The 57,671-nt window shown below is 73.8% G+C and carries 44 protein-coding genes (1 of these 44 running past the window's edge); 15 read left to right on the forward strand and 29 right to left on the reverse strand.

The genetic code is table 11. From position 1 onward, the window contains the following. Positions 1–375 precede the first annotated feature (375 nt). The 6 genes from IF73_RS0116665 (at position 376) to IF73_RS0116690 (ending at position 9,391) form a co-directional block, all read left to right on the forward strand. The gene (locus IF73_RS0116665) at positions 376–3,444 is read left to right on the forward strand and encodes an SCO5717 family growth-regulating ATPase (RefSeq protein WP_031008482.1); all 3,069 of its coding nucleotides are present in this window, start codon (positions 376–378) and stop codon (positions 3,442–3,444) included. A 200-nt stretch (positions 3,445–3,644) separates the two neighbouring features. Next, positions 3,645–5,504, forward strand: coding sequence for a peptide ABC transporter substrate-binding protein (locus IF73_RS0116670; protein ID WP_031008484.1), 1,860 nt, complete (start codon positions 3,645–3,647; stop codon positions 5,502–5,504). Between the two features lie 2 nt (positions 5,505–5,506). Beyond that, entirely contained in the window at positions 5,507–6,568 is a 1,062-nt protein-coding gene (locus IF73_RS0116675) for an ABC transporter permease (RefSeq protein ID WP_031008486.1), read from the forward strand. After that, on the forward strand, positions 6,565–7,449 hold the full coding sequence (locus tag IF73_RS0116680; RefSeq protein ID WP_031008488.1) for an ABC transporter permease: 885 nt from the start codon (positions 6,565–6,567) through the stop codon (positions 7,447–7,449). The genes IF73_RS0116675 and IF73_RS0116680 overlap by 4 nt, the downstream gene beginning before the upstream one ends. Then, the gene (locus tag IF73_RS0116685; RefSeq protein WP_031008489.1) at positions 7,446–8,414 is read left to right on the forward strand and encodes an ABC transporter ATP-binding protein; all 969 of its coding nucleotides are present in this window, start codon (positions 7,446–7,448) and stop codon (positions 8,412–8,414) included. The genes IF73_RS0116680 and IF73_RS0116685 overlap by 4 nt, the downstream gene beginning before the upstream one ends. Further along, positions 8,411–9,391 (forward strand): ABC transporter ATP-binding protein, encoded by a 981-nt coding sequence (locus IF73_RS0116690; protein ID WP_031008492.1) that lies wholly within the window; start codon positions 8,411–8,413, stop codon positions 9,389–9,391. The genes IF73_RS0116685 and IF73_RS0116690 overlap by 4 nt, the downstream gene beginning before the upstream one ends. Before the next feature lie 71 nt (positions 9,392–9,462). On the opposite strand, the gene IF73_RS0116695 is transcribed toward IF73_RS0116690, so the two are convergent. Next, positions 9,463–10,410, reverse strand: coding sequence for a hypothetical protein (locus tag IF73_RS0116695; RefSeq protein WP_031008494.1), 948 nt, complete (start codon positions 10,408–10,410; stop codon positions 9,463–9,465). 98 nt (positions 10,411–10,508) lie between these two features. Beyond that, positions 10,509–11,639, reverse strand: coding sequence for a type III polyketide synthase (locus IF73_RS0116700; protein WP_031008497.1), 1,131 nt, complete (start codon positions 11,637–11,639; stop codon positions 10,509–10,511). 178 nt (positions 11,640–11,817) lie between these two features. Here IF73_RS0116700 and IF73_RS0116705 point away from each other — a divergent pair, with 178 nt between their 5' ends. Further along, a complete protein-coding gene (locus IF73_RS0116705) occupies positions 11,818–13,110 on the forward strand; it encodes a cytochrome P450 (protein ID WP_078868095.1) in 1,293 nt (430 codons plus the stop codon). A 15-nt stretch (positions 13,111–13,125) separates the two neighbouring features. Here the strand turns inward: IF73_RS0116705 and IF73_RS0116710 are convergent, their stop codons facing one another. The 9 genes from IF73_RS0116710 to rimP form a co-directional block, all read right to left on the reverse strand. Beyond that, on the reverse strand, positions 13,126–14,085 hold the full coding sequence (locus IF73_RS0116710) for a bifunctional riboflavin kinase/FAD synthetase (protein ID WP_078868096.1): 960 nt from the start codon (positions 14,083–14,085) through the stop codon (positions 13,126–13,128). A 50-nt stretch (positions 14,086–14,135) separates the two neighbouring features. Next, positions 14,136–17,603 (reverse strand): S1 family peptidase, encoded by a 3,468-nt coding sequence (locus IF73_RS37685; protein ID WP_234338255.1) that lies wholly within the window; start codon positions 17,601–17,603, stop codon positions 14,136–14,138. A 170-nt stretch (positions 17,604–17,773) separates the two neighbouring features. After that, complete coding sequence (gene truB, locus IF73_RS0116720) at positions 17,774–18,673, reverse strand: tRNA pseudouridine(55) synthase TruB (protein ID WP_031008502.1); 900 nt, start codon at positions 18,671–18,673, stop codon at positions 17,774–17,776. Next, entirely contained in the window at positions 18,670–19,110 is a 441-nt protein-coding gene (rbfA, locus tag IF73_RS0116725; RefSeq protein WP_030496574.1) for a 30S ribosome-binding factor RbfA, read from the reverse strand. Before rbfA ends, truB begins: the two co-directional genes overlap by 4 nt. A gap of 29 nt (positions 19,111–19,139) precedes the next feature. Continuing rightward, the gene (locus tag IF73_RS0116730; RefSeq protein WP_031008504.1) at positions 19,140–19,433 is read right to left on the reverse strand and encodes a DUF503 domain-containing protein; all 294 of its coding nucleotides are present in this window, start codon (positions 19,431–19,433) and stop codon (positions 19,140–19,142) included. A gap of 138 nt (positions 19,434–19,571) precedes the next feature. Continuing rightward, positions 19,572–22,637: a translation initiation factor IF-2 gene (gene infB / locus IF73_RS39530; RefSeq protein ID WP_078868097.1), complete on the reverse strand. Its 3,066-nt coding sequence runs from the start codon at positions 22,635–22,637 to the stop codon at positions 19,572–19,574. Positions 22,638–22,786: 149 nt separating this feature from the next. Further along, positions 22,787–23,077 (reverse strand): YlxR family protein, encoded by a 291-nt coding sequence (locus tag IF73_RS0116740; RefSeq protein ID WP_078868098.1) that lies wholly within the window; start codon positions 23,075–23,077, stop codon positions 22,787–22,789. Between the two features lie 95 nt (positions 23,078–23,172). Beyond that, a complete protein-coding gene (gene nusA / locus IF73_RS0116745) occupies positions 23,173–24,168 on the reverse strand; it encodes a transcription termination factor NusA (RefSeq protein WP_031008510.1) in 996 nt (331 codons plus the stop codon). A gap of 2 nt (positions 24,169–24,170) precedes the next feature. Further along, positions 24,171–24,668: a ribosome maturation factor RimP gene (gene rimP / locus IF73_RS0116750; RefSeq protein ID WP_031008512.1), complete on the reverse strand. Its 498-nt coding sequence runs from the start codon at positions 24,666–24,668 to the stop codon at positions 24,171–24,173. 181 nt (positions 24,669–24,849) lie between these two features. Between rimP and IF73_RS0116755 the strand changes: the two genes are divergently transcribed. The 4 genes from IF73_RS0116755 to IF73_RS0116770 are packed head-to-tail and all read left to right on the forward strand — an operon-like array spanning position 24,850 to position 27,739. Then, positions 24,850–25,425: a hypothetical protein gene (locus IF73_RS0116755; RefSeq protein WP_031008515.1), complete on the forward strand. Its 576-nt coding sequence runs from the start codon at positions 24,850–24,852 to the stop codon at positions 25,423–25,425. Beyond that, positions 25,422–25,838 carry a ferritin-like domain-containing protein gene (locus IF73_RS0116760; protein WP_031008517.1) on the forward strand — a complete coding sequence of 139 codons (417 nt, stop codon included), beginning with the start codon at positions 25,422–25,424 and terminating at the stop codon, positions 25,836–25,838. Before IF73_RS0116755 ends, IF73_RS0116760 begins: the two co-directional genes overlap by 4 nt. Before the next feature lie 55 nt (positions 25,839–25,893). After that, positions 25,894–26,790 (forward strand): aminoglycoside phosphotransferase family protein, encoded by an 897-nt coding sequence (locus tag IF73_RS0116765; protein WP_031008519.1) that lies wholly within the window; start codon positions 25,894–25,896, stop codon positions 26,788–26,790. 58 nt (positions 26,791–26,848) lie between these two features. Next, positions 26,849–27,739, forward strand: a complete 891-nt coding sequence (locus IF73_RS0116770; protein WP_037879459.1) for a slipin family protein — start codon at positions 26,849–26,851, stop codon at positions 27,737–27,739. 260 nt (positions 27,740–27,999) lie between these two features. On the opposite strand, the gene IF73_RS0116775 is transcribed toward IF73_RS0116770, so the two are convergent. The 12 genes from IF73_RS0116775 to IF73_RS0116830 all read right to left on the reverse strand — a co-directional run bounded on the left by IF73_RS0116775 (position 28,000) and on the right by IF73_RS0116830 (position 44,945). Further along, on the reverse strand, positions 28,000–29,700 hold the full coding sequence (locus IF73_RS0116775; RefSeq protein WP_031008523.1) for a proline--tRNA ligase: 1,701 nt from the start codon (positions 29,698–29,700) through the stop codon (positions 28,000–28,002). 71 nt (positions 29,701–29,771) lie between these two features. Further along, positions 29,772–30,317 (reverse strand): GNAT family N-acetyltransferase, encoded by a 546-nt coding sequence (locus IF73_RS0116780; protein ID WP_031008525.1) that lies wholly within the window; start codon positions 30,315–30,317, stop codon positions 29,772–29,774. Between the two features lie 28 nt (positions 30,318–30,345). Further along, a complete protein-coding gene (locus IF73_RS0116785; RefSeq protein ID WP_031008528.1) occupies positions 30,346–31,191 on the reverse strand; it encodes a GNAT family N-acetyltransferase in 846 nt (281 codons plus the stop codon). Between the two features lie 282 nt (positions 31,192–31,473). Then, on the reverse strand, positions 31,474–32,631 hold the full coding sequence (ispG, locus tag IF73_RS0116790) for a flavodoxin-dependent (E)-4-hydroxy-3-methylbut-2-enyl-diphosphate synthase (protein WP_031008530.1): 1,158 nt from the start codon (positions 32,629–32,631) through the stop codon (positions 31,474–31,476). A gap of 104 nt (positions 32,632–32,735) precedes the next feature. Further along, positions 32,736–34,043: a M50 family metallopeptidase gene (locus tag IF73_RS0116795; protein WP_031008532.1), complete on the reverse strand. Its 1,308-nt coding sequence runs from the start codon at positions 34,041–34,043 to the stop codon at positions 32,736–32,738. Further along, a complete protein-coding gene (gene dxr / locus IF73_RS0116800; protein WP_031008534.1) occupies positions 34,040–35,290 on the reverse strand; it encodes a 1-deoxy-D-xylulose-5-phosphate reductoisomerase in 1,251 nt (416 codons plus the stop codon). Before dxr ends, IF73_RS0116795 begins: the two co-directional genes overlap by 4 nt. Positions 35,291–35,324: 34 nt before the next feature. Then, a complete protein-coding gene (gene aroA / locus IF73_RS0116805; RefSeq protein WP_031008537.1) occupies positions 35,325–36,560 on the reverse strand; it encodes a 3-phosphoshikimate 1-carboxyvinyltransferase in 1,236 nt (411 codons plus the stop codon). Positions 36,561–36,687: 127 nt separating this feature from the next. Continuing rightward, entirely contained in the window at positions 36,688–38,133 is a 1,446-nt protein-coding gene (locus IF73_RS0116810; RefSeq protein WP_031008539.1) for an aldehyde dehydrogenase family protein, read from the reverse strand. Positions 38,134–38,285: 152 nt separating this feature from the next. Next, entirely contained in the window at positions 38,286–39,737 is a 1,452-nt protein-coding gene (locus tag IF73_RS0116815; protein WP_031008544.1) for a PQQ-binding-like beta-propeller repeat protein, read from the reverse strand. Between the two features lie 78 nt (positions 39,738–39,815). Continuing rightward, on the reverse strand, positions 39,816–40,805 hold the full coding sequence (locus tag IF73_RS0116820) for an EamA family transporter (protein WP_031008547.1): 990 nt from the start codon (positions 40,803–40,805) through the stop codon (positions 39,816–39,818). Positions 40,806–40,893: 88 nt separating this feature from the next. Further along, positions 40,894–42,450, reverse strand: coding sequence for a PucR family transcriptional regulator (locus IF73_RS0116825; RefSeq protein WP_031008550.1), 1,557 nt, complete (start codon positions 42,448–42,450; stop codon positions 40,894–40,896). A 116-nt stretch (positions 42,451–42,566) separates the two neighbouring features. Beyond that, complete coding sequence (locus tag IF73_RS0116830; protein ID WP_031008552.1) at positions 42,567–44,945, reverse strand: ATP/GTP-binding protein; 2,379 nt, start codon at positions 44,943–44,945, stop codon at positions 42,567–42,569. 246 nt (positions 44,946–45,191) lie between these two features. Between IF73_RS0116830 and gabT the strand changes: the two genes are divergently transcribed. The 4 genes from gabT to IF73_RS0116850 all read left to right on the forward strand — a co-directional run bounded on the left by gabT (position 45,192) and on the right by IF73_RS0116850 (position 51,133). Continuing rightward, on the forward strand, positions 45,192–46,526 hold the full coding sequence (gene gabT / locus IF73_RS0116835; protein ID WP_031008555.1) for a 4-aminobutyrate--2-oxoglutarate transaminase: 1,335 nt from the start codon (positions 45,192–45,194) through the stop codon (positions 46,524–46,526). Between the two features lie 104 nt (positions 46,527–46,630). Next, positions 46,631–47,440 carry a phosphatase PAP2 family protein gene (locus IF73_RS0116840; protein WP_199806664.1) on the forward strand — a complete coding sequence of 270 codons (810 nt, stop codon included), beginning with the start codon at positions 46,631–46,633 and terminating at the stop codon, positions 47,438–47,440. After that, a complete protein-coding gene (locus IF73_RS0116845; RefSeq protein WP_031008562.1) occupies positions 47,383–49,845 on the forward strand; it encodes an McrB family protein in 2,463 nt (820 codons plus the stop codon). The genes IF73_RS0116840 and IF73_RS0116845 overlap by 58 nt, the downstream gene beginning before the upstream one ends. Then, positions 49,835–51,133, forward strand: coding sequence for an McrC family protein (locus tag IF73_RS0116850; RefSeq protein ID WP_051716874.1), 1,299 nt, complete (start codon positions 49,835–49,837; stop codon positions 51,131–51,133). Before IF73_RS0116845 ends, IF73_RS0116850 begins: the two co-directional genes overlap by 11 nt. A gap of 24 nt (positions 51,134–51,157) precedes the next feature. On the opposite strand, the gene IF73_RS0116855 is transcribed toward IF73_RS0116850, so the two are convergent. From IF73_RS0116855 to IF73_RS0116880, 6 genes are all read right to left on the reverse strand, one after another. Beyond that, positions 51,158–52,963, reverse strand: coding sequence for a chitinase (locus IF73_RS0116855; protein WP_031008565.1), 1,806 nt, complete (start codon positions 52,961–52,963; stop codon positions 51,158–51,160). A 106-nt stretch (positions 52,964–53,069) separates the two neighbouring features. Then, positions 53,070–53,552, reverse strand: coding sequence for a hypothetical protein (locus tag IF73_RS0116860; RefSeq protein WP_031008569.1), 483 nt, complete (start codon positions 53,550–53,552; stop codon positions 53,070–53,072). Positions 53,553–53,685: 133 nt separating this feature from the next. Continuing rightward, complete coding sequence (locus IF73_RS0116865) at positions 53,686–55,104, reverse strand: NAD(P)/FAD-dependent oxidoreductase (protein WP_031008572.1); 1,419 nt, start codon at positions 55,102–55,104, stop codon at positions 53,686–53,688. A 36-nt stretch (positions 55,105–55,140) separates the two neighbouring features. Further along, positions 55,141–55,935, reverse strand: coding sequence for an ABC transporter permease (locus IF73_RS0116870; RefSeq protein ID WP_030497462.1), 795 nt, complete (start codon positions 55,933–55,935; stop codon positions 55,141–55,143). After that, positions 55,935–56,864 (reverse strand): ABC transporter permease, encoded by a 930-nt coding sequence (locus IF73_RS0116875; RefSeq protein WP_031008574.1) that lies wholly within the window; start codon positions 56,862–56,864, stop codon positions 55,935–55,937. Before IF73_RS0116875 ends, IF73_RS0116870 begins: the two co-directional genes overlap by 1 nt. Beyond that, positions 56,861–57,671, reverse strand: the 3' portion of a protein-coding gene (locus tag IF73_RS0116880) for an ABC transporter ATP-binding protein (RefSeq protein WP_031008576.1). It continues 338 nt past the right edge of the window; the window shows 811 of its 1,149 coding nt (coding positions 339–1,149); the start codon falls outside the window, past its right edge; it ends in the stop codon at positions 56,861–56,863. Before IF73_RS0116880 ends, IF73_RS0116875 begins: the two co-directional genes overlap by 4 nt.

The following is a 57,671-nucleotide window of genomic DNA, read 5'->3' on the forward strand; positions in this document are numbered from 1 at the left end:
GGCGGGGCGGGTGGGGCGGAGGGGGAACGGGGTGGGTCGGGGGGTGTGCGGCAGGTGTCCGGGCCGGACGGCGGCGGCGGGCAAGACGGTACGCATTCCTCCGCGTTGCCCCGCCTTGTGCGGTTTCGCCCGGCCCGCTTCCTCACGCTCCGCCGCGCCGGCGTCACCCGGGCCCCGCTCCCGGCCGGAGGGAGGGCGTCCGGGAGAGGACGGGCCTGCCGCGGTGGCGTTGCGGACGTTTAGGGTGGGTGGGGGCGCGGCGGAGGATCCCTCGGAACGTTCGCCGGGTCCGAGGGGAGAGCCGGCCCGATCGGCAGTGAACGGTGGCCCCGACGCACGACGGCACAAGGGTGCTCGACCACACCAGGAGGCAAAGTGAACGGCGATCGCGACGACATCCGCGGGGGCTGGAACGTGCCCGCCGACGAGTCCGACGCGGATCCCGCCGAGATGACGGGTGAGTTCACCATCGACTACACCCCGCCGGCCTGGTACACGCAGAACGCGCCGGGCGGTCCGGGGGGCGCCGGTGTCACTCCCCCGCCGCCGACGGGTGCGCCGGTCCCGGTGCCCGGGGTGCCCCCGGCCGGCTTCCAGCAGGGCTGGACGCCCGCCCCGCCGCCGCCCGCACCCGGGCAGGTCCCGGGCCGGCAGCCGCCCCCGCCCGGACCGTACGGGGCCCACGGCTCCGAGCCCGGCGCCCCCGGCACGCCTCCCGGCTACCCGGCGCCCGCGCCGCACCAGGCCCCCGGGCCGTACGCGGGCCAGGTCCCCGGTCAGGTGGCCCCTGGTCAGGCCCCTGGTCAGCAGGCCGCCGCGCCCGGGCCGTACGGGGCGTACGGCCCCGAGGCCGGCGCCGCCCCCGGCACGCCCGCCGCGCCACCGGCCTACCCGGCTCCCGCCGCCGCTCCCGTACCCGCCCCCGCTCCCGCTCCCGGCGCGCCCTTCGGCGGCGGGGAGGTGGAGAGCGGCGCCACCGTGCGCTTCAACCCGGCCTCGCTGCGGCCGGACGCGGCCCCGGAGCCGGCCCCCGCGCCCGCCGCCGAGCCCCTGCCGGGCTCCCCCGAGGCCGCGGGCCTGGCCCGCGCCGACGTGCCCCCGGCCCCCGCCGCGGACGAAGCCGACTCCGCGCCCGACGCCGAGCGGGAAGCCGACGCCGCGGCCGACACGACCGACACGGAGCCCCGCGCGGACGCCGGGGAGACGGCGGCTCATGAGCCGGAGCCGGACGCTGAATCTTCTGACGTGGAATCCGAGCCGGCCCCCGCCGGGGAACAGGACGACGCCGACATCGCGGCCGAGGCCGAGGCGGAGGCCGTGACCGGCGCCGAGGAAGAGACCACGGATCCGGAGGACGAGCCCGACGCGCCCGCGGCCGAGGCCGAGGCCGCCGACGCCGTCCCCGCCGCGCTGCCCCCCGCCGCCGCGCTGCCCCCCGCCGCCCCGCTGCCCGCCGAGGGCGCCCCGGGGGCGGCCCCCGGAGCGCTCCCGCCGCTGCCGCCCGAGTTCCCGCCGGCCTCCCCCGAGGCCCAGCAGCCGCAGCAGCAGCCGCAGGCCGCTCAGGCCCCGCAGCCCGCGCCGCAGTGGCCCGGGCAGCCGGTGGCCGGCGCGCCCGGAGCCGTACCGCCGCAGGGTGGGTACGGGTACCCCCAGGGCCCTGGCGCTCCCGGGCAGCCCCCGCAGCCGCCCGCCGGGTACGGCTACCCGCCGCAGGCCCCGGCCGGTTACGGCTACCCGCACCCGGGCGGGCAGCCCCAGCCCCAGCCCCAGCCGCCGGCGCCCGGCGCCGAGCAGCCCCCCGCCGGGTACGGTCTCCCGCCGCAGGCGCAGGGCGGTTACGGCTACCCGCAGGCTCCGGGCGCGCCCGGTGAGCTGCCTCCGCAGGGCCCGGAGGGGTACGGGTACCCGCCGGGCGGCGTGGACCCGCGGACCGGGGCGGCCTGGCCGCAGCCGGTCACGCACGACCAGCGCGAGCGCTCCGTGCCGGGTGCCCCGCTGGGCTACACGGCGGCCGTCGAGCTCTCCTCCGACCGGCTCCTGCGCAACAACAAGCAGAAGGCGAAGTCGAGCCGGAACCCGGGCGCGGCCTCGCGGTTCAAGCTGGGCGGCAAGAAGGAGGAGCAGGAGCGGCAGCGGAAGCTGGACCTGATCCGCACGCCCGTCCTGTCCTGCTACCGGATCGCGGTCATCTCGCTCAAGGGCGGTGTCGGCAAGACCACGACGACCACCGCGCTCGGCGCGACCCTGGCCATCGAGCGGCAGGACAAGATCCTGGCGATCGACGCCAACCCGGACGCCGGCACGCTGGGCCGCCGGGTGCGGCGCGAGACCGGGGCGACCATCCGCGACCTGGTGCAGGCGATCCCGTACCTCAACTCGTACATGGACATCCGCCGGTTCACCTCGCAGGCGCCGTCCGGCCTGGAGATCATCGCCAACGACGTGGACCCGGCCGTCTCGACGACCTTCAACGACGAGGACTACCGGCGGGCGATCGACGTCCTCGGTAAGCAGTACCCGGTGATCCTCACCGACTCCGGCACGGGTCTGCTGTACAGCGCCATGCGCGGGGTGCTCGACCTGGCCGACCAGCTGATCATCATCTCGACGCCGTCCGTGGACGGCGCCTCCAGCGCCTCGACGACGCTGGACTGGCTGTCGGCGCACGGGTACGCGGATCTCGTGCAGCGCTCGATCACGGTCATCTCGGGGGTCCGCGAGACCGGCAAGATGATCAAGGTCGAGGACATCGTGCAGCACTTCCGCACCCGGTGCCGGGGCGTGATCGTGGTGCCCTTCGACGAGCACCTGGCGGCGGGCGCCGAGGTGGACCTCGACATGATGCGGCCGAAGACCCGGGAGGCGTACTTCGACCTCTCGGCGATGGTGGCCGAGGACTTCGCGCGGGCGCAGCAGGCGCAGGGGCTGTGGACCGGCGACGGCCAGGGCGGCCTGCCGCCGCACATGGCGCCGCCGATGCCGGGCCAGTACGCCCCCGGCCCCTATGGCCCCGGGCAGCCGGTGCCGGGCCAGCCGGTCCCGGGACAGCCGGGCCAGCCGTCCCCGGGGCAGCCGTACGGCGCCCCGCCCGCGCCGGGCCAGCCGTACCCCGGGCAGCCGATGCCGGGCTCGTACGCCCCCGGTCAGCCCGCGCCGGGGCAGCCGTACCCGCCGCAGGGGCAGCCGCAGCCGTACCCCCAGCCGGGGCAGCCGATGCCGGGTCAGCCCGGGGAGCCGATGCCGGGTCAAGCCGGATATCCCGGACAGCCGTACGGGCAGCAGCCGTATCCGCCGGCGGCGACTTCCGGCCAGCCGGGGCAGCCGGGGCAGCCCGCGCCGCCGTACGGGCAGCAGCCCGCGCCGGGCCAGCCGTTCGGTCAGCCGCTGCCTCCGCAGGCCCCGCCGCAGGCGCCCGCGCAGGCGCCGCCAGCCCCTCAGCAGTAGGGCGTCACAGGAGTAGACCAATGAGGCTCCGTACCGGGTCACCGGTACGGAGCCTTCCTGCATTCCCGCAGCCCACACGGGGTTTGAGTCATCGTTGACGACGGCAGACCACCGCTGATACATCTTCGCTTCACTTGACGTCAGCCCAAGATCCACGACTCCACGACAGATCCCCCGACGCGAGGTCACGTCCCATGGTCATGGTCACGAAGGTTCCATCCCGTCCGCTCCCCCGCCGGCCGCACCGGCCCCACCGGGCCGCCCGACTGCTGCTCGCCGCCGGCCTCGCCACCGCCTCGCTCGCGGCCCTCCCCGCCACCCCGGCCGCCGCCGAGGACGAGAAGTCCGGCGGCACGACGCTCACGGTGGCCGTCTCGCAGAGCATCGACTCGCTGAGCCCGTTCCTGGCCCAGAAGCTCACCTCGACCAGCATCCACCGGCTGGCGTACGAGTACCTCACCAACTACGACCCGAAGGACGCCAGAACCGTCCCGGCCTTCGCCACCGAGTGGTCCGCCTCGGCGGACAAGCTGACGTGGACGTACAAGATCCGCGAGGACTCCACCTGGTCCGACGGGAAGCCGGCCACCGCCGAGGACGCGGCCTGGACCTTCAACAAGATGATGACCGACCCGAACGCGGCCACCGCCAACGGCAGTTTCACGGCCAACTTCGCCGAGGTCACCGCCCCCGACCCGCGCACCCTCGTCATCCGGCTGAAGAAGCCGCAGGCGACGATGACCGCGCTCGACGTGCCGATCGTGCCCAAGCACGTGTGGGAGAAGGTCGGCGACTTCTCGAAGTTCAACAACGACCAGCAGTTCCCGATCGTCGGCAACGGCCCCTTCGTCATCACGGACTTCAAGGTCGACCAGTACATCAAGCTCAAGCCGAACAAGAAGTTCTGGCGGGGCGCGCCCAAGTTCGACGAGCTGGTCTTCAAGTACTACAAGGACGGGGACGCCGCCGTCGCCGCCCTCCAGAAGGGCGAGGTCTCCTTCGTCCCGAACCTGACGCCCGCCCAGGCCGCCGCGCTGCGCACGCAGAAGGACATCAAGGTCAACGACGCCCCCGGGCGCCGCTTCTACGCGCTCGCCACCAACCCCGGCGCCCGCGCCAAGGACGGCAGGACCTTCGGCAACGGCCACCCGGCCCTCCTCGACCCGGCCGTCCGCAAGGCGCTCTTCCTCGCCGTCGACCGGGCCACCCTCGTCGACAAGGTCTTCCAGGGGCACGCCGTCGAGGGCGAGGGGTACATCCCGCCGCGCTTCGGCTCGTACTTCTGGAAGCCCGGCCCCGAACAGAGGCGGGCCTACGACCCGGCGGCCGCCGCGAAGACGCTCGACGACGCCGGGTACCGGAAGAACGGCGACGGGAAGCGGCTCGGCAAGGACGGCAAGCCGCTGAACTTCCGGATCCTGTGTCACGCCACCGACCCCAACGACAAGGCGGTCGGCAAGTACCTCCAGGAGTGGTGGGGCGAGCTCGGCATCGGCCTGACCCTCGAGTGCCTGGACAGCGTCTCCGACCCCTGGGTCAAGGGCGACTACGACCTCGCCTTCGACGGCTGGTCAGTCAACCCCGACCCGGACTACGTCCTCTCCATCCACACCTGCGGCACCCTCCCGGCCACCCCGAAGGACACCGGCGCCACCGACAACTTCATCTGCGACAAGGAGTTCGACTCCCTCTACGCGCAGCAGGCGGTGGAGTACGACACCGCCAAGCGGGCGGACCTGGTCAAGCGGATGCAGTCCCGGCTGTACGACACGGGGTACATGAACATCATGGCCTACCCCAACGCCCTGGAGGCGTACCGCACCGACCAGATCGCGTCGATCACCACCATGCCCGAGGCCGCCGGGAACCTGTGGGGGCAGGACGGCTACTGGAGCTGGTGGTCGGCCGTCCCCGCCGCCTCCGCGTCCGGGTCGGGGGACGGCTCCGGCTCGTCCTCGACCGGGATCGCGATCGGGATCGGCGCGGCCGTGGTCGTCGTCGCCGGCGGACTGCTCCTCTTCCGGATGCGCCGGCGCGCCACCGCCGACGACCGCGAGTAGCGATGACGACGGCAAGCACCCCCGCCGGCGTGGCGCGGGCCGAGGAGGCCCGCGCCACGGACGGCGCACCCCGCACCGGCGTCGCCTCCGGCTATCTCCGCCACGCGGCGGGGAAGCTGGGCGGCGCGCTCGTCTCCCTCTTCGCCGTGCTGGTCACCAGCTTCTTCCTGTTCCGGATCATCCCCGGTGACCCGGTCAAGGCGATGACCCACGGCGTCCCCACCTCGGCCGAGCAACTGGCCACCCTAAGACGCCAGTTCGGACTCGACCTGCCGCTGTGGCAGCAGTTCACCGACTACTGCGCCAAGGCGCTCGGCGGCGACCTCGGCACCTCCTTCCAGTTCCGCGCCCCGGTCGGCGAGCTGATCGCGGCGAAGCTGCCCGCGACCCTGCTGCTCACCGGGGTCGCCGTGGTCCTCTACTCGGCGCTCGGGCTGTGGCTCGGCACCCGCTCGGCGTGGCGGCACGGCGGCCTCGGCGACCGGGTGAACACCGGCATCGCGCTCACCCTGTGGTCGGTGCCGTCGTTCTGGCTCGGGCTGCTCCTCATCATCGTCTTCTCGGTGGGGATGGGCCCCGTCCCGGGACTCTTCCCGACCGGCGGCATGGAGTCCGGGACCGGCGAGACCGGCTTCGCGTACGTCCTCGACGTCGCCCACCACCTCGTGCTGCCCGTGGTGACCCTGGTCGCGGTCGGCTACGCGCAGACCCTGCTCGTGATGCGGTCCTCGCTCCTCGACGAGATGGGCGGCGACTACCTGACGACCGCCCGGGCCAAGGGCCTCAAGGACGACGAGGTGCGCCGCCGGCACGCGGTGCCCAACGCGCTGCTGCCGACCGTCACCATGGTCTTCATCAACCTGGGCCATGTGGCGGCCGGTTCGATCCTGGTGGAGACCGTCTTCTCCTGGCCGGGACTCGGCGGCCTCTTCTACCAGGCGCTCAGCGTGCCCGATCTGCCGCTCGTCCAGGGCCTGTTCGTCGTCTTCGCCGGAGCGATGATCCTGATGAACCTGATCGCCGACCTGCTCTATCCGCTGCTCGACCCCCGGGTGGGCCGATGACCTCTCTCGCGTGGGAGCGCCGCCGGGGCTCCGCGGCGCGCTTCTGGAAGACGTACCGGACCCACCGGGCTGGCCTGTACGGGCTCGCCGGACTGGCCGTGATCGCCCTGCTCGCCCTGACCGCCCCGTGGACCGTCGGCGCCGACGTGCAGTCGGTGACGAACGCGCCCGGCACCGCCCTGGAGCCGCCGAGCGCCGAATTCCCGCTCGGCACCGACCAGTTCGGGCGCTCGCTGCTCGGCCTGCTGATCTGGGGCGCCCGGATCTCACTGCTCGTCGGACTGCTCGCGGCGACCCTGTCGGTCGCCATCGGCACCCTCGTCGGGGTCCTCGCGGGCCACTACGGCGGCTGGCTGTCCACGGTCGTCATGCGGATCACCGACTGGTTCCTGGTGATGCCGACGCTGGTCCTGGCGATCGTGCTCGCCACCGTGATGTCCCGGTCGATGTGGACGGTGGTGCTCGCCATCGGCGTCACCTCCTGGCCGACCACCGCCCGGCTCGTCCGGGCGCAGACGATCGCCGTCGAGTCCCGCCCGTACATCGAGCGGGCCACCGCGCTCGGCGGCGGCCACCGGCACGTCATGGCCCGGCACGTGCTGCCGAACGTGATGCCGCTGGTGCTCGCCCAGACCACCCTCGGCATCTCCACCGCGATCCTCACCGAGGCCACCCTCGCCTTCCTCGGTCTCGGCGACCCGACGGTCGTCTCCTGGGGCGGCATGCTCCAGGACGCCCGCGAGGCCGGCGCGGTCTCCTCCGGGCACTGGTGGTACCTGGCCCCGCCCGGGATCGCGATCGCGCTGGTCGCGCTCGCCTTCACGCTCTGCGGCCGGGCCGTCGAATCCGTGCTCAACCCGAGGCTGGGGGTGGGGCGTTGAGCCTCCTGGAGATCAGGGACCTGCGGGTCACGTACGGCTCCGGGGCCGGCGCCGTACCCGCCGTGCGCGGGGTCGACCTCACCCTGGAGGCCGGGTCGAAGCTGGGCGTGGCCGGCGAGTCCGGCTGCGGGAAGTCGACCCTGGCGCTCGCCCTGCTGCGCCTGCTGCCCACGACGGCCCGGCTCGACGGGGAGATCCTCCTCGACGGGGAGGACGTCCTCACCATGAAGTGGGGGCGGCTGCGGGCGGTCCGCTGGGCGGGTGCCTCGATCGTCTTCCAGGGCGCGATGCACTCGCTGAACGCGGTCCGCCGGATCGGCGACCAGATCGCCGAACCCCTCCTGGTGCACCGGCGGGCCACCCCCGCGGAGGCCCGGAAGCGGGTCGCCGCCCTGCTCGAACAGGTCGGGCTGCCCGCCTCCCGGGCCGCCGGCTATCCGCACGAGCTCTCCGGCGGCCAGCGGCAGCGCGTGATGATCGCGATGGCACTCGCCTGCGAACCCCGGCTGATCGTCGCCGACGAGCCGACCACCGCCCTCGACGTGATGATCCAGGCGCAGATCCTGCGGCTGATCGAGCGGCTGGTCGCCGAGGAGTCCATCGGCCTGATGATGATCAGCCATGACCTGGCGGTGCTCGCCGACACCTGCGACCGGCTCGCCGTCATGTACGCGGGGCGGATCGTCGAGGAAGGCCCGGCCGCCGAGGTGTACGGGGCGGCCGCCCACCCCTACGGGCGGGCGCTGTCCTCGGCGTTCCCCCGGATCGGCGACCCGGCCTCGCGGCGGGCGCCGCGCGGCCTGCCGGGCGACCCGCCGGACCCGGCGGCGCTGCCCGCCGGCTGCGCCTTCCACCCCCGCTGCCCGGTGGCGGTGGCGGAGTGCGCCGAGGACGACCAGGAACTGCGAGCGGCGGGCGACGGGCGGCGGGCCGCCTGCGTCCACGTCGGAAGGGACAGCGGATGACCTTGCTCACTGCCAGCGGGGTGCACGTCACCTTCCCCGGGCGGCGGGGCGCGCCGCCCGCCCGGGCCGTCGACGGGGTGGACCTGGAGATCGGCGCGGGCGAGATCGTGGCCCTGGTCGGCGAGTCCGGCTGCGGCAAGACGACCCTGGCCCGGACGCTCCTCGGCCTGGTGAGGCCGCGGACCGGCACGGTCTCCTTCGCCGGGGAGCCCCTCGCGTACACCTCCCGGGCGCTCAAGGCGTACCGGCGGCGCGCCCAGCTCGTCCTGCAGGACCCGAGCGGCTCCCTCAACCCCCGGCACACCGTGTACGAGGCGGTCGCCGAGGGCCTGCGGATCCACGGCGTCCACCGCGACGGGGCGGACGAGCGCGCGGCGGTCGCGGAGGCCCTCGCCCGGGCCGGGCTGCGGCCGCCCGAGCGGTTCTTCCTGCGCTACCCGCACGAGCTGTCCGGCGGGCAGCGGCAGCGGGTGGTGATCGCGGGCGCGCTGGCCCTGGAGCCCGAACTCATCGTCGCGGACGAGCCGGTGGCCTCCCTGGACGCGTCGGTACGCGGCGAGATCCTGGCGCTGCTGCTCCGGCTGCGCGACGAACTCGGGCTCTCCGCCCTGGTGGTGACCCACGACCTGGGGCTCGCCTGGAACATCGCGGACCGGGTGGCGGTCATGTACCTGGGCCGGGTGGTGGAGACGGGGCCGGTCGAGTCGGTCCTGACGGCGCCCCGGCACCCGTACACCCAGGCCCTGCTGTCGGTGCTGCCGGAGTCGGAGGCGGCGCCGGTGGTGCTGAGCGGCGAGCCGCCGGACCCGGCCCGCATCCCCGGCGGCTGCCGCTTCCACGCCCGCTGCCAGGTCCTGGCCTCGGGCGCGGCGGCCCCGGTCGCCGACCGCTGCCGGACGGAGCCCCTGCCGGTCCTCCGCGCGGGCGGCGGGGAGCGGGGGGTGGCCTGCCACTGGGCGGCGCGGGAGCAGGACTGACGGCGGACGGCGAACCGCCCGGCGACCCTGGGGGGCGGCGGGTCGCCGGGCGGTGGTGCGGGGGGACGGGGTCAGGCGGCGGGCCCGGCCGGCTGCGCGGCCGGCTCGGCGCCCGCCGGGGCCGCGGGCTTCGCGCCCGTGGGGGCCTGCGGCTTGGCGCCCGTCGGGGCCTGCGGCCTCGCCTCGGACGGGGCGGCCTTCGGCAGCACCTCGCAGGCGCTGATCGAGGTCCGCGTCGAGACCGACTTCACCGTGCAGGTGTCCTTGCCGACGCCCGCGTCGACCATGCCCCAGTGCGGGCCGACCGTGAGGATCGCGCCGCCGGGGCCGCTGATCGTGTCGTCGCCGGGGCCCGCCTGGATCAGGCCGCCGGACTCGGGGCCGAGGCCGGCGGCCTCGATGGTGTCGGCCTCGCTGCCGCCCAGCACCCGGCCGGAGAAGTCGACGACCCCGACCTTGATGGTGTCGGCGCCGTCGTTGCCGGTGACGATCCCGCCGCCCCGGTTGAACTTGCCGGGCGCGCCGCTCACCGATCCGGTGGTGATCTTGTCGTCGCCGTCGTCGCCGTGCACGACGGCCCCGTGCTCGGCGCCCTCGCCGACGACCGTGGCCACCTTGATGACGTCGTTGCCGCGGTTGCCGCGGACCATGCTGGAGGCGTTCTGCGGCACCAGGTGCTTGGCGCGGATGACGTCGTCGCCGTCGCCGCCCATCACGGCCGAGTCGATGACCAGACCGCGCACCTCGATCATGTCGTTGCCGCCGCCGCCCCAGACGGTGACGTTCTCCAGGTCGCTGTCGCAGAAGATGTTGTCGTCGCCGGAGGAGCCGCTGACCATGGCGCCCGGCGGGGCGGAGACACCGTTGACCCAGCACTGGTGCATCGGCACCCGGGCCGCGCCGGGGGCCGCGGCCTCGGCGGGCGCCACGGCGAGCGAGGCGGCGGCCGCTCCGGCGAGCAGCGCGGCGAGCGCGACGGGGCCGCGTGGCCGGCGGCGGGAGGGCGGTGTGGGGGACATACGACTCTCCTTGGCGGGTGTGCGTCAGGGGGGGTGACCCGCCCGGATCGGACCGGGCGGGGTGGGACGGAAGGAGCGCGGGAGGGGCGGCGGGGCGGTCAGGCCCGGCTGCGGGCGTGCTGGAAGCGCGGCGAGTAGCCGACGATCCGGCGAGCGCCGAGCTGCGGTTCGGCGGGGCGGGGGGAGGTGGTCCAGCGGCCCAGGCACATCTCGGCGGTGATGCCGGGTCCGAAGCCGGCGAGGATGCCGCGCGCGCCCTCCGGCTGCCCGCCCTCGTCGAAGAGCCGCCGGACCGCGTCGAGGACGACGGCGCTGGCGATGTTGCCGTACTCCGTGAGGGTCGCCCGGCTGAACCGGAAGGCGTCCGAGGGCACTTCGAGGAAGAGGCTGAGGTCGTCGAGGATCCGCGGCCCGCCCGCGTGGATGATGTAGAAGTCGAGGTTCCCGGCGTCCCAGCCGTGCGCTCCGGCGATCTCGCGGAGCGCGGGGGCGAGCGGCTCCATCGTCGTGGGCACCCGCTTGTCGAGCAGGAAGTGGAAGCCGGTCGCGCGGACGCTGTAGGCGATCCAGTCCTCGGTGTCGGGCACCAGGTGGGAGTTGTTGCGCTCCAGGACGATGCCGGTGCCGCCGCGGCCGCGGACCACGGCGGCGGCGACGGCGTCGCCGAAGAGGCCGTTGGAGAGCAGCGAGCCGACGCCGAGGTCGGTCGGCTGGTAGCAGAGCGAGCAGAACTCGCAGGCCACGATGAGGACGTTGGCGTCCGGGTAGGCGGTGCAGAAGTCGTGCGCCCGGTTGATCGCGGCCCCGCCGGCGGCGCAGCCGAGCTGGGCGATGGGCAGCTGCCGGGTGTGGCTGGGGAAGCCCATGGTGTTGATCATCCAGGCGGTGAGCGAGGGCATCATGAAGCCCGTGCACGACACGTAGACGATCATGTCGATGTCGGCCGGGCGCAGTCCGGCGTGGCCCAGGGCCTCCTGGACGACGGCCGGGACCCGGGCCTTCGCCTCGGCCTCGTACAGCTCGTTGCGTTCCTGGAAGCCGGGGTGGGCCAGGGTCTTCTCGATGGGCTGCACGATGTGCCGCTTCGCGACCCCGGTGTTGCCGATCAGCCGCAGCGCCAGCGGGAGTTGGGGGTGGTCGGCGTGGCGCGCACGAGCGAGGTCGAGCGTCTCCTCCATCGTGATCACGTGCTCCGGCACGGCCACGGCGGGTTTGCACAAGGTCACCACGGCACTCGCTCCTTCTTCTCGATCGGCGAACTGCGGCCCACACTCACCCGCTGATCGTCAGCCCGCAACCGCGAGCGTGCCCGGCTCGTCACCGTGGGTGAGTGCGGGTGTCGGCCGTCCGAGGGGCTGTACGGCCTCCGGCGTGTCGCGTCCGCCCGCCGCCGGGAAGGTCCTCCGCATGACCTCCGAACCGCTGACGTCCGGCCCCCCGGCGTCCGGAGCTCCGGCCTCCGGTCACCCGGCGCCCGGATCCGCCCCCGCCGGCTGCCCCGCCGCCACCCGTCCGGCCCGCACCTGGTCCGTCGACGACCTGCCCGCGCTCGACTTCGACCCGCTCCTGACCGAACTCCTCGCGAAGGAGCCGGTCTCCCGGATCCGGCTGCCGTTCGCCGCCGAGAACGAGGCGTGGCTGGTCACCCGGTACGCCGACGTCCGGGCCGTCACCTCGGACCCGCGGTTCAGCCGGACGGCCCTGCTGGACCGGCAGGTGACCAAGATGACCGGCCACATGGTGGCCTCGAAGGCGGCGCTGAACTACGCCGATCCGCCGTACCACACCCAGCTGCGCAAGGCGGTGACCAGGACCTTCACCGGCCGGGGCGCCCAGCGGCTGCGGCCGCTCGCCCAGGCGGCCTGCGACCGGCTCCTCGACGCCATGGAGGCGGCGGGACGGCCCGCCGACCTGATGCGGCACCTGCACGGGCCGCTGCCGATGGCGGTGGTCTGCGATCTGCTCGGCATCCCCGAGGAGGACCGGGCCGAGCTGGCGTCCTGGCCGGACCTGATCCTCTCCTCGGGCCCCGGCCCGGAGGGCAGCCGCGCCGCCAAGGCGCAGATCCACGGCTACATCACCCGGCTGCTCGAACAGCGCCGGGCCGAGCCGCGGGAGGACCTGGCCGGGGAGCTGGCCGAGTCCCTGGCTGAGGGCCGGATCAGCCAGGACGAGGCGGTCTCGCTCGCCATGGCGATCCTGATCAGCGGCGCCCACGCGGTCCGCAACAACAGCGCCAACATGGTGTACGTGCTGCTCACCCGCCCGGACCTGACGGCCCGGCTGCGCGCGGAGCCGGAGCTGCTGCCGCAGGCGGTGGACGAGCTGCTGCGCTGGATCCCGCACCGCAACGGCGTCGGACTCCCCCGGATCGCGACCGAGGACGTCGAGATCGGCGGGGTCGTGATCCGCGCGGGCGAGGCGGTGTACGCCTCCTACCTGGCGGCCAACCGGGACCCGGAGGTCTTCGCCGACCCCGACGTCCTCGACTTCGACCGCACCGGCATCGGGCACGTCTCCTTCGGCCACGGGCCGCACCACTGCATGGGCGCGATGCTGACCCGGATGGAGTCCGAGGTGATGCTCTCGACGCTGCTGGCCCGCTATCCGGAGCTGCGGCTCGCGGGCCCGGCGGAGGACGTGCCCTTCCAGTCCCAGGGCCTGATCCGCGGCCCCCGGGAGCTGTACGTCACCTGGTGACGGGTCCGGGCGGGGTCACTCCCCCGCGGCGTCGTACCCGGCGGTCAGCGCCCGGCACTTGTCGACGTCGCCGGCCATGGCCACCAGCAGGTCGTCGAGGGTGTCGAACTTGAGCATGCCGCGCACGTAGGCGAGGAAGTCGACGGAGACGTGGAGGCCGTACAGGTCGAGGCCCTCGCGGTCGATCGCGTACGCCTCCACCGTCCGCTCGGTGCCGTCGAACTGCGGGTTGGTGCCGACGGAGATCGCCGCCGGCATCCGCTCGCCGTTCGCCGTCAGCCAGCCGGCGTAGACGCCGTCGGCGGGGATCGCGGTGTGCGGCAGGGTCTCCACGTTGGCCGTGGGGAAGCCCAGCTCGCGGCCGCGCTGCGCGCCGCGCACGACGATGCCCTCGACCCGGTGCGGCCGGCCGAGGATCTCGGCGGCGCCGGTCATGTCGCCCTCGGCGACCAGCCGGCGGGTGAGGGTGGAGGAGAAGGGCTGCCCGCCGCCGGCGGTCCCGCTGACGTACAGGTCGATCACCTCGACCTCGTAGTCGTAGGTGGCGCCCAGCTCGGTGAGGAAGTCCACGTTGCCCGCGGCCCGGTGGCCGAAGCGGAAGTTCGGTCCCTCGATGACGGCCCGGGCGTGCAGCTTGTCGACGAGCACCTTGACGATGAAGTCGGCCGGCGACAGCTGAGAGAACTCGGCGGTGAACGGCAGCACCAGCACCGCGTCCACGCCCAGGTCGGCCATCAGCTCGGCGCGCCGGTGGTGCGGGGCGAGCAGCGGCGGGTGGCTGCCGGGGCGCACCACCTCGGAGGGGTGCGGGTCGAAGGTCACCACGACGGCGGGGACGCCCAGCTCGCGGGCGCGCTCGACGGCCCGCCCGATGATCAGCTGGTGTCCGCGGTGCACACCGTCGTAGGAGCCGATGGTGACGACGCTGCGCCCCCAGTCCTGGGGGATGTCCTCCAAGCCACGCCAGCGCTGCACTGTGACCGCTCCTCGTCCGCCTGTTCGCCCTGTGCGCCCATTACGCAGGTCTAAGACTGCCATGCCCGGGCCCGTCGGTCCGCATCGGCATGGACACCGCCGGGTGCGCGGGGTGCGGGCACGGTCTCCGCGAGCAGTGCGGCGAAGGCCGGGTGTTCGGCGGCGAGCGCGGCGAGCAGCCGGTCGCGGTGGGCGGGGCCGCCCGGATCGCGGGCGTAGAGGGCGGTGGTACGGGTCAGCAGGGCGTGGCTGCGGGGGCGCGGGCGGCGGGCGGCGCCCTCGGCGGCGGCGGTCAGCAGGGCGTCCGGGACGGTCCGCTCGCCCGGCTCGGCGGCGTAGGTCTCGTGGTCGAGGAGGACGTCGAGGAGTTCGGCCCGCAGATGGCGGGAGGCGCCGGTGCCGGGGGCGGCGAGGACGGGGGCGAGGGCGCGCCGGACGGCGGCGGGCCGGCCGTGGATCAGCCCGACGACCAGGGGGAAGAGCACGGCCCGGGCGGTCGGCCCCTCCTCGAACCGCCGGTCGAGGTAGTCGGCGGCGTGGACGGCGCCGTCGGGGTGCCGGGTGACGTAGGCGCGGACGAGGAGGGCGATCCGGCGGGTGAGGGCGGGCGTGTCGACGGCGGCGAGGGCCCGCAGGACGGCGCCGGGGTCGCGGCCCTCGTCCAGCCGGTCGCGGAGGGCGTCGAGGACCGGCCCGGGATGGTCGGCGAGCGCCGCGACGAGCGCGTCGGCCGGCACCCGGGGGTCGGCGACGGCGCGGGCCAGGTACAGGCCGCGGGTGTGCGGGTCGCGGACGAGGATGCCGAGGGCGGCGCCGTGCAGGGGCCGGTCGGCGGGGCGGGCGAGCAGCGCGCCGGCCGCGTACCGCAGCAGTTCGCGGTCCTGGCCGTGCGGGCCTCGGGTGGCCAGCAGGCTGCCGTACGCGGCGGCGGCGAGCCGCCGCTCGGGGCGCAGGTCGTCGTGGGCCCAGCGGTCGACGGCCCGGCAGAGCGCGGCGGGCTCGTCGTCGACGAGCGCGCCGAGCAGCCCCTCGGCGAGCGGGTGGCCGGTGCCGGCCAGCGCCTCGCACAGGTCGTCGACGGCGGGCGCCCGGTGGGTGTGGAGCAGTTCCTGGGCGGTGCCGGCGACGGTGGCGTACGGCCGCGAGGGCAGCGTCCGTCCGTCGGTGAACCAGCGGCAGAGCAGCGGCTGGACCTCCCGGGGCCGGGCGGCGAGCAGCTCCTCGACGGCGCCGAGGAAGGGCGCGGGGCCGGGGGGCGGCGGATCGGCGGTGACGAGGCGGCGCAGCAGGTCGAGGCGCTCGTCCTCGCCGACGGCCGCCGCCCGCCACCAGTCGGCCCCGAAGCCGTCGAAGGCGCCCGCCCGGTCGCCGCCCTCCCCCATCCGGTCGGCGAGCCGCCGCAGGACGGGCAGGTACGGGCGCGGGTCGCCGATCCCGGCGAGGGTCCGGGCGAGCAGGGTGCTCCCCCACCAGACGGCGTCCTCGGGTGTCTCCTGGCCGGCGTCGGCCAGGAAGTCGACGAGCCCGGTCAGCCGGGGCGCGAGGGCGGCGGGGCCGCCCTGGCGGTGGGCGAGCAGCAGCGCGTGGACCACCGTCCCGATCCGGTGCCGGGGCACGGAGAGCCGCGCGGTGCCCGGCTCCGCCCCGGCGCTCCCGTCCGGTTCCGCCGCCGCGCGCCGCCGGCGGCGGGAGCGGCCGGCGGCGGGAGCGGCCTCCGCCGCGGGCTCCGGGTCCGGCGCGGGCGGGGCCGGCCGGTCGGGTGCGGCGGGGCGGGCGTGGACGAGGGCGTCGAGGGCCGTGTCGAGGTCGAGGTGGGCGGCCTGGAGCCAGTCGGCGACCTCCTCGTGGGCGAAGCGGTAGCCGGTGCCGGCCGGGACGAGCAGGCCCTCGGTGAGGACGGCGGAGGCCCAGCCGTCCCGCCACGGGAAGAGCTCCTCGAAGGAGGCCCGGTCGAGGAGGCCGTGGCCGGGGCCGAGGCAGCGCCGGGCGGCCTCGTGGACCTGGCCGGTGACCCGGGCGGCGAGCCGGCGGACGGCGGGGCCGCCGGGCAGCGGGCGGGCGTCGGCGGCGATCCGGACCGCGATCCGCAGGCACATCAGGTCCAGGTGGGCGGTGAAGATCTCGGTCCGGCCGGGCCGGCCGGGCACCTCGCCGGGGAGCGCGGCCCGCACCTCGGCGAGCAGCCGCAGGGCGAGCGGGTGCCGGGCGTCGGCCGGGGCGAGGTCGTCGTCCCCGAGCCCGTACCCCTGGCGTGCGGCCCTGGCCTCGGCGTCGGTGAGGTCGCCGAGCGGCAGGACGGCGGGGGCGGCGCTCCAGAGGGCGGCGGCCCGCTCGGCGTACTCGGGGCGGCAGGCGAGGACGAGGCGGGTGCCGTGGGCGCGCAGCCAGCGCTCGGTGGCGCCGGTCCAGTCGGCGAGCCGGTGGCCGAGGAGCGGGGGCATCTCCTCGGGGGCGTCGAGGACGACGAGCAGCGGCCGCCCGGCCGCCCGGGCGAGGGCGGCGGCCCGCTCGGGGGTGACGGGGTCGCCGGCGGCCCCGGAGGCGGCGGCGATCCGGGCCGCCCGCTGCAGCAGCCGTCCGACGGCGTCGGCGACCGAGCCGTCGGTCTCCAGCAGGTCGGCGCCCCGCAGCCGTACGGTCGGCGCGGACGCGCCCCGGGCCGCCCGCTCCTCGCAGACGGCGCCGAGCAGGGTCGTGCGCCCGCTGCCGGGCTCGCCGACGACGGTGAGCACCGGGACGGCGGGGTCCGCGCCGGCGGGGCCGGGGTCGGGTCCGGCGAAGCGGGTCAGGGCGCCGAGGGCGTCCGGGCGGGTGACCGGGGCGGGCCAGGGGGACGGGTCGCGGGGCGGGACGGCGGTGGGGGTGGTGAGTTCGAGGACGGCGGCGAGGTTGAGGTCGGGGCCGTAGGCGGGGACGGTGGCCGCGTTGCGGCGCAGCAGCTCGCCCAGGGGTCCGTCCGGGCGGAGCGGGACGGCGTGTCCGGCGGCGCGCGGGTCGCCCTGGAGCGCGGTGCCGACGACGCCGAGGACGGTGCCGGTGGCGCTGTCGACGACGGGCCCGCCGGCGGCCGGCCCGCCGAGCCGGAGCGCCTCGGCGCCCTCGGTGCCGATGGCGAGTTCGAGGGCGTCGGCGAGGACGTGGAAGCGGTCGGTGGCGGTGTACGTGACGGCGGCGGGGCCGAGGACGCGGGCCTCGCGCCAGCCGTGCGCGGCGATCCGGACGTAGGTGCCGGGTTCGACGGCCGCGCGGGTGGCGAGCGGCAGCGGGCGCACGCCCAGGCCCTGGGTGCGGATCAGCGCGAGTCCCTGCTCGGGGAGGGAGGTGACGGCGTCGGCCTCGGCGAGCCAGGTCCGCTCGCCGGGCGCGTGCAGCACGACGCGCGTGAGCCCGTCGACGGCCTCGTGGCTGGTGACGAGGGTGCCCTCGTGGTCGGCGAGGAAGCCGGTGCCGCGCGGCCGGCCCGCCAGATCGCAGATGCGCACCAGCCCCACCGGCTCCGCCAGGTCCCCGCGTCCCATGGTGTGGAGGGTAGGTCGGGGCGTCCCCCGCCCGGCGCGGATCGGCGAACGCGCCCCCTCCCGCGCCCGGGGTTCACTCCGAGCGCTTCCCCGATGGGGTGAAGAAACACGGAAGGGCGGGCGCGCCGTGCGCACCCGCCCTTCGTGTCCGTCGGTCGACCGTCGGTGACTCAGCCGAAGACGGCCAGGCTCTTCGCCCTGCCCCGCTGGGCCTCGACCAGCGCGAGCAGCTTCCCGTCCGGCCCGAAGACCGCGACCGGGCCCTCGGGGTACTCCGGCATCTCCAGCCGCACCCCGTTGAGCAGCAGCCGGGCCCGCTTCTCGTCGACGTCCCAGCGCGGGAACGCCGCCCCGGCGGCCTCGGCGACCGGCATCACGGTCAGCTCCTCCTGGAGCTGGTCCAGGGTCCGGGCGCTGTCCAGCCGGTACGGGCCCACCCGGGTGCGCCGCAGCGCGGTGAGGTGCCCGCCGACGCCGAGCCCGGCGCCGAGGTCCCGGGCCAGCGCCCGGATGTACGTACCGGAGGAGCAGACCACCGAGACGACCAGATCGATCACGGGCGTGCCGTCCTCGGCGGTCTCCTCGCGCACGTCGTACACGCGGAAGGAGGAGACGGTGACCGGCCGGGCCGGGATCTCGAACTCCTCGCCGCCGCGCACGCGCGCGTAGGACCGCTTTCCGTCGATCTTGATCGCGGAGACCTTCGACGGGACCTGCATGATGGCGCCGGTCAGCTCCGCGACCCCCGCGTCGATCTGCTCGCGGGTGACCTTCGACGCGTCGACCGACGCCGTGATCTCGCCCTCGGCGTCGTCGGTGATCGTGGTCTGGCCCAGGCGGATGGTGCCCAGGTACTCCTTCTCGGTCAGCGCGAGGTGACCGAGGAGCTTGGTGGCCCGCTCCACGCCGAGGACGAGGACGCCCGTGGCCATGGGGTCGAGCGTGCCGGCGTGGCCGACGCGACGGGTCTTCGCGATCCCGCGCATCTTGGCCACGACGTCGTGCGAAGTGAAGCCCGACGGCTTGTCGACGATGACAAGGCCGTCGGGCGTCTTTGCTGCGGTGCTCATTCGGCGGCTTCGTCCTCGCCCGGCTTCTTGTACGGGTCGGCTTCGCCCGCGAAGGTGGCGCCCGAGGACGCCTCCCGCACCTGGGCGTCGGAGGCGCGCGCCTTGTCGAGGAGGTCCTCGATGGTCCGCGCGTTCTCCGGGAGGGCGTCGGCCACGAAGGCCAGGGTCGGGGTGAACTTGGTCCCCGCCGCCTTGCCCACGGCCGAGCGGAGGATGCCCTTGGCGCTCTCCAGGCCGGCCGCCGCGCTCGCCCGGTCCTCGTCGTCGCCGTAGACCGTGTAGAAGACCGTGGCCTCCCGCAGGTCACCGGTGACGCGGGTGTCCGTGATGGTCACGTGCGTACCCAGGCGCGGGTCCTTGATGCCGCGCTGCAGCTTCTCGGCGACCACCTCCCGGATGAGGTCCGCCAGCTTCTTCGCCCGCGCGTTGTCGGCCACTGGTCCGTCTCCTTCTTTGCCTTGCTCGTTCAGTCTTCATCAGTGTGGAGCCTTCGGCGCACCGAGAGCAGCTCCACCTCCGGCCGCGCGGCGACCAGCCGCTCGCAGCGGTCGAGGACGCCGTTCAGGTGCCCCAGGTCCCCCGACACCATGGCGACGCCGATCTCGGCCCGCCGGTGGAGGTTCTGGCCGCTCACCTCCGCCACGCTCACCGAGAACTTCCGTTGGAGCTCGGCGACGATCGGCTTCACGAGGGAGCGTTTCTCCTTGAGCGAATGGACGTCGCCGAGGAGCAGGTCGAAGGACAGAGTCCCCACATACATGTGTGTCCGGATGTCCCGCCGGTTCGGGGTCAGTGGCCCCGCCAACCGCTGGACGGGGACACCGAAACCGTACACGGAACGGCCGGGGCCGATCGACGGAATAACCTCCGCCGACCGGCCCCGGCACTTCACCGCGTGTTACGCGCGCGGCTTCTCGCGCATCTCGTACGTCGCGATGACGTCGTCGACCTTGATGTCGTTGAAGTTTCCGAGGTTGATACCACCCTCGAAGCCCTCGCGGATCTCGGTGACGTCGTCCTTGAAGCGACGCAGACCCTCGATGTTGAGGTTCTCGGCGATGACCTTGCCGTCGCGGATGAGGCGCGCCTTGGTGTTGCGCTTGACCTCGCCGGAGCGGATGAGGACACCGGCGATGTTGCCGAGCTTGGAGGAGCGGAAGACCTCGCGGATCTCCGCGGTGCCGAGCTCGACCTCCTCGTACTCCGGCTTGAGCAGACCCTTGAGGGCCGCCTCGATCTCCTCGATCGCCTGGTAGATGACCGAGTAGTACCGGACGTCCACGCCCTCGCGCTCGGCCATCTGCTGCGCACGCCCGGCGGCGCGCACGTTGAAGCCGATCACGATGGCGTCGGAGCCCATCGCCAGGTCGATGTCCGACTCGGTGACGGCACCCACGCCGCGGTGCAGGACGCGGATGTCGACCTCCTCGCCGACGTCCAGCTGGAGCAGGGAGGACTCGAGGGCCTCGACGGAACCAGAGGCGTCACCCTTGATGATCAGGTTCAGCTGCTGGATCTCGCCGGCCTTGAGCACCTTGTCCAGGTCCTCGAGGGAGACACGGCGGACGCGCTTGGCGAAGGCCGCGTTCCGCTCGCGGGCGGCGCGCTTCTCGGCGATCTGGCGGGCGGTGCGGTCCTCGTCGACGACGAGGAAGTTGTCACCGGCACCCGGGACGTTGGTGAGACCCAGGACGAGGACGGGGGTCGACGGGGTCGCCTCCTCCACGTTGTTGCCCTTGTCGTCGAGCATGGCCCGGACGCGGCCGTACGCGTCGCCGGCGACGATGGTGTCGCCGATGCGCAGCGTTCCGCGCTGGACCAGGACCGTCGAGACGGCGCCGCGACCGCGGTCGAGGTGCGACTCGATGGCGATGCCCTGCGCGTCCTGGTCCGGGTTGGCCCGGAGGTCGAGCGAGGCGTCGGCCGTGAGGATGACGGCCTCCAGCAGGGAGTCGATGTGCAGACCCTGCTTGGCGGAGATGTCGACGAACATGGTGTCGCCGCCGTACTCCTCGGCCACCAGACCGAACTCGGTCAGCTGACCGCGGACCTTGACCGGGTCCGCGCCCTCGACGTCGATCTTGTTGACCGCGACGACGATCGGGACGCCGGCGGCCTTGGCGTGGTTGAGCGCCTCGATCGTCTGCGGCATGACGCCGTCGTTGGCCGCGACCACGAGGATCGCGATGTCGGTCGACTTCGCACCACGGGCACGCATGGCGGTGAACGCCTCGTGACCCGGGGTGTCGATGAAGGTGATGCGACGCTCTTCGCCGTTGACCTCGGTACCGACCTGGTAGGCACCGATGTGCTGGGTGATGCCACCGGCCTCGCCCGCGACCACGTTGGTCTTGCGGATCGCGTCGAGGAGGCGGGTCTTACCGTGGTCGACGTGACCCATGACGGTCACGACCGGCGGACGGGAGACCAGGGCCTCTTCGCCGCCCTCGTCCTCGCCGAACTCGATGTCGAAGGACTCGAGAAGCTCGCGGTCCTCCTCCTCCGGGCTGACGACCTGGACGACGTAGTTCATCTCCTCGGCCAGCATGACCAGCGTGTCGTCGGAGACGGACTGCGTGGCCGTGACCATCTCGCCGAGGTTCATCATGACCGCGACGAGCGACGCCGGGTTGGCGCCGATCTTCTCCGCGAAGTCGGTGAGGGACGCACCGCGCGACAGGCGAATGGTCTCGCCGTTGCCGCGAGGCAGCATCACGCCGCCCACGGACGGGGCCTGCATGGCCTCGTACTCCTGGCGCCTCTGCCGCTTCGACTTGCGACCGCGACGCGCGGGACCGCCGGGACGACCGAAGGCGCCCTGCGTGCCACCACGGCCACCCGGGCCGCCGGGACGGCCGCCGAAGCCGCCGGGACGACCGCCGAAGCCGCCGCCACCGCCGCCGGGACCACCCGGACGACCGCCGCCGCCACCGGGACCGCCGGGACGGCCGGCGAAGCCGCCGCCACCGCCGCCGGGACCGGCCGGACGACCGGCGAAGCCGGGACGACCGCCGCCGCCGCCGGGACCGCCCGGACGACCGCCGGGGCCACCGGGGCCACGACCGCCGGGGCCGGGACGCGGGCCGGCAGCGGGACGCTGCGGCATCATGCCCGGGTTCGGACGGTTGCCGCCGGGCGCGCCACCGGGACGCGGAGCCTGCGGACGGGGCATGCCGCCCGGGGTCGGACGCGGAGCGCCGCCCTGGGGACGCGGGGCGCCGCCGGGGCCGCCCTGCGGACGCGGGGCGCCCGGAACGGCACCGGGGCCGCCGGGACGCGGGGCGCCGCCGCCGGGACGGGGCGCCTGCGGGCGCGCCATGCCGGTGGAGCCGCCGGAGGTGAAGGGGTTGTTGCCCGGACGCGGGCCGGCCGGACGCGGGGCGCCCGGACGCGGGGCCTGCTGGCCGGGACGGGCGGACTGCTGACCCGGGCGCGGCGCGGCCTGGCCCGGACGGGCACCGGTCGGACGCGGGCCGGGGGCGGCACCACCGGGACGCTGACCACCCGCGGCCGGGGCCGCCGGAGGCGCGGTGAACTCCGGGTTGGTCGGAGCCGGGGCGGCGGGGGCCGGCTTGGGGGCCGGGGCCGCGGGCTTCGGACCCGGGGTCGGACGCGGGCCGGGGGCGGCCGGCGTCGAGGGCTTCTCAGCCGCCGCGGGCTTGGGCGCCGGGGTGGGCGCACCAGGCTTCGGGGCAGCGGGACGCGCGGCAGCGGGCGCCGAAGGCGCCGGCGCGGCCGGCTTGGGGGCGGGCGCCGCCTTGCGGGGCGCGCCGGGCTTGGCAGCGGTCTTGCCGGCGGAACCGCCGGGACCCTGCAAAGCGTCAGTCAACTTGCGCACGACCGGCGCCTCGATCGTCGAGGACGCCGAACGGACGAATTCACCGAGTTCCTGGAGCTTGGCCATGACGACCTTGCTCTCCACACCGAACTCCTTGGCGAGTTCGTATACCCGGACCTTAGCCACATCGCTCCTTTGTAGGTCCGGTTACCGCCGGACCGTCGCTACTTCATGGGCGTACTCATCGCGTACTCATCGAGTGCTCATCGCAATCTCGACCTACTTCCGACTCGCGAGGTACCTGACCGCACGGTGTTCCGTGCCGTACTTCCTGTTCACTGCGGTGCCGCCTGGGCGGCCTGCTCGATGTGTTCCCGCAGCGCCGCCGTGTCGAGCGGGCCCGGGACCTTGAAGGCCCTCGGGAACGCCCGGCGGCGGGCCGCCAGGTCGAGACAGTGCAAGGCGGGGTGCACGTACGCACCCCGGCCGGGCAGCGTACCGCGATGATCGGGGACGCACTCGTCCTTATCCATCACGATCCGCAGCAGTTCGCTCTTGGCCGCTCGCTCCCGGCATCCCACACAGGTTCGCTCAGGGCACGCGCGGGCATGCGTCCGGCCAGACACGATTAAGTCTACCTCCCCGTACCGACCTCACCCGTTTGGGGCAAAAATCGAACAGCTGTTGGCCAAAAACGATCTCCGGCTTGCGCCGGGGCCGCTCAGCCCTCTTCGGCCACGGACTCGGTGTCCGGCCGGATGTCGATCCGCCAGCCGGTGAGCCGCGCGGCCAGCCGGGCGTTCTGGCCCTCCTTGCCGATGGCCAGGGAGAGCTGGTAGTCGGGGACCGTCACCCGGGCGGACCGGGCGGCGGCGTCGACGACCTCGACCTTGGAGACCCGGGCCGGCGAGAGCGCGTTCGCCACCATCTCGGCCGGGTCGTCCGACCAGTCGACGATGTCGATCTTCTCGCCGAGCAGCTCGGCCATCACGTTCCGGACCCGGCTGCCCATGGGGCCGATGCAGGCGCCCTTGGCGTTCAGACCCGAACGGGTGGAACGGACCGCGATCTTGGTGCGGTGACCGGCCTCACGGGCGATCGCCGAGATCTCGACCGAACCGTCGGCGATCTCCGGCACCTCCAGGGCGAAGAGCTTCTTCACCAGGTTGGGGTGGGTGCGCGAGAGGGTGACGGACGGACCGCGGACACCCTTGGCCACCCGGACGACGTACGTGCGCAGCCGCAGGCCGTGCGTGTACTCCTCGCCCGGCACCTGCTCCTGCACCGGCAGGATGGCCTCCAGCTTGTCGTCCAGCTTGACGAGGACGTTCTTCGGGTCCTTGCCCTGCTGCACCACACCGGCGACGACATCGCCCTCGCGGCGGGCGTACTCGCCGAAGGTGACGTCGTTCTCGGCGTCGCGCAGCCGCTGCTGGATGACCTGGCGGGCGGTGCTCGCCGCGATGCGGCCGAAGTCCGACGGGGTGTCGTCGAACTCCTTGGGCTCCTGCCCCTCCTCCAGGTCGGCCGGGTCCTCCTCGGCCCACACCGTCACGTGACCGGTGTGCCGGTCCAGCTCCACGCGCGCGTGGCGGCGGGCGGACGGGGTGCGGTGGTACGCGATGAGGAGGGCCGACTCGATGGCCTCGACCAGCATCTCGAAGGAGATCTCCTTCTCCTGCGCCAAGCCCTTGAGAAGCTTCACGTCGATGTCCACGGCTACGCCTCCTCTTCCTTCTTGTCCTTGCGGTTGAACTCGATCTCGACACGCGCCTTGGCGATCTCGGCGAACTCCACGCGGCGGGCGGTGGCCTTGCGGCCCTTCACGCCCGGGACCTCGGTGTCGAGGCCGTCCTCGTCCACCGCCAGGATGCGGGTGACCAGGTCCCCGCCCTCGGCGAGCTGGAGCTTCACCAGCCGGCCGGTGGCCCGGACGTAGTGGCGGTGCTCGGAGAGCGGACGGTCGGCGCCGGGGGAGCTGACCTCCAGGACGTACTCGCCGTCGCCCATGGCGTCGGTCTCGTCCAGCTTCGCGGAGATCGCGCGGCTCAGCTCCGCGCAGGTGTCCAGCTCGACGCCCTCGTCGGAGTCGACGACGATCCTCAGCAGTCCGCGGCGGCCGGCCCGGGACACCTCGATCTCCTCCAGATCCAGGTTCTCCGCGTGGACGAGCGGCTCAATGAGTCCGCGCAGCCTGTCGCTCTGGGTGGTGCTCATCCGGGTGACTCCTCGGCCGCGTGTGCTGTTGTGGGTACGTCGCTTGTCGCTGCGTGTCGGATCAAGGGTATCCGGTCCCGGAGGGTGTTGCCGTCCACGGCCGGGGCCCCCGCGGGTACGCTCGCCTGCGGTGATCTTCGAAGGGCGGCCGGGAGGGGTCCTGAATGCTGAGGGAGAGAGCGTGACGACGACGGGCAGACGCGCCGTGCTCGTGGCCGGGGCCTCGGCCGCCGCGGCGGCCCTGACGGGCTGCACCTCGGACGGCGCGGGCCCGCGCCGTCCGAGCGCCGCGGAGGAGGCGGCGGCCCGCGAGGCCGAACGGGTGGCCCGCGCCGAGGCCGCCCTCCGCCGCCGCGCGGTGACCGCCTCACGGACCCTGCTGGAACGTTACGACGCCACCCTGGCCGCCCATCCCGCCCTGCACGCGCGCGTGGCCCCCCTCCGTGCCTCCGCCGCGGCCCACGTGGCCGCCCTCGGCGAGGGCACCCGCCCGACCCCGGGCCCCTCGTCCGCGGCCCCGGGCACCGGTACGGGGTCCCCTTCCGCGACGCCGGGCGGCGGGACCGGCGGCGTGCGGGCCGTGTCGGGCGACCCGAAGGCGGCGCTGCGGGAGCTGGCGGGGGCGGCACGGGCCGCGTCCGACGCCCACACGGCCGAGCTGCTCGCGGCGCCGCCCGAGTACGCCCGGCTGCTCGCCTCCGTGGCCGCCGCCGGCGCCGCCCACGCCTACCTCCTCACCGAAGGGGCCCGCGCATGAGCGCCCTCCAGGCCGCCCAGGCCGCCCTCGCCGCCGAACACGCGGCGGTGTACGGCTACGGCGTCGTCGGCGGCCGGGTCGCCGAGGGCCGCCGGGCCGAGGCCACCGCCGCGTACCAGGCACACCGGGCCCGCCGCGACGCGCTGCGCCGCACCGTCCGCGACCTCGGCGGCACGCCGACCGCCGCGGCCGCCGCGTACGAGCTGCCGTTCCGGGTGGCGGACCCGGCGGGCGCGGTGCGGCTCGCGGCCGTCCTGGAGGACCGGGTGGCCGGCGTCTACTCCGATCTGGTGCGGGCCGCCGACGGCGCGCTGCGCCGGGAGGCCGCGGCCGCGCTCCGGGAGGCGGCGGTCCGCGCGGTGCGGTGGCGCGGCAGCGACGTAACCTTTCCTGGGCTCGCCGAGCGGGTGTGAGTCCGGCCCCCACCAGCCCTGATCACCCCGCCCCAGCAGAAGGAACAACGTACGCATGGGTTTCGAAGCGCCCCGGCGACTGGTGACGGCGCTCCACGAGAGGTACGGCGAGGCCGCCGCCGACTGGCTCGGACGGCTCCCCGGCCTCGCCGAGCGGGTGCCCGCGGAGGCCGGTCTGACCGTCGAGCGGGTGGTGGCCCCCGGCGGACGCGGCAGCCTGGTCCTGCTCGTCCGCGACGCCGCCGGCACGCCCGCCGCGCTGAAGATCGCACCGCCGTACAGCCGTCCGGAGCAGGAGCGGGACGCGCTCGCGCACTGGAACGGCTGGGGTGCCGTACAGCTCCTCGGGGAGGGCCCCGAGGGCGCCCTCGTCCTCGAACGGCTGCACCCCGAGGTGTCGCTCCGCTCGCTGCCGGAGGCCAAGGCGCTCCTGGAGGCGGCCGGGACCGTACGGAAGCTGTGGGTGGACCCGCCCGCCGGGCACGGCTTCGACACCGTCGCCGGCCGCACCGCGCGCCAGGCGGAGGCGATGGAGCGGCACCGCGCCGACGCCGACGCCGGGGAGCTGACCGCCGCCGCGCTCGCCGCCCGCGAGGAGCTGCTCGGCGGGTCCGCCGAGGAGCTGCTGCTGCACGGCGACTTCCGGCAGGGCAAGGTGCTCGGCGGCGACCGCGCGCCCTGGCTGGCCGTCGGGCCCGACCCGGTCGTCGGCGAGCGCGCCTACGACCTCGCGCGGCTGGTCCGCGAGCGGGTCGAGGACCTGGTCGCCTCCTCCGCCGGCGCCCCGGCGGCCCGGCGGCGGGTCAACAAGCTGGCCGACTCGCTCGACGTCGACCGGGAGCGGCTGCGCGGCTGGACACTCTTCCGGACCGTCGAGTCCGGCACCCGGGCGCTGGCCGGCGGGCGCCGGCAGGAGGCCGAGTGGCTGCTGGAGTTCGCGAGCTGGCTGTGAGTCCCCGGGCCTTCTGAGGGGAATACCCTTTTTGTATCCCTTCCTCAGGGGGCCCGTGATGATCGAAGACATCCTCCTGGCCGTGGCGGGAGCGGCTGTGGCCGCCGCCGCCTACGTCGGCGCGGCGGCGCGCGTCGTGAAGCAGTACGAGCGGGGCGTCGTGTTCCGCTTCGGCCGGCTGCGGGGCGACGTGCGGCCGCCCGGCTTCACGATGATCGTCCCGGCGGTGGACCGGCTCCACAAGGTGAACATGCAGATCGTCACGATGCCGGTGCCCGCGCAGGAGGGCATCACCCGGGACAACGTGACGGTCCGGGTCGACGCGGTCGTCTACTTCAAGGTGGTGGACGCGGCGGAGGCGCTGGTGCGGGTCGAGGACTACAAGTTCGCGGTCTCGCAGATGGCGCAGACCTCGCTGCGGTCGATCATCGGCAAGAGCGACCTCGACGACCTGCTGTCCAACCGCGAGAAGCTCAACCAGGGGCTGGAGCTGATGCTCGACTCCCCCGCGATCGGGTGGGGCGTGCAGATCGACCGGGTCGAGATCAAGGACGTCTCCCTGCCGGAGACGATGAAGCGCTCGATGGCGCGGCAGGCGGAGGCGGACCGGGAGCGGCGGGCGCGGCTGATCAACGCGGACGCGGAGCTGCAGGCGTCGAAGAAGCTGGCGGAGGCGGCGCACCAGATGGCGGAGGCGCCGTCGGCGCTGCAGCTGCGGCTGCTGCAGACGGTCATGGCCGTCGCGGCCGAGAAGAACTCGACCCTCGTGCTGCCGATCCCGGTCGAACTCCTCCGCTTCCTGGAGCGCGCCACGCCGGAGTCCGCGCCCGCGGCCACGCCTCCCGCGCCGCCCGCGCCTCCGCTGGAGCCGCTCCCTCCCGTCGAGGACCTCACGGGCTCCTCGGTGGAACCGTCCCCCCGACACACCCGGGGCGACATGGCGGCGTGACGCGCCCCCCCCTCCGTGTGGGCAGGCGTTCCGCAGGGCTGGGGGTGCGCCTGAACCCGCACCCGGTGTACGGCGCCGTACGGGTGCGGGTCCAGGCCAGGTCGCGGAGGCACCGCTGACGGTGCCGTTCCGTTGTGCCCACCCTCCCCCAAGCTCTCGGCTTCGCTCGAGCAGGGGGACCCCCATCGCCCCAGCGGAACGATTGCCCACAACGGGGTCCAGCCGGGCTCAGCGCACAACGGAACGGCGGTGGCGAGAGGTCAGGCCGTCAGGGCTTCCAGGGCCTGCTCCACCGTGACTTCCTCGCGCTCGCCGGTGCGGCGGTCCTTCAGTTCGAGGAAGCCCTCCGCCGCGCGGCGGCCGGCGACGAGGATCTTCGGGACGCCGATCAGCTCCGAGTCGGTGAACTTGACGCCCGGCGAGACGCCCGCGCGGTCGTCGACCAGCACGCGGAGGCCCGCGGCCGCGAGCTTGTCGGAGACCTCCAGGGCCAGCTCGGTCTGGAGCGCCTTGCCGGCGGCGACGACGTGGACGTCGGCGGGCGCGACCTCGGCCGGCCAGCACAGCCCCTTGTCGTCGGCGGTCTGCTCGGCGAGCGCGGCGACGGCGCGCGAGACGCCGATGCCGTACGAGCCCATGGTCACGCGGACCGGCTTGCCGTTCTGGCCGAGGACGTCGAGCTTCAGCGCGTCCGCGTACTTGCGGCCGAGCTGGAAGATGTGGCCGATCTCGATCGCGCGGTCCAGCTTCAGGCCGGTGCCGCACTTGGGGCACGGGTCGCCGTCCTGGACGACGACGACGTCGACGTACGCGGAGACCTCGAAGTCACGGCCCGCGACGACGTTCTTCGCGTGCATGCCGTCCTTGTTGGCGCCGGTGATCCAGGAGGTGCCGGGGGCCACCCGCGGGTCGGCGATGTAGGTGACCTTCTCCAGGCCCTGCGGGCCGACGTAGCCGCGCACCAGGTCGGGACGGGCGGCGAAGTCGGTCTCGGTGACCAGCTCGACGACGGCGGGGGCGAAGTGCGCCTCGACCTTGTCCATGTCGACCTCGCGGTCGCCGGGGACGCCGACCGCGACGATCTCGCCGTCGACCTTGACGAGGAGGTTCTTGAGCGTGGCGGAGGCCGGCACGCCGAGGGAGGCGGCGAGGGTCTCGATGGTGGGGGTGTCCGGGGTGGGGATCTCCTCGGCTGCGGGAACGGCGGAGCCGTCGACGGCCTTGACCTCCTGGTAGACCGCCTCCGTGTTCGCCGCGAAGTCGCAGTTCGGGCAGTCGGCGAAGGTGTCCTCGCCGGCCTCGGCGGGGGCGAGGAACTCCTCGGACTTGGAGCCGCCCATGGCGCCGGCGGTGGCGGCGCAGATGCGGTAGTCGAGGCCGAGGCGCTCGAAGATCCGCTGGTACGCCTGGCGGTGCACGGCGTACGACTGCGCCAGGCCCTCGTCCTCGGTGTCGAAGGAGTACGAGTCCTTCATGAGGAACTCGCGGCCGCGCAGGATGCCGGCACGGGGGCGGGCCTCGTCCCGGAACTTGGTCTGGATCTGGTACAGGATGACCGGCAGGTCCTTGTAGGACGAGCACTGGTCCTTCACCAGGAGGGTGAAGATCTCCTCGTGGGTCGGGCCGAGGAGGTAGTCGCCGCCCTTGCGGTCCTGGAGGCGGAAGAGCTCGGCGCCGTACTCGTCCCAGCGGCCGGTGGCCTCGTACGGCTCGCGGGGCAGCAGCGCGGGGAGGGAGACCTCCTGGGCGCCGACGGCGTCCATCTCCTCGCGGACGATCCGCTCGACGTTGGCGAGCACCTTCTTGCCCAGCGGCAGCCAGCTCCAGATGCCGGCGGCGGTGCGGCGGACGTAGCCGGCGCGGACGAGGAGCTTGTGGGAGAGGACCTCGGCGTCCGCCGGGTCGTCGCGCAGCGTCTTCGCCATCAACTGGGACATGCGCTGGACCGGTGCGTTGGCCATGGTTCTCGTACTCCTGCCGGGACTGACGTTGATGGCTAGGAGGTTAGCCGGGCCGCCCCGTCCGCGAGAAATCAGTTCCGGCGCGGGAGCGGCAGCGGCGCGCCCATCACCGCGTACGGGCGGGCGGCGCTCGGGAAGTGGACCTGGCGGGCGAGGTCCCGGTAGCCGAGGGAGTGGTAGAGGCCGCGGGCCGGGGAGTCGGTGTCGATCGCGGAGAGGATGGAGCGCTTCTCGTCGGCGGTGTCGGTGATGGCGGTGATCAGCCCGCGGCCGACGCCCCGGCCCTGGAAGGCGGGGTGGACGTGGAGCTCGGTGATGACGAAGGAGGCGTCGAGCCAGTCGGCGGTGCCGGTGGCGCGGAGGTACGGCTCCACCACGGTCGACCACCAGTGGGTGCGGTCGTTGGGCATCCCGTACACGAAGCCGGCGAGCCGCCCGTCGGGGGTGCTGGCGCCGAAGGCGCGGGCGCCGGGGTTCATCAGGTGGCGCAGCACGATGTGGCGGCGTACCGCGACCTCGGCGGCGTCGAGGCCGAAGGCGACCGCCTGCACGGCGAGGGCCTCGTCCACCCGGGCGGCGAGGTTGACGGGTCCGATCACGGTGGGGGCGTCGTCCATGCGGCGCACCCTACAAGTGCCCGGCGGTTCAGAACAGGACGCTCATGAAGGCGCCGGTCTCGCGGAAGCCGACGCGGCGGTACGCGGCGCGGGCCGGGGTGTTGTAGTCGTTGACGTACAGGCTGACGACGGGGGCGACGTCGGCGAGGGCGTACTGGAGGACGGCGGCCATGCCCGTCTCGGAGAGGCCCTTCCCCCGGTGCTCGGGGGCGACCCAGACGCCCTGGATCTGGCACGCCTGGCGGGTGGCGGCGCCGATCTCGGCCTTGAAGAGGACCTTGCCGTCCTCGATGCGGGCGAAGGAGCGGCCGGCGGCGACGAGCTCGGCGACCCGGGCCTGGTAGAGCAGTCCGCCGTCGCCGGCGAGCGGGGAGACGCCGACCTCCTCGGTGAACATGGCGACGCAGGCGGGCATGATCACGTCCATCTCGTCCTTGCGGACGCGGCGGACGAGGGGGTCGGGGGCGACGTCGGCGGAGGGCTGCTCGGTGACCATGAGGGGCTGGTGGGCGCGGACGTCGCGGGCGGGGCCCCAGGAGGGTTCGAGGAGGCGCCAGAGTGCGGCGGTGGGTCCGGCCGGGCCGACGATGGAGGAGCAGCGGCGGCCGATCCGGCGGGCCCGGTCGGCGAAGGCGCGGACGGCCTCGGGGGTGGCGCAGATCGGGACCAGATTGGCGCCGGAGTAGCAGAGCGAGGTGAGCCGGCCCTCGGTGTACCAGCCCCACATCTCGCCGCCCAGGCGCCAGGGGTCGAGTCCGGCGATCCGGACGCGGGCGGTCACGAAGGCGTTCTCGACCGGGGCGCTCTCCAGGACGGCGAGGGCGGCTCCGAGGTCGGCGGGTTCGAGGACCCGGGTGGTGGTCTGTGTCAACACGAGGGGGCCTCACCGTGCGGGTTCTGCTGGTCCTGGCACTGTACCCCCAGGCTCTGCGGCGAGGCTCTCCACGCATGACGAAACCCCGCCGCCCTGACGGGCGGCGGGGCGGAGCGGCGAGTGAGCCGAAGGGGCGCGCCGGGGGAACAGGACCGGGCGCGCGCAGGCCCGTGAGGAACGAGCGGGCCGAGCACGGCCGGTCCTGTGAGCCCGGCTGAGGCGCGCCCCGGTGGGGGTCCCCCCGGCGAAGCCGGGGGAGAACCGAGCCTCGAGAAAGGGGGTTCAGCCGGCGACGGCGACGGACGGCTCGCCGCTGGCGACGCCGTCCTTCTCCATCTGCTCGGCGATCTTGAGGGCTTCCTCGATGAGGGTCTCGACGATCTTCGACTCGGGGACGGTCTTGATGACCTCGCCCTTGACGAAGATCTGGCCCTTGCCGTTGCCGGAGGCGACGCCGAGGTCGGCCTCGCGGGCCTCGCCGGGGCCGTTGACGACGCAGCCCATGACGGCGACGCGGAGCGGGACGGTCATGCCGTCGAGGCCGGCGGTGACCTCCTCGGCGAGCTTGTAGACGTCGACCTGGGCGCGGCCGCAGGACGGGCAGGAGACGATCTCCAGGCGGCGCTGGCGCAGGTTGAGCGACTCCAGGATCTGCATGCCGACCTTGATCTCCTCGGCCGGCGGGGCGGAGAGGGAGACCCGGATGGTGTCGCCGATGCCCTGGGAGAGGAGCGCGCCGAAGGCGACGGCGGACTTGATGGTGCCCTGGAAGGCGGGGCCGGCCTCGGTGACGCCGAGGTGCAGCGGGTAGTCGCACTGGGCGGCGAGCTGGCGGTACGCCTCGACCATGATCACCGGGTCGTTGTGCTTGACCGAGATCTTGATGTCGCGGAAGTCGTGCTCCTCGAAGAGGGACGCCTCCCAGAGGGCGGACTCGACGAGCGCCTCGGGGGTGGCCTTGCCGTACTTCTGCAGGAGGCGGGCGTCGAGCGAACCGGCGTTGACGCCGATGCGGATCGGGGTGCCCGCGTCCTTCGCGGCCTTGGCGATCTCCTTGACCTTGTCGTCGAACTGCTTGATGTTGCCCGGGTTGACGCGGACGGCGGCGCAGCCGGCGTCGATCGCGGCGAAGACGTACTTGGGCTGGAAGTGGATGTCGGCGATCACGGGGATCGAGGACTTCCGGGCGATGGTGGCCAGCGCGTCGGCGTCGTCCTGGGTGGGGCAGGCCACCCGGACGATCTGGCAGCCGGAGGCGGTCAGCTCGGCGATCTGCTGGAGGGTGGCGCCGATGTCGGAGGTGCGGGTCGTCGTCATGGACTGCACCGAGACGGGTGCGTCACCGCCGACGGCCACGCTGCCGACCTGGATCTGCCGGCTCTTGCGGCGCTCGGCGAGCCGGGTCGGGACGGAGGGCATACCGAGAGAAATCGCGGTCATCTGTAGTGCAACCTCAAAGGTCGTGCGTCGGCGGGCTCAGGCTTCCGAGGTTACCGCCCCGGGGGCGGGGGGCCGGACACGGTGGTGCCCGGCCCCCCGGGGAGCTACGTCAGCTTCACCGGGTTGACGATGTCGGCGGCGAGGACGAGCAGCGTGAAACAGACGAAGACGCCGGCGACCACGTAGGCGGCGGGCATCAGCTTGGCCACGTCGAACGGGCCGGGGTCGGGGCGCCGGAAGATCCGGGCCGTGTGGCGGCGGACGGACTCCCACAGGGCGCCCGCGATGTGGCCGCCGTCGAGCGGCAGCAGCGGGAGCATGTTGAAGAGGAACAGGGAGACGTTGAAGTACACCAGCAGGTTCATGAACATGACGAGGATGCGCTCCGGCGGGAGGTCCAGGTTCATGAGTTCGCCGGTGATGCGGGCGGCGCCGACGACGCCGACGGGCGAGTCCTCGGCGCGTTCGCCGTCGCCGAAGGTGGCGTCCCACAGGCCGGGGATCTTGCCGGGGAGCGCGACGACCGACTCCAGGCCGTTCTCCATGAGCTCGCCCATGCGGTCGGTGGTCTCGCCGAAGGTCAGCGGCGCGACCTCGGTCTTGGACGCGAAACCGAGGTAGCCGGCCTTCTCGTAGGCGAGCGGGCGGGCGACCTGGCCGTTCTCGTCCTTCTTCAGGACCTCGTTGGCGACGAGCGTGGGGTGCAGGTCGAGGCGCTGTCCGGCCCGCTCGACGGTGATCGTGGCGGGGCCGATGGTCTTGCGGATGTGGTTCGAGAGGGTGTCCCAGTCGGAGACCGGGGCGCCGTTGAAGGCGACGATGGTGTCGCCGTCCCGCAGCCCCGCCTTGTACGCCGGGGAGACCGGGTCGCCCGCGGCGCAGGCGTCGCGGTTCGCGCTCTGCTCGATGACGCACTTCTGGACGCCGGCGACCTTGGTGGTCTGGCCCTCGATGCCGAGGGTCATCAGGGAGCCGTAGAACAGGCCGAGGGCGAGGACCAGGTTCATGAACGGTCCGGCGAACATGACGATCACGCGCTTCCACGGCTTGCGCGTGTAGAAGAGCCGGGTCTCGTCGCCGGGCTGGAGCTCCTCGTACGACGCCTCCCGGGCGTCCTCGATCATGGAGCGCCAGGGCGAGGTGGAGCGGGCCTCGATCTTGCCGTCCGCGCCGGGCGGGAACATGCCGATCATGCGGATGTAGCCGCCGGCCGGGATGGCCTTGATGCCGTACTCGGTCTCGCCGCGCTTCCTCGACCAGATGGTGGGGCCGAAGCCGACCATGTACTGCGGCACGCGGATGCCGAAGAGCTTGGCCGTGGAGAGGTGGCCGAGCTCGTGCCAGGCGATGGAGACGAGCAGTCCCAGCGCGAACAGGACGATCCCGAGGATCGTCAGGAGCACTTCCGTCATGCGCGCGCCTCCGCGGTTGCCTTCGCTGCGAGCTCTCGGGCCCGGGCCCGGGCCCAGGTCTCCGCTTCCAGGACGTCCGGCACCGTCAGGGAGGTTCCCCCGCTGGGCCGTCCGTGTTCGGTGACGACCGCCGTGACGGTGTCCATGATGCCGGTGAAGGGGATCCGTCCGGAGAGGAACGCCTCGACACATTCCTCGTTGGCGGCGTTGAAGACGGCGGGGGCGGTGCCGCCGAGCTCGCCGACGTGCCGGGCCAGGTTCACCGAGGGGAACGCCTCGTCGTCCAGCGGGAAGAACTCCCAGGTGGAGGCGGTGGACCAGTCGAAGGCGGGGGCGGCGTCGGGGACCCGCTCGGGCCAGCCGATGCCGATGGCGATGGGGCCGCGCATGTCCGGCGGGGTGGCCTGGGCGAGCGTCGAGCCGTCGCTGAACTCGACCATCGAGTGGACGTACGACTGGGGGTGGACGACGACCTCGATGCGGTCGAAGGGGATGTCGTAGAGGAGGTGCGCCTCGATGACCTCCAGGCCCTTGTTGACCAGGGTGGCGCTGTTGACCGTGATGACCGGGCCCATCGCCCAGGTCGGGTGGGCGAGCGCGTCCTCGCGGGTCACGTGCTCCAGTTCGGCGCGGGTGCGGCCGCGGAAGGGGCCGCCGGAGGCGGTGACGACCAGCTTGCGGACGTCGGCGCGGGTGCCGGCGGCGAGCGCCTGGAAGAGGGCCGCGTGCTCGGAGTCGACCGGGATGATCTGGCCGGGCTTGGCGAGCGCCTTCACCAGGGGGCCGCCGACGATCAGCGACTCCTTGTTGGCGAGGGCTAGGGTGCGGCCGGCCTCCAGGGCGGCGAGGGTCGGCGCGAGGCCGATGGAGCCGGTGATGCCGTTGAGCACGGTGTGGCACGGGGAGGCGGCGAGCTGGGTGGCGGCGTCGGGGCCCGCGAGGATCTCGGGCAGCGGCTCGGAGCCGTACAGCGCCGTGAGGGCGGTACGCAGCTCTCCGACGGTCTCCTCGCGGGCGACGGCGACCTGGGCGACCCGGAGCCGGTGGGCCTGCTCGGCGAGGAGCCCGACCCGGCCGCCGGAGGCGGCCAGGGCGGTGACCCGGAAGCGGTCGGGGTTGCGCAGCACCAGGTCGATGGCCTGGGTGCCGATGGATCCCGTCGAGCCGAGGACGACGATGTCCCGGCGGCCTTCGGCGCGGTCGAAGGCGATGTGCGGATCGGCGAGAGGAGAGGGGCGGTCGCTCATGCCCCCCATTCTTGCCGCAAACGCTGTGCGCTCTTCACGGGGTCCGGGCGAACGCGCCGAACACCCGGTGGAAGTCCGGGAAGGTCTTCTTCACGCAGCCGGGGTCGTCGAAGGCGATGCCGGGGGTGCGCAGGGCGGTCACCGCGAAGGACATGACGATCCGGTGGTCGCCGTGGGTGGCGATCTCGGCGGGTCCGGCGGGGGTGCCGGGGTGGATCTCGATCCAGTCGGGGCCGGTCTCCACGGTGACGCCGAGGCGGCGGAGGTTCTCGGCGCAGGCGTCGAGCCGGTCGCACTCCTTGACCCGGGTGTTGGCGACGTCCTCGATGCGGACGGGTCCGTCGGCGAAGGGGGCGATCGCGGCGAGCGTCGGCATGGTGTCGGAGATGTCCCGCATGTTCACGGTGAGTCCGCGCAGGGTGCCGGTGGAGCGGACGGTGGTCGCCCCGGCCGTGACCTCGACGTCGGCGCCCATCCGGCGCAGCACGTCGACGAAGGCGAGGTCGCCCTGGAGGGCGCCGGTGCCGAGGCCGGGGACGGTGACGGAGCGGCCGGGTTCGAGGGCCGCGGCGGCGAAGAAGTAGCTGGCCGTGGAGGCGTCGGGCTCGATGCCGTAGGTCCGGGCGCGGTAGCCGGTGGGGGCGACGCGGTAGGTGCGGCCCTCGCGGGTGACCTCCGCGCCGAAGTCCCGCATCATCGCGAGCGTGATCTCGACGTACGGCTCCGAGACCAGGTCGGTGACGGTGATGTCGAGGCCCCCGGCGGTGAGCGGGCCCAGCATCAGCAGGGCCGTCAGGTACTGGGAGGACTGGCCGGCGTCCAGGGTGAGCGCGCCGCCCTTGACGCCGTCGGCGTGCACGGCGAGCGGGTGGTGGCCGTCCTTCTCCCCGTGCCGCAGGTCGACGCCGAGCTCGCGCAGGGCGGTGCTGAGCGGGCCGAGCGGGCGGCGGCGCATCTGCGGGGAGGCGTCGAAGCGGAAGGTGCCGTGGCCGGCGGCGGCGAGGGTGGGGAGGAAGCGGGCGGTGGTGGCGCCGTCGCGGCAGTAGACGTCCGTGTCGGAGACCCCCGGCCCGGCGGGGCGGCCCTCGACGTGCCAGGCGCCGGGCTCCTTCCGTACGGCGTACCCGAGGGCCCGGAGCCCTTCGGCGAAGCCCTCGGTGTCGTCGGAGACGAGCGGGCGCAGGAGGGTGGTGGTGCCCTCCGCGGCGGCGGCGAGGAAGAGCGCGCGGGCGGTGACGGACTTGGAGCCGGGGATGTCGATGACGGTCACGCCGGTCATCCTGCCGTGGCCGGCCGCGCCGTCGCCGCCCGGTCCGCCTGCTGGACGCGGACACGAGGAGGCGGCCCGGGCCCCCGCACAGTGGGCCCGGACCGCCTGGTCTCGTGGGACGGATCGCCTAGAGCGCGAGGCCCGTCAGGACGAGGACGCGCTCGTAGGTGTAGTCGTCCATGGCGTACGCGACGCCCTCGCGGCCGACGCCGGAGCGCTTGGCGCCGCCGTACGGCATCTGGTCGGCGCGGTACGAGGGGACGTCGCCGACGATCACGCCGCCGACCTCCAGCGCGCGGTGGGCGCGGAAGGCGGTCTGCAGGTCGTGGGTGAAGACACCGGCCTGGAGGCCGAAGTCCGAGTCGTTGACCGCGGCGAACGCCTCGGCCTCGCCGTCGACCTTGGCGACCGTGAGGACCGGGCCGAAGACCTCGGCGCGGGCCAGGGTGACGTCGGCCGGGAGGTCGGCGAGGACGGTCGGGGCGTAGGTGGCGCCCTCGCGCTTGCCGCCGGTGAGGAGCTTCGCGCCGGCCGCGACGGCCTCGTCCACCCAGGACTCGACGCGCCGGGCGGCGTTCTCGTCGACGAGCGGGCCGACGTCGGTGGCGTCGTCCGCCGGGTCGCCGGTGACCTGGGCCTCGACGGCCGCGACGATCTTCGGCAGCAGGCGGTCGTAGACGGTGGCGTCGGCGATCACGCGCTGCACGGAGATGCAGGACTGGCCGCCCTGGTAGTTGGAGAAGGTCGCGATGCGGGTCGCGGCCCAGTCCAGGTCGGCCTCGGAGGACCAGTCCGGGAGGACGACGGCGGCGGCGTTGCCGCCGAGCTCCAGGGTGCAGTGCTTGTGCGGCACGGACTCCTGGATGGCGTAGCCGACCTTGTCGGAGCCGGTGAAGGAGATGACCGGGAGGCGCTCGTCCTGGACGAGGGCCGGCATGCGGTCGTTCGGCACGGTGAGGATCGACCAGGAGCCGGCCGGCAGGTCGGTCTCGGCCAGGAGCTCGCCCAGGATGAGGGAGGAGATCGGGGTGGCCGGGGCCGGCTTGAGGATGATCGGGGCGCCGACGGCGATGGCCGGGGCGACCTTGTGGGCGCTGAGGTTCAGCGGGAAGTTGAAGGGCGCGATGCCGAGGACGACGCCCTTGGGGATGCGGCGGGTCACGGCGAGGCGGCCCACGCCGCCGGCCTCGGTGTCCAGGCGCTGGGCCTCGCCGGCGTTCCAGCGGCGGGCCTCCTCGGCGGCGAAACGGAAGACGGAGACGGCGCGGCCGACCTCGCCGCGGGCCCACTTGATGGGCTTGCCGTTCTCGGCGGAGATGATCTGGGCGATCTCCTCGGTGCGCTCGGCGAGCCGCTTCGACACGTGGTCGAGGGCGGCGGCACGGACGTGCGCCGGGGTGGCGGCGAACTCGTCGACGACCGCGTGGGCGGCCGCGACGGCCTCCTCGACCTGGGCCTCGGTGGGCACGGCGACCTTGCCGACCAGACGTCCGTCGTACGAGTTCGTGACGTCGAAGGTGGTGTCGCCGGTGGCCTCGCGGCCGGCGACCCAGAAGGCGTGGGTGGTCGTCATTGTGCGTCCCGGCCCTTTCCGTTTCGGGGTGCGAGCGGTTGCTCTCCAGACACGTTAGGGCCGGGACCGGCGAGTGACGTTTGTCCGTGATGGAGTGGTGGAGGCCGCGGTCTGTCCGCTTCGGCCGAACGGGTGGTGCCGTCGGGTGCCGGTCAGCGCTCCTCGTACGCGGTGAAGGGCGAGAGGTACCCCTCGCTCCAGCGGACGGCGATCAGCCGGTCCTGGTGGCCGAGGACGTCCTTGATCTCACCGGACGAGCCGCCCACCGAGTCCGGGAAGAGACGCGCGTCGCGCTCGTCGCCGTCGTCGGCGTCGAGGACGAGGAGCCCGTCCTCCCCCGCCGAGCCGTAGAGGTCGACCAGGGCGGTGACCCGGCCGCCCGCGACCCGCAGTCCCATGACGTCCTCCAGGTCGCCGACCTCCATGCGCCACAACCGCTGCCCGCTGCGCAGGTCGAAGGCGGTGACGACGTCGTCGTAGTCGGACTCCATGGCGACGGTGTAGAGGCGGCCGTAGGCGACGCGGGTGCGGGCCGGCTCCTGGGCCGCGGAGCTGATCTTGCCGTTGACGGTGCCGGACGCGATGGTGCCCTGGGCGCGGCCCTCGTCGTCGAAGGAGAGGAACGTGGCGTAACCGGTCTCGTCGAGGCTGTCCACGCCGACCACGATCGGGTCGGCGGAGACGAAGGCCGGCGCGTGGGTCAGGGGGTCGACGACCCGCCGCGGGTCGAGCGGGGTGACCCCGCGCACCCGCCCGTCCGCGGGGTCGAGGACCGCGAGCCGTACGTCCCGGCGGTCGCAGACGAGGAGCGCCGCGACCCGGCGGTCGCCCGCGGCGACGCCGTACGGCACGCAGTCCCGCGGCATCCGCGCCGACCACCTGGGCTTGCCGGTCCGCAGGTCGAAGGCGCGCAGGGCGCGGTCGGGGTCGAGCCGGCCGGGGCTGTCCAGGGCCGACGCGTACTGCCAGTCGGCGTCCTCGTCGCGCAGCACGGCGAGGCCGCCGCCGACGGCGACGAGGTCGCGCTCGGCGCGGATCTCGCCGCCGTCGGCGGCGGTCCGGGTGGTGCGCCACAGTTCGCGCCCGGCGGTGAGGTCGAGGGCGACGACGGTGGTGCAGCCCTCGTCCGCGTCGTCGGCGGCCGGGCTGCCCGGGAGGCCCGGGACGCCCTGGGCGATCAGGGCGACTCCGTCGGCCGCGGTGCGGCCGGCGGAGCAGATCGCGGCGCCGCCGGCCGGCTCGTACCGCCAGCGCCGCTCGCCGGTGCGGGCGTCGAAGCCGGTGACGCCGGCGGCGTTGCTGTGCACGAGCGTGTCGCCGGCCGCCCAGGCGGCGTCGCCGGACGCGGGGGTGCCGCCGTCGGTCGGGGTGCTCCAGACCTGGCGCATCGAGTCGCCGGGGAGGTAGCCCTCGCCGGCGAGGACGCCGGCGGTGATGCCGCCGCAGCCGGCGAGGACGGCGAGGAGGAGGCCGCCGACGACGGAGTAGCGGACGAGGCGGGAGCCCGGCTTCGGCGTGCCACCGTCGCGGTCGCCCGTGCCCTTGCCGCCGCCTCCGCCCGGCTTCCCGCCGGCCGTTCTGCCGGCCTTCGTCGCTGTCGTCATCCGGACCCCACCCCTTGTCGCCGTGCTCACGACCGATCGATACGAGGGATCAGGGTAGGGCCACGGCGATCTGCGCCGTCACCGCCTCCGCTCGGTGGAGACGATCAGGCAGACGGCCGCCACGACGATCGCCCCGCCGAGGACGATCGGCCAGGTCAGGGCCTCGTCGAGGATCAGCGCGCCGAGCAGGACGGCGACGACCGGGTTGACGTACGCGTAGGTGGCGGCGAGCGAGACCGGGGCGGACTGGAGCAGCCAGGCGTACGCGGTGAAGGCGATCAGCGAGCCGAAGACCACGAGGTAGCCGAGGGCGGCCCAGGAGGCGGTGGAGACCGAGCCCGGGTCGAAGCCGTGGTGCTCGCCGCGGAGCAGGCCGACGGCGATGCCGGCGAGACCGCCGGCCAGCATCTCGTACACGCTCGCGGTGAACGGGTTGGCGGGCATGGGGAGACGGGCCGAGGAGACCGTGCCGAGCGACCAGAGCAGGGCGGCCAGGAGGACGAACAGCACGCCGGCGATGCCGACCTCGCCGCTGAGCCCGGGGAGGGTGAGCACGGCGAGACCGGCCACGCCGAGCAGGACGCCGCCGTAGCCGCCGAGCCCGGGGCGCTCGCCGGCGACGGTGCGGAGCAGCACGACCCAGACGGGGACGGCGGCGACGAGGAGGGCGGCGAGGCCGGACGGGATGTCGGTCTCGGCGAGGTTGACGAGGCCGTTGCCGCCGAGGATCAGCAGCAGGCCGACCAGCGCGGCGGAGCCGAGCCGGCGCCGGTCGACCCTGAGGGCGGCGGGGCCGTGCCGCCAGGCCACGATCGCGGCGAGGAGCACGGCGGCGGCGACGAAGCGGGAGCCCGAGGCGAGGAAGGGCGGGATGGTGTCGACGACGATCCGGATGCCGAGGTAGGTGGAGCCCCAGACGACGTACACGATGGCGAGGGCGGCCCAGACGGCGCCGCCGATGCGGCGGGCGGGCTTCGCGGGTGCGGCCCCGGGGAGGGCGGTCGGGACGGGGGCGGGTTCGGCCGTGGTGGGCGTGCTGGGGGAAGGGTCGACGGCGGGGCTTGTCATGAGCAGGAGATTAGGCACTCGACCCACTTCCGGCCAGGAATTCTGCCCGACTCCGGGCAGGAAGGGCCGAGATCGTCTCCCGGAACCGCTACTTCTCGCCCTCGCCGGTCGTCTTGAGCGCCAGCCACAGCTCCATGCGGACGTCCGGATCGTCGAGCGACCGCCCGAGGATCTCCTCGACGCGCCGCATCCGGTACCGCAGTGTGTGCCGGTGCACCCCGAGGTCGGCCGCGGCGGCGTCCCACTGACCGTGCCGGGAGAGCCAGGCGCGCAGCGAGGCGACGAGGTCGCCGCGGCCCGTCGCGTCGTGCTCGCGCAGCGCCCGGAGCATGCCGTCGGCGAAGGCCCGTACGGCCTCGTCGGCGAGGAGCGGCAGCACGGAGCCGGCCGCCAGGTCCTCGTGCTCGACGAGGGCGCGGCCCCGGCGGCGGGCCACCGAGAGGGCCTGCTCGGCCTGCTTGTACGCGACGGCGGCGGTGGCCGGGCCGGCGGAGGCGGAGAGCCCGACGACGAGCCCCGCGTCCTCGGCCTCGCGCTCGGCGTACCCGGCGCAGGCCGAGACGACCGCGCCGCCGTCGCCCGCGAGGACGACGAGCCGGCCGTCGCCCTCCGGGACGGTGAGCACGGCCTCGCCGGCCCGGGCGGCGGCCGCCTCCAGGGCCTCGGCGAGGACCGGCAGCGGGGGCTCGGCGGCCGCCTGCTCGCCGCCGGCGGGCTCGGCGACGAGGAGCCGGAAGGGGGCGTCGAGGAGGCCGCCGTAGACGTCGCCGGCGACGGTACGGGCGTGCTCCGGCTGCCCGGCGAGCATCATGCGCAGCACGGCGCCGCCGAGCCGGTGCTCGGCGGCCTGGAGGGAGCGGGAGCGTTCGGTGGTGAGGGTGAGCAGGGCGATCGCCGAGTGGACGGCGTACCGCTCGGCGGTGCCCAGGGGGGCGCCGGTGCCGACGGCGAGGGCGCCGCGGACCCGGCGGCCGGTGCCGAGGGACTGGAGCTCGATCCGGTCCTCGGTGCCGCCGACGACGGCGCTGGCGGGCGCGGGCCGCTCGCGCAGCCGCTCGACGTCCGGGGTGAGGCGGGCGGCGCGGCGGGCGGCCCACTCGGGCGAGACGGCGACGACGCTGCCGGCGGCGTCGTAGAGCGCGGCCCAGCCGTCGACGTGCGCGGCGAGCCGGGCGACGACGGCGTCCGGCCCCTCGGCGAGGGCGGCCCGGGTGAGCTCGCGCTGCGCCTCGAACCCGGCGGTGACGGCCCGGTACTGGTCGGCGGCGATGGCGGCGGACACGGCCTTGCTGATCGCGAGGAACGGGGTCCGGCGCGGCACCTCCAGGAGCGGCAGGTGCTCGGCCCGGGCGGCGTCGAGCAGCGCCTGCGGGATGTCGTCGTAGTTCACCCCCACGGCGAACCCGAGCCCGACCACCCCGGCCCCGAGCAGCCGCCGCACGTACCGCCGCATCGCCTCGGCGTCCTCGGCGTCGAGCGTCAGGGCGGTGGTGAGCAGCAGCTCCCCGCCCTCCATGTACGGCACGGGATCGGCGAGCTCACTGACGTGCGCCCACCGGACGGGCGTGTCGAGCCGGTCCTCCCCGGCCCGGACGACGAGCCGGAGGGAGGAGTGCTGAACGAGCGAGGCGAGGGTGGGCGGCATCGGAAACCGGCGGACCTTTGAGCGGGACCGAACACGGACGACTCCGCACCCGGCGAGGTGACGCCGCTGGGGAGGGCGGCGCGTCCGATTGTGCCAGGGCGGGCGGGGGGTCGCGCTCAGCTGCGCAGGTCGACCAGGAGGGGCGGCGTGTGCTCGCCCCGCACATCGGTGAGGGAGAGCACCGCGTGGCCGGGCGGCACGCCGTGCGCCAGGTCGGAGGCGGACCAGCGTTCCCGCTCGACCTCGCGGACGGTCACCGCGTCGGTGGTGACGGCCCGGCCGGTGACGAGCTTGCGCACGGCGTGTGCCACCCGGGTGAGCGGTTCGTCGGACCGGACGGTCCGACGGGTGACGTCCCGGGTCTCCACCCACTCGGTGCCCCAGGTCTCCGCGAACCGCTTGCCGTCCCAGGTGGTGATCCCGGCGAGGGCGAACCGGCAGCCGACGGCACCGAACAGCGCGGTGCGCAGGTGCTCGGGGACGTCCTCGACGGTGCGGAGTCCGAGGACGACACCGGCGTGGGCGGAGCGCAGCCGCTGCAGGCCCCGCACGGTCTCCGAGGTCAGCGTGTGCGCGGCGTCGTCGAGCACGAGGCAGGCGAAGCGGGAACGGTCGGTGCGGCCGACGGTCCGGCCGAGGAACTGGGCGAGCACGAGCCGGGTGAGCAGCCGGGAGGCTTCGGCGTGGCCGGATTCCGGCAGGTCGATCCGGACGCGTACGGGGTGCTCCAGGGCCCGCATCGTGAACGGCGCCGTCGCTCCCGAGGTGTCGAAGAAGCCCGCGAACGCGGGGCGGTCGAGCAGGGCGATCCGGTCGGCGAGGGCGCCGGCGGGGTCTCCGGCGGCACCCTGCTGCCGGGCGCGGGCGTCGAGTTCCCGGACGAGGGAGGCGTGTCCGGCCCGTTCGAGGGCCGCGCGCAGGGTCTGGAGGACGGTGGGGGCGCCGTCGAGGAGTTCGCGGAGCTCGGGGACCGAGGGGAAGCGGCCGTGGACGGCGTGGAAGGGGCCGAGGAGCTGGGCGAGCGTGGTGGTGGCCCGGCGGGTGTCGGTGGTGTCGGTCGCCAGGACGTCGGCGAGCAGCGCGGCGGCGCGGTCCGGGTCGGAGGTGCCGCCGTAGAGGTCGAGGTCGTGCGGTGAGGCCGGGTCGCCGACGCGGATGACGACGTCGTAGGACTCGTCCGGGCCGAGGGGCGCGGTGTCGGAGCCGACCACGACGACGGCGGCCTGTCCGGCGAGCGCCTGGAGGGAGAGGGACTCGACGAGGGGGCGGACGAGGCGGGTCGTCTTGCCGCTGCCCGAGGGGCCGACGACGAGCATGCCGGTGCCGAGCACGTCGGGGTCGAGGGCGAGGCCGGTGGTGCGGCGCGCGTACGGGTTGCGGTCGGTGTCCGTGACGGTGCCGAGGCGCACCTGCCGGAGGGCGAGGTCGTGCGTGGCCCTGCGGCCGGCCAGGAAGCGGGCGCCGGACGGGTGCAGGAAGGCGGCGGCGCCCCGCGCGTGGACCTCGCGGACGAAGGCGGCCTGCCGGTCGGGGGCGTGCCCGGTGTTCTCCCAGGCGGTCTTGATCCGGGCGTAGTCGACGTCGTTCATGGCACCGGAGGCGGCCTCGGCGGCGAGCCGGTCGGCCGCCTCGGCGAGCCCGGCGGCCCTCAGGTCGGGCCAGGAGACGAGGTCGGGGCCGGAGGGGGCGGCCATGGCGGCGGTGGAGCCCGGTCGCGGCGTGGCGCGCCGCAGGGCGAGCCACACGAAGGGCAGGGCGGTGGCGATGGTGAGCAGCAGCGTGGCCGTGTCCTCCATCTCCTGGTTGGCGAAGACCGCGTCGGGCGCCGTCAGCTCGTACGGCAGCATCGAGAGGACGAGGGGGCGCAGCGGCAGCCAGTCGCCGCGGACGAGGGCCACGGTGAGGAGGCCGGCGAGTGCGGCGAGGACGAACTGGGCCCGGCGTCCGTACTCCAGGGCGAGCCGGTTCCAGGCGTACGGCCAGCGGCCGAAGCGGCCGATCCCGCCGAAGATGCCGGCGAAGAGGACGAAGCGATAGACGGCGAGGGCGACGGGCCCTCCGGTGCCGGGTACGGGCGCGCCGCCGAGCGGGCGCCACCAGTCGCCGGGCGTGAAGAGGCGGATCGGCACGCTCCAGTACGGGATGTAGCCGTTGCGGAGCAGCGACCAGAGCAGGACCGCGACGAGGAAGGAGATCGTCGCGCCGGCCAGCACGGTCCGCAGCGGGGTCTCGTCGGGCGCGCGTTCGGGGCGGGGCACGTGACCGAACCGCCAGATGCCGGGCGCGGCCTCGGGGCGAGGTGTCCGCAGCCAGTCGACGAGCGTGGCCCGGCCCGGGGCGACGGGGGGCGCGCCGGTCGGTCTCGGCGGCGCGGAGGGCGGTGCGGCCGCGGGCACCGGCGGGACGGCGGCGGGCGCTCCCGCCGGGCGGGGGATATCGGCGTGCGGCGGCCCGTCGTGGGTGCTCCGCGAGCCGTGCGTGCCCTCGAACTCCATGTCCCCTGCCCCCTGGCCCTTCGACTCCGCGGCGCTGTCGTCCGGGCCCAATCTAGAGCCTCGGTCCCGGATCATGCCCCGGATCAGGGCGATGGCACGGCGTCGCCCGGGACAACTGCGCGTATGGCCGATACGGACAAGGACACGCCGGGACCACTCCCATCCGTAGCATGCGCCGGGCCGGTGCCCGCGCCTAGCCTGCGGAGGAAACCCGCAAGAGCGTCCAGAACACCCCAGGAGCCCCGCATGAACGCTGTCCCGCAGGAGCGGCGCGTCGTCACCGCCATTCCCGGTCCGAAGTCGCAGGAGCTTCAGGCTCGCCGGCTGGACACCGTCGCCGGGGGCGTGGGCTCCACGCTGCCGGTGTTCACCAAGCGCGCGGGCGGCGGCATCATCGAGGACGTCGACGGCAACCTGCTGATCGACTTCGGTTCCGGCATCGCCGTGACCTCCGTGGGCGCCTCCGCCGAGGCCGTCGTGCGCCGCGCCTCCGCGCAGCTCCAGGACTTCACCCACACCTGTTTCATGGTGACCCCGTACGAGGGCTACGTCGAGGTCTGCGAGGCGCTGGCCGAGCTGACCCCGGGCGACCACGCCAAGAAGTCCGCGCTGTTCAACTCGGGCGCCGAGGCCGTCGAGAACGCCGTCAAGATCGCGCGCTCGTACACCAAGCGCCAGGCCGTCGTCGTCTTCGACCACGGCTACCACGGCCGCACCAACCTCACCATGGGCATGACGGCGAAGAACATGCCGTACAAGCAGGGCTTCGGTCCGTTCGCGCCCGAGGTGTACCGCGTGCCGGTCGCCTACGGCTACCGCTGGCCCACGGGTGCCGAGAACGCCGGCCCCGAGGCCGCCGCGCAGGCGATCGACAACATCACCAAGCAGATCGGCGCCGAGAACGTCGCCGCGATCGTCATCGAGCCGGTCCTCGGCGAGGGCGGCTTCATCGAGCCGGCCAAGGGCTTCCTCCCGGCGATCGTGAAGTTCGCCAACGACAACGGCATCGTCTTCGTCGCCGACGAGATCCAGGCCGGCTTCTGCCGCACCGGCCAGTGGTTCGCCTGCGAGGACGAGGGCATCGTCCCGGACCTCATCACCACCGCCAAGGGCATCGCGGGCGGTCTGCCGCTCGCCGCCGTCACCGGCCGCGCCGAGATCATGGACTCCGTCCACGGCGGCGGCCTGGGCGGCACCTACGGCGGCAACCCGGTGGCCTGCGCCGGTGCGCTGGGCGCCATCGAGACGATGAAGGAGCTGGACCTCAACGGGAAGGCCAAGCGCATCGAGGAGGTCATGAAGGGCCGCCTCACCGCGATGCAGGAGAAGTTCCCGGTCATCGGCGACATCCGCGGCCGCGGCGCCATGATCGCCATCGAGCTCGTCAAGGACCCGGAGACGAAGGAGCCGGCCGCCGAGGCCGCCGCCGCGCTCGCCAAGTACTGCCACAACGAGGGCGTCCTCGTCCTCACCTGCGGCACCTACGGCAACGTGCTCCGCTTCCTCCCGCCGCTGGTCATCGGCGAGGACCTGCTCAACGAGGGTCTGGACGTCATCGAGGCGGCGCTCGCGGCGCTCTGAGCCGCGACCGTGGTCCACACGGTGTGAAGACTCTGTGGGGGGCCGATGGCGGGATGCGTTTCCCGCTGTCGGTCCCCCTCTTCGTGCCGTACGGTCTTCCCCAGATGAGAGAAACACCCAGGGCGGAGCCTCCCCAGCCCCGCCCGCACCGTGCCGAAGCGCACACCACCGGAGCCTCGTGCTCCGGGACTCCTCACCGATCGGATGGCCGCCCGCCCCACACCCCCCGGGGCGCGCGGCAGCCCGATCCCCTCGGCCGCCCCGGAACCACCCCCCCTGTTCCAGGGCGGCCGGCTCTCTTCTCGGCGCTCGTCGCCCTCGCCGTCGTGACCTGGCAGGTGCTCGTCCACGGCCCCTTGGCCAGGCTCGACGAGCGGGTGTCCGCGGCCGTGGTGGACACGCTCCCCCGGCGCCTCACCGAACTCGCCTCCGACCTCGGCAATCTGACGGTGGCCCTGCCCGTGCTCGCCGCCGCGATGGCGTACGCGGTCCGGCGCGGCCGCCGCCGGCAGGCGCTCTTCGCCGGTCTCGCCATGGTCTGCGTACCGCTGCTCGTCGTCCCCCTGAAGGAGTGGACGGCCCGCCCCGGACCGCTCGAACCCTGGGCCCACGGCTACTACCCCTCCGGCCACACCGCCACCGCGATGGTCGCCTACTTCGGCGCCGCCCAGCTGGTGTCGCGACGGCTCGTTCCCGTCGCCGCCGTGCTGACGGCGGTGACGGGAACGGGCCTGATCCTGCGGGGCTTCCACTGGCCGCTGGACGTGCTGGCCTCCGTCGCCCTCTGTCTCCCGCTGCTGTGCTGGCCGGTCCTCGCGGCGCGGTACGGTCGGGGCCGGATCCGGGGAGGGGACGCATGGCGGACGGGGAGCGGCGGTACGCCGTCACGATCGACGGACGGGCCTACGAGCTGAGTCCTTCGCCGGGGGAGGTCATCCTCCCGGCACACGGGTTCAAGATCCATCACTCACCGGGCTGCGGGCACCTGACGGACTCCGACAGCCTCCCGCGCCACCCCGACCCGGACGGGCTCCTCTGGCGCCGGCTGCTCGACGCCGAGGACCCGGCCGCGTTCGCCACCTCCTCGGGGCTGCTCAACGGCCGCAACCGGCCCGTCGTCGGCGTCTGCTCCTGCGCGCTGCGTCCGGTCACCGACAGCCACGCCGAGACCCTGCCGTACTGGCCGGTCGACGACGCCCTGCGGGTCTTCGACGCCGAACGGCACCGCGCCGCGGTCGAGGCCGCGGACCGGGACGCCGAGCGGATCCGGACGGAGTTCCCCTGGGAGGACTGGGCCGAACTGCCGCTGGAGCGGTACGCGCTCGGACAGCCGGACAGGCCCGGCCACCAGGTGTACAGCTACCTGCTGGAGTTCGGCAGCAAGGCACTCGGGAGCATCACCGGCGGCACGGCGAAGAAGCACTTCGTCTACCGGCAGAACCACGGAACCTGGTGGTTCGACAAGCGGTACGCCGACGTCGACGAGGCGTGGCGTCAGGTCAGGGCCGGCCTGGTCGCCGCCGTGACCGCGGCCCGTGAGGGCCGGGTCCGGGACATCGACGACATCACCTCGGTCCGCTCCGGGATCATGGTCGTGGCGAAGACCCTGCGGATCTACGCCCCCGACTCCGTGCTTCCCGTCTACTCGGACAGCTTCACCCAGCACTGTCTGAACCGGCTCGCTCCCGGGACGGCGACGGCGAAGCTCCAGCCGTTCGCGCGCAAGGAGCTCCTGAAGTCCCTCGTGGACGAGGATCCCCGGTTCGCCGGCTGGCCGCCGCAGCTCGTCTGGCGCTTCCTCGACTGGTGGGCCCCGGCCCGCCGGACCAGCGCCCGCATCGTACGGATCGGGGTCCCCGGACTCCCGGCGGAGTGGGAGCCGTTCTTCACCGAGGGCTTCGTTCCCGTGGCGGCGGACCGGGTCGGCGACCTGCACTGGTACGCCGACGAGGACGAGTTCACGGCCGCCTTCGACGAGGCGTACGCGGACGCCGGGCCGTCCGGCACCAGGCCGACGGCCCGCGCGGCCGAGCTGTGGAGCCTGCTCGACCTGCGGGACGGCGACCGTGTTCTCGCCACGCGGGGCCGGAGCGAGGTCCTCGGAGTCGGCCGGGTCCACGGCGACGGCTACCTGTGGATCCCTTCGAGCGAGGCGGGGCCGTCAGGCCACGCGGTACAGGTCCTCTGGGACGAGGGTCGCGCGGGCAGGCTGGCCGAACCCGTGGCGGACTGGGGCGACCGCCTCGTCTCGGACGTGCCCGCGGCACTCTGGAACAAGATCTTGAGCCGGCTCCTGGACGTCCGGGCAGCGGGGGCCACGGCCGGTGCCGAGCCGGGCGGCCTCGTCGAGATCCCGCCGCTCGACGCCGCCCTCCAGCGGATCGACGACGCCCTCGAACGCCGGGGGCAGGCCGTGCTGTTCGGGCCGCCCGGCACCGGGAAGACGTACCACGCGCTGCGGTACGCCGTCCGGCGGCTCGGCGAGCTGTCCGCCGATCTGCCGGGCGTCGATCCGCTGGCCGAGCCGGGGACCGCCGCGTTCGCCGCGACGATCGAGGCGCTGACCGAGGCCGGGCGGCTGACCATGGCCACCTTCCACCCGAGCTACGGCTACGAGGACTTCGTGGAGGGGCTGCGCCCCGTCAAGGGCGCGTCCGGCTTCGTCCTGGAGCCGGTGGACGGCGTCTTCAAGCGGGTCTGCGCGACCGCCGCGGCGGACCCGGGCCAGCTCCACCTGCTGGTCGTCGACGAGCTGAACCGGGGCAATCTGCCGAGCATCCTGGGCGAGTCGATCACCGTCCTGGAGAAGGACAAGCGGGGTCTGCCCGTCACGCTGCCGCTCTCGGGGGCACCCTTCCGGGTCCCGCCGAACGTGCGTCTCCTCGGCACGATGAACACCGCCGACCGGTCGATCCGGATGCTGGACTCGGCCATCCGGCGGCGCTTCGCCTTCATCGAACTGCTCCCGGACCCGGGGCCCCTGCGCGGCAGCCAGGTCGACCAGCTGGACCTCGGCGTCTTCCTCGACCGGCTCAACGCGCGCATCCGGACGCGGCTCGACCGGGAGAAGCAGATAGGGCACGCCTTCTTCCTCGCCGGGGGTGTCCCCGTGGCGACCGCCGCGGAGTTCGCCGCGATCGTGCGCGGCGAGATCCTTCCGCTGCTGCAGGAGTACGCGTACGACGACTACGGGCTGCTCGCCGGGTTCCTCGGCGAGGAACTGGTCGACGTCGCGGCCCACACCCTCCGGGACCTCACGGACGAGGACCTCGTCAACCGTCTGTACGAGGAGCTCCAGGTCGGTTCCGGTGGGGAGTGACGGGCCCGTTCCGCTCGAACTGACCGAGTACGCCACCCGGGTCTTCAACGGGGTGCGGCTGACGGAGGCCGACCGGCGGCTGGTGGCCGGTGGCGCCTTCGACGGGCGGCTGCGGCTGCGGGAGCTCCGCGGGGACCGGCTGGAGGTGGCCGCCGCGCAGTACGTGGGGACGGTACGGCTGGAGGCCGCCGAGATCAGGGTGGTCCCGAAGCACCTCGGCGGGGAGCTCGACGTGCTGCGGATGGTCGACCACGCCTGGGGCCGGGTGCGGAACCCGCTGCCGACCGCGCAGGGTCTGGCCGGCGGACGGCCGCACCTGAGGGACCTGGTCTGTCTCATGGTCGTCGAGCACGGCGAGCGGCTGCTGCGGCACGGGGTGCGCCGTGACTACGTGACCACGGAGGACGACCTGCGGGTGGTCCGCGGCCGGCTGCTCCCCGACCGGCAGCTGCTCCACCACCACGGCCGGCTGGACCTGCTGGCCTGCCGGTTCGAGGAGCACGAGGCGGACGTCACCGACAACCGGCTCTGCGCGGCCGCCCTCGCCCTGGCCGCCCGGACGGCGCGCGACGAGGGGGTGCGGGCGCGGGCCCGGCGGGCGGCGGGGCTGTTCGCCCAGCACGCCCCGACGCCGCTCGGCGACGTGCGGGCCGCGCTCGCCGGGCTGACGTACCACCGGCACAACGAGCACTACCGGCCCGCGCACCTGTGGGCGGGCCTGCTCCTGACCGGCGGCGGCCTCGACGGGCTGTTCTCCCCGGGCCCGCTGGTCTCGGGTGCCTTCCTGATCGACATGAACCTCCTCTTCGAGGCCTTCGTGACCCGGCTCCTGGAGGACGGCGCGGAGGGCTCCGGGCTGCGGGTGGAGCGCCAGACCTCGCACTCCTCCGTGCTGTTCGACGAGCGGGCCCGCCACGGCTACGGCACCGTGCGGCCCGACGTGCTGGTGTCGGGCCTGCGGTCCGGGCTCCCCTACCGGCTGCCGGTGGACGTCAAGTACAAGCTCTACGCGGAGAGGAAGGTCTCCCCGGCGGACCTGTACCAGGCGGCGTTCTACGCCCACGCGCTCGGGCGGCGGGCGGACGGGCGGCCCCCGGTCTGCGCCCTGGTCCACCCGGGCCCGGCCGGATCGGGCGGTGGTGACCGGGTGGCGGCGCGGACGCTGGAGGGGGCGGTGACCGCCCGGGTGCGGGCCGTCCCGCTCGATGTGCGGGCGACGCTGGCGGAGTTGGGCGGGCCGGATCCCGGGGCGGTTCCGGCCCGCCTGTTCCGCGAGGTGACGGGGTGACCCGTCACCCCGCGGAAGGCCGGGTCAGCTCCAGTCGTACGCGTCGAAGTTGCGGCTGAACTCCCACTGGTTGTAGCGGTCCCAGTTGATCGACCAGGTCATCAGGCCGCGCAGGGAGGTCCACGTGCCGTGGGGCTGGTAGGTGCCGCAGTTCCGCCTCTTGGTGAGGCAGTCGAGGGCCTTGGTCACCTCGGCGGGGGCGGTGTGGCCGTTGCCCGCCTGGGTGGAGGCGGGGAGGCCGATGGCGACCTGGTCGGGGCGGAGGGCGGGGAAGACGCGGTCGGTGTTGCCGGCGACCGGGAAGCCGGTGAGCAGCATGTCGGTCATGGCGACGTGGAAGTCGGCGCCGCCCATGGAGTGGTACTGGTTGTCCAGGCCCATGACGGGGCCGGAGTTGTAGTCCTGGACGTGGAGCAGGGTGAGGTCGTCGCGCAGGGCGTGGATGACCGGGAGGTAGGCGCCGGCGCGCGGGTCCTGGCCGCCCCAGGGGCCGGAGCCGTAGAACTGGTAGCCGAGCTGGACGAAGAAGGTCTCCGGGGCCATCGTCAGGACGAACTTCGCGCCGTACTTGGCCTTGAGGGTCTTGAGCGCCTGGATCAGGTGGACGATGACCGGGGTGGCGGGGCTGCGGAAGTCGGTGTCGCCGGTCTGGAGCGAGAGCGAGTGGCCCTCGAAGTCGATGTCGAGGCCGTCGAGGCCGTACTCGTCGATGATCTTCGAGACCGAGGTGACGAAGGCGTCGCGGGCGGCGGTGGTGGCGAGCTGGACCTGGCCGTTCTGGCCGCCGATGGAGATGAGGACCTTCTTGCCGGCGGCCTGCTTGGCCTTGATGGCGGCCTTGAAGTCGGCGGGGGACTCGACGTTCGGGCATTCGGTCGCCGGGCAGAGGCTGAAGCGGATGTCGCCGGAGGTGACCGAGGTCGGCTCGCCGAAGGCCAGGTTGATGACGTCCCAGGAGTCCGGCACGTCGGCCATGCGGGTGTAGCCGGAGCCGTTGGCGAAGCTGGCGTGGAGGTAGCCGACGAGGGCGCGGGCGGGGAGCGCGCCGCCGGGGTCGCCGCCGCCTCCGGAGGTCGTGGTCGCGGTCACCGGGGCCGACTTCGGGGACTCGCCGGCGCTGTTCGCGGCGCTGACCTGGAAGGTGTACGCGGTGGAGGCCGTGAGCCCGGTCGCGGTGGCGGTGGTGCCGGTGACCGTCTGGATCCTCGTGGTGCCCCGGTAGACGTGGTACGAGGTGGCGCCGGGGACGGCGGTCCAGCTCAGCGGCACGGAGGTGGCGGTCGGGGAGCCGGCGGTGAGGCCGGTGGGGGCGGCGGGGAGCTGGACCGGGTCGCCGCCGGGGCCGTAGAGGGAGAGGTCGTCGGCCTGGTAGGCGGGGGTGCCGTACCAGCCGTGGGTGTAGACCGTGACCGAGGTGGTGCCGGCGCCGGTGGTGAAGGTGGTGGAGAGCTTCTGCCAGTCGGGGGCGGACTGGGTCCAGGTGGAGGTGTCGGCGGTGCCGGTGCCGGTGACGCCGAGGTAGACGTAGCTGCCGCGGACCCAGCCGCTCAGCGTGTACGCCGAGTTGGGCTTGACCGTGATGGTCTGGGAGCACTTGGCGTTGTCGCTGCCGGCCGGGGTGGCCTGGAGCGCCTTCGTCCCGCTGTGGACGGGAGAGGAGACGACGGCGCCGCTGCCCGCGGTGCAGGTCCAGCCGTCCAGGCCGGCCTCGAAGCCGCCGTTGCGGGCGAGTTCGGAGTCGGCGGCCTGGGCGGCCGGGGTGAGCGCGGCGAGCCCGCCGACGGCGAGCGCGCCCGCCAGCAGCAGGGTGAGAGGTCTGGTGCGGTCCACGACTGCCTCCGGGGGTGGGGGATCGGAGTGGAGCGCGGCACAGCATGGTCCAGACCAATCGAGTGGTCAAGACCTCTGGACGGGACCGGAGTCGGAGGAGGGGATATCAGGAGGCGGCCCCGCCGGGCGTCTGTTCGCGGGCCAGTTCGCCCGCGGCCTCGTGCATGGCGAGTTCGAGCAGCGAGGCGTCGGTGAGCGTGCCCTGCCCGTCCGGCATCACCAGCCAGCGCCCTCCCCCGGTCGCCCGCCCCGGATAGGGGACGGCGATCCAGGTGCCGGACCCGGCGCCGCGGACCCCGGTGCCGAGCCAGCGGGCGGCCGTGCCGGGCGGGACGAAGAAGCCGATCCGGGCGTCGCCGAAGTCGGCGAGGACCGGGCCCGGCCGGTCGACCAGGCGGGTCAGGACGTCGAGGGTGGGGTGGCCGAGCCCGCCCGGCAGGATCAGCACGTCCCAGCGCCGGCCGGCCGGCAGCAGGGCGATCCCGTGCGGGTTGCGCTCCCACTCCCAGCGGCAGGCGTCGGGATCGGGCGCGACCGCGGCCAGCCATTCCACCGCGGCCCTGACGCCGGAGGCCCCCGTAGCTGTCATCGTGCGTACTCCTCTCCATGGGGACGCGCGGAGGTGCGCGTCCACACGGAGAGAGCGCGAGGGTTCCCCGCTCTTACGCGGGTTTCCCTACCCATCGGTTGTGATCTGAATCACATCGAGGGTGGCGGGCGGTTCAGCTGTCGAAGCCGAGGCCCAGCTTGTCCATCGCCTTCAGCCACAGGTTCCGCCGCCCGCCGTTGGCGTCGGCGCGGGCCAGCGACCACTTGGTGATCCCGATGCCGGCCCAGGCGATCGGCTCCGGCGGGAAGGGCAGCGGCTTGGAGCGGACCATGGCCAGCTCGGTGCGCTCGGTGCGCTCCCCGGCGAGCAGGTCGAGCATCACCTCGGCGCCGAAGCGGGTGGCGCCGACGCCGAGCCCGGTGTAGCCCTGCGCGTACGCCACCCTGCCCTGGTGGGCGGTGCCGAAGAAGGCCGAGAAGCGCGAGCAGGTGTCGATCGCGCCGCCCCAGGCGTGGCTGAAGCGGAGCCCCTCCAGCTGCGGGAAGCAGGTGAAGAAGTGCTCGGCCAGCTTGAGGTAGGTCTCCGGGCGGTGGTCCATCTCCGCCTGCACCTTGCCGCCGAAGCGGTAGACGGCGTCGTACCCGCCCCAGAGGATCCGGTTGTCGGCGGTGATCCGGAAGTAGTGGAACTGGTTGGCGGAGTCGCCGAGGCCCTGCCGGTTCCTCCAGCCGACGGAGGCGAGCTGCTCGTCGGTCAGCGGCTCGGTGACCAGCGCGTAGTCGTAGACCGGGACGGTGTACGGGCGCAGCCGCTTGACCAGCGACGGGAAGACGTTGGTGCCGAGGGCGACCCGGCGGGCGGCGACCCGGCCGTACGGGGTGCGCACGGCCATGCCGGCGCCGGCCGACACCAGGTCGAGGCCCGGGGTGTTCTCGAAGATCCGCACGCCGAGGTCGAGGCAGGCCCGCTTGAGGCCCCAGGCGAGCTTCGCCGGGTGGAGCATGGCGACGCCGTCGCGGTCCCACAGACCGCCCCGGAAGGTCGGCGAGTTCACCTCGGCCCGGACGGCGTCCTGGTCGAGGAGAGTGAGGCCGCCGGCGAGGCCGAGCCGCTCGGCCTCCTCGTACCACGCGTGGAGCTCCTCCAGCTGGTACGCCTCGGTGGCCACGTCGATCTCGCCGGTGCGCTCGAACTCGCAGTCCAGGGAGTAGCGGGCGACGGCCGCCTCGATGGCGTCGAGGTTGGCCGCGCCGAGCCGTTCCAGCTTCGGCAGCTCGCCCGGCCAGCGGGAGAGGCCGTTGCCGAAGCCGTGGGTGAGGGAGGCGGCGCAGAAGCCGCCGTTGCGGCCCGAGGCGGCCCAGCCCGCCTCGCGGCCTTCGATCAGCACGACGTCCTGGCCGGGGTCGCGCTCCTTGGCGAGGAGCGCGGTCCACAGTCCGCTGTAGCCGCCGCCGATCACGAGGAGATCGCACTTCTCGGTGCCGGTGAGGGCGGGCAGGGCGCCGGGCTTGCCGGGGTCTTCCAGCCAGAAGGGGACGGGCTGGGCGTCGGAGAGAGATGATGCAGCGAGACGCATGGCGACTGGGGCCATGGTTTCCAACTCCTTCGGTGCCTGGGCTTCCTACGCTCAGGCTGTTGCTGTTTTCCTGCGCCGGTTCGTGATGATCTGTCCGGCCACGACGATCAGTACCGCGAGGGCGAACATCGCGGTGCCGATGACGTTGATCTGAACGGGTGTTCCGCGCTGGGCCGAGCCCCAGACGAACATGGGGAAGGTCACCGTGGAGCCCGCGTTGAAGTTGGTGATGATGAAGTCGTCGAACGAGAGCGCGAAGGCAAGCAGCGCGCCGGCGGCGATGCCGGGCGCGGCGATCGGCAGGGTGACGCGCAGGAAGGTCTGCGCCGGCCCCGCGTAGAGGTCGCGCGCGGCCTCCTCCAGGCGCGGGTCCATGGACATGACCCGGGCCTTGACCGCCGTCACGACGAACGACAGGCAGAACATGATGTGGGCGATGAGGACCGTCCAGAAGCCCAGCTCGATCCCCATGTTGAGGAAGAGGGTGAGCAGCGAGGCGGCCATGACGACCTCGGGCATCGCCATCGGCAGGAAGATCAGCGAGTTGATCGCGCCGCGCGCCCGGAAGCGGTAGCGGACCAGCGCGAAGGCGATCATCGTGCCGAGGACGACGGCGCCGACGGTGGCCCAGGCGGCGAGCTGGAGCGAGAGCGTGAGCGACTCGCACATGTCGGCGACGCCGCAGGGGTCCTTCCAGGCGTCGAGGGAGAACTGCTGCCAGGAGTAGTTGAAGCGCCCGTTCGGCTTGTTGAACGAGAACACCATGACCACGACGTTCGGCAGGATCATGTACGCGAGCGTCAGCAGGCCGGCGATGACGACGAGGTTCTTGCGCAGCCAGGTCATCAGACGAGGTCCTCCGTTCCCGCCTTGCGGATGTAGACGGTGACCATGAGGAGCACGATCGCCATGAGGATGAAGGACAGGGCGGCGGCCGTCGGGTAGTCGAGGACGCGGAGGAACTGCGACTGGATGACGTTGCCGATCATCTTGGTGTCGGTGGAGCCGAGGAGTTCGGCGTTGACGTAGTCGCCGCTCGCCGGGATGAAGGTGAGCAGGGTGCCGGACACGACGCCGGGCATCGACAGCGGGAAGGTCACCTTGCGGAAGGTGGTCGCCGGGGAGGCGTAGAGGTCCTGGGCGGCCTCGTGCAGCCGGCCGTCGATCCGCTCCAGGGAGGTGTAGAGGGGCAGGATCATGAACGGCAGGAAGTTGTACGTGAGGCCGCAGACGACCGCCATCGGGGTGGCGAGCACCCGCTCGCCGTCGGTCCAGCCGAGCCAGCTGGTCACGTCGAGGACGTGCAGCGCGTTGAGCGCGTCCACGACGAGGCTGTCGTCGGCGAGGATCGTCTTCCACGCCAGGGTCCGGATGAGGAAGCTGGTGAAGAAGGGCGCGATCACCAGGACGAGCAGCAGGTTGCGCCAGCGGCCGGCCTTGAAGGCGATGAGGTACGCGAGCGGGTAGCCGAGCAGCAGGCAGAGCAGGGTCGCGGTGCCGGCGTACAGCAGGGAGCGCAGCAGCTGCGGCCAGTACTCGGTGAAGGCGTCCAGGTAGGTCTGGAAGTGCCAGGTGACCTGGAAGCCCTGTTCGAGGGAGCCGGTCTGCACCGAGGTGGACGCCTGGTAGACCAGCGGCAGGGCGAAGAAGACCAGGAGCCAGAGGATGCCGGGGAGCAGCAGCCAGTAGGGGACGAGCCGCTTGCGGGTGGGAGGCTTGCGCAGAACCGGTTCCTCGACCGGCCCCGGCGCCTCCTTCGTCAGGGTCGTGCTCACGCGGCGTCCTCCACCGTCTCCACGCCGGCGTCGATGTCCTGGGCGGCGTCGAGGCCGAAGGTGTGGGCCGGGTTCCAGTGCAGGACGACCTGGGCGCCGGGGACGAGCCGGGAGTCGCGCTCGATGTTCTGCTCGTAGACCTGGAGCTCGGCGCCGGCCGGCGAGTTCACCACGTACTGGGTGGAGACGCCGATGAAGGAGGAGTCGACGATCCGGCCGGTGACCCGGTTGCGGCCGTCGGCGATCGAGCCCGCGTCGTCGGCGTGCGCGAGCGAGATCTTCTCGGGGCGGACGCCGACGAGGAGCTTGCCGCCCTGGCGGACGGCGTCCGTACAGCGGTCGCCGGGGACCCGGAGCTTGCCGCCGCCGGCCGTGACGACGACGTCGGTGCCCGTCTCGACGACCTCGGCCTCGATGAGGTTGGAGGTGCCGAGGAAGTTGGCGACGAAGGTGGTCTGCGGGTTCTCGTACAGGTCGGCGGGGGCGCCGAGCTGCTCGACCCGGCCGCCGTTCATGACCGCGACCTGGTCGGCCATGGTCATGGCCTCCTCCTGGTCGTGGGTGACGTGCACGAAGGTGATGCCGACCTCGGTCTGGATCCGCTTGAGCTCCAGCTGCATCTGGCGGCGCAGCTTGAGGTCGAGGGCGCCGAGCGGCTCGTCGAGGAGGAGCACCTGCGGGTGGTTGATGAGGGCGCGGGCGACGGCGACGCGCTGCTGCTGGCCGCCGGAGAGCTGGTGCGGCTTGTGCTTCGCCTTGTCGCCGAGCTGGACGAGCTCCAGCATCTCGTCGACCTGCTTCTTCACC

It is taken from the genome of Streptomyces sp. NRRL F-5727 (assembly GCF_000719555.1).
GTDB lineage: Bacteria > Actinomycetota > Actinomycetes > Streptomycetales > Streptomycetaceae > Streptomyces.

Bases quoted from the DNA above. Each gene is read 5' to 3' on its own strand.
- IF73_RS0116670 (WP_031008484.1), top strand. From the start codon at position 3,645: ATGGTCACGAAGGTTCCATCCCGTCCGCTCCCCCGCCGGCCGCACCGG.
- IF73_RS0116675 (WP_031008486.1), top strand. From the start codon at position 5,507: ATGACGACGGCAAGCACCCCCGCCGGCGTGGCGCGGGCCGAGGAGGCC.
- IF73_RS0116680 (WP_031008488.1), top strand. From the start codon at position 6,565: ATGACCTCTCTCGCGTGGGAGCGCCGCCGGGGCTCCGCGGCGCGCTTC.
- IF73_RS0116690 (WP_031008492.1), top strand. From the start codon at position 8,411: ATGACCTTGCTCACTGCCAGCGGGGTGCACGTCACCTTCCCCGGGCGG.
- IF73_RS0116695 (WP_031008494.1), bottom strand. From the start codon at position 10,410: ATGTCCCCCACACCGCCCTCCCGCCGCCGGCCACGCGGCCCCGTCGCG.
- IF73_RS0116705 (WP_078868095.1), top strand. From the start codon at position 11,818: ATGACCTCCGAACCGCTGACGTCCGGCCCCCCGGCGTCCGGAGCTCCG.
- IF73_RS37685 (WP_234338255.1), bottom strand. From the start codon at position 17,603: ATGGGACGCGGGGACCTGGCGGAGCCGGTGGGGCTGGTGCGCATCTGC.
- truB (WP_031008502.1), bottom strand. From the start codon at position 18,673: ATGAGCACCGCAGCAAAGACGCCCGACGGCCTTGTCATCGTCGACAAG.
- IF73_RS0116730 (WP_031008504.1), bottom strand. From the start codon at position 19,433: ATGTATGTGGGGACTCTGTCCTTCGACCTGCTCCTCGGCGACGTCCAT.
- rimP (WP_031008512.1), bottom strand. From the start codon at position 24,668: ATGAGCACCACCCAGAGCGACAGGCTGCGCGGACTCATTGAGCCGCTC.
- IF73_RS0116760 (WP_031008517.1), top strand. From the start codon at position 25,422: ATGAGCGCCCTCCAGGCCGCCCAGGCCGCCCTCGCCGCCGAACACGCG.
- IF73_RS0116765 (WP_031008519.1), top strand. From the start codon at position 25,894: ATGGGTTTCGAAGCGCCCCGGCGACTGGTGACGGCGCTCCACGAGAGG.
- IF73_RS0116770 (WP_037879459.1), top strand. From the start codon at position 26,849: ATGATCGAAGACATCCTCCTGGCCGTGGCGGGAGCGGCTGTGGCCGCC.
- IF73_RS0116775 (WP_031008523.1), bottom strand. From the start codon at position 29,700: ATGGCCAACGCACCGGTCCAGCGCATGTCCCAGTTGATGGCGAAGACG.
- IF73_RS0116780 (WP_031008525.1), bottom strand. From the start codon at position 30,317: ATGGACGACGCCCCCACCGTGATCGGACCCGTCAACCTCGCCGCCCGG.
- ispG (WP_031008530.1), bottom strand. From the start codon at position 32,631: ATGACCGCGATTTCTCTCGGTATGCCCTCCGTCCCGACCCGGCTCGCC.
- IF73_RS0116795 (WP_031008532.1), bottom strand. From the start codon at position 34,043: ATGACGGAAGTGCTCCTGACGATCCTCGGGATCGTCCTGTTCGCGCTG.
- dxr (WP_031008534.1), bottom strand. From the start codon at position 35,290: ATGAGCGACCGCCCCTCTCCTCTCGCCGATCCGCACATCGCCTTCGAC.
- IF73_RS0116810 (WP_031008539.1), bottom strand. From the start codon at position 38,133: ATGACGACCACCCACGCCTTCTGGGTCGCCGGCCGCGAGGCCACCGGC.
- IF73_RS0116815 (WP_031008544.1), bottom strand. From the start codon at position 39,737: ATGACGACAGCGACGAAGGCCGGCAGAACGGCCGGCGGGAAGCCGGGC.
- IF73_RS0116820 (WP_031008547.1), bottom strand. From the start codon at position 40,805: ATGACAAGCCCCGCCGTCGACCCTTCCCCCAGCACGCCCACCACGGCC.
- IF73_RS0116825 (WP_031008550.1), bottom strand. From the start codon at position 42,450: ATGCCGCCCACCCTCGCCTCGCTCGTTCAGCACTCCTCCCTCCGGCTC.
- IF73_RS0116830 (WP_031008552.1), bottom strand. From the start codon at position 44,945: ATGGAGTTCGAGGGCACGCACGGCTCGCGGAGCACCCACGACGGGCCG.
- gabT (WP_031008555.1), top strand. From the start codon at position 45,192: ATGAACGCTGTCCCGCAGGAGCGGCGCGTCGTCACCGCCATTCCCGGT.
- IF73_RS0116840 (WP_199806664.1), top strand. From the start codon at position 46,631: ATGAGAGAAACACCCAGGGCGGAGCCTCCCCAGCCCCGCCCGCACCGT.
- IF73_RS0116845 (WP_031008562.1), top strand. From the start codon at position 47,383: ATGGCGGACGGGGAGCGGCGGTACGCCGTCACGATCGACGGACGGGCC.
- IF73_RS0116860 (WP_031008569.1), bottom strand. From the start codon at position 53,552: ATGACAGCTACGGGGGCCTCCGGCGTCAGGGCCGCGGTGGAATGGCTG.
- IF73_RS0116865 (WP_031008572.1), bottom strand. From the start codon at position 55,104: ATGGCCCCAGTCGCCATGCGTCTCGCTGCATCATCTCTCTCCGACGCC.
- IF73_RS0116870 (WP_030497462.1), bottom strand. From the start codon at position 55,935: ATGACCTGGCTGCGCAAGAACCTCGTCGTCATCGCCGGCCTGCTGACG.